This is a genomic window from Lyngbya sp. PCC 8106 (genome assembly GCF_000169095.1).
Classification (GTDB): Bacteria; Cyanobacteriota; Cyanobacteriia; order Cyanobacteriales; family Microcoleaceae; genus Capilliphycus.
This window is the reverse complement of the sequence record NZ_AAVU01000013.1, coordinates 115,343-163,401: the sequence shown is the minus strand read 5'-3', so window position 1 is coordinate 163,401 and position 48,059 is coordinate 115,343. Positions and strand designations below refer to the sequence as shown.

The following is a 48,059-nucleotide window of genomic DNA, read 5'->3' as shown; positions in this document are numbered from 1 at the left end:
AGCATTTAGAAAAAGGAAAAATACTCGATCCAGAATTACAACAATACCTTAGTACATATCAAAAAATTACTTTTGAAGAAGGAAGTTCGATAAAGTTTTTACACGATTTAATATCTATCAATAAAGGAATAGAAGAATCATTAGCCGATATTGTAGCAATTTTTAATAATTATGATGAAGAGACTCCTATTGATTTCAATTTTGAAACAATATCTAGGGTGTTAGCGAAATTTGAAAATACCAGAAGTCTGTTAATCCCTCAACGACTATACAATCAGATCGGAAACGATCTAATGAATATCTTTTGCTATAACAACTTGTACATTTACAACATCGAAGCTCTACAAAATTTGTGTCTTAGCAAAGCTTCTGGAGGTCATGTTCGTATTATGGAAAAAACAGTATCGGACAAAACCTCTGTAGCTGAATTGATTTATGTCATTTTAGCTATGCGATCGCAAGTAGAAAAAACTCAAAAGATTTTGGCTAACGTTTTAGATGCTGATGATTCTCAATCTCATGCTTTAGATATTTGGTCAAAGCAAATAAGTAAAGTTCAAAAAGCCGATGAAGAAAATGCGACACAGAGCGATAGGCAAAAACATCAATATTTGGATCGTCAGTATGTATACGAAAGCAACAAACCGATTATAAATATTAAAGAAATATCTCGCTATCAGAACTCTAAAAATAATCTCATAGATTCGACATTACGAGAAGTTTCTATCGGTAGTACCGCTATTCTTACTTCTCCCGAATATAAAATGAAATCAATGCTGGTGAACAATGCCAACGTAATTTTTTCAATTTCTGCCACTGGGGGAATTTATGGTGATCTGACTACCAGTTACGATATGTCTTATATGGAAGATAAGTTGCGTCGCGAGTCTGGTCAAAGTTCTTTTCAAGCTATGAGCGAATTAGAAGTTGATCTTTGCGAAGAAATCAGAAATTATCGACAACAGCATAGACATACTACCGTGGGATTTTTCGGTAAAGATTGGGAGTCATTTCCTAACGATCAAACAAAGGAGGTAGCAGAAAGATTTGAGAGCCAGATCTTGAAAGATTTTATCCGCAGTTCACAGGAAGAACAAAACGTTAGTTATTTGGGGGATTATAAAAAACAGGAGCTATGCAAATTTACTCGCTTTTTATTTTATCTCTTTGAAGATGATGATGTTCAAGAAACAATTGCTTTTACTCAAAGTCTACGCTGGATCAAAAAATTAATAGAATATTGTCTGGCGGTCAATAGCAGTAATTTTATCTTTGAAAAATCTTCCGAACATCCCAGTATATATTATGTAAAAGTACAACACAAGAAATACTCAAGTGAAATTCGCGTCAAGCTGATTTTATACAGAGCTTCCTTCAACAAGGATTACTATGATAAAGATAGTAATAGAACTTACTTAGATGAACTTGTCGAAAAAGAAGAAGAAAAGATCTTTTTTATCTCCGCCTATCAGTCAGCATCAAAAGGATTGAATCCCATAGTAAAAAGCCAGAAGGGAATAGAAAAGGACTTCGATTCTCTAGTTTTATTGATGGATAGTTACTATACATCAATAAAATCGCCCTCTCGAAAGTCGAAAGATGACGAAGCAGATAAAAATACTACTCTTTATCATTTTGCCTTAATGAAAAGTATTGTTAATCTTAGCGAATCGAATATAGAGATTAAAGACTTTAACGAATACCTAAGTAAACCAGAGGCTGCTCAATTTCGCGCTCAACAACACCAAATTTTATTAGGTAAGACAATCGTGCAAGCGATTGGCAGATCGGAAAGGCGATACTTTGACCCGCAGGTCATTAAAATATTTATCAACGAAGAAACCAGAAAAAACTTAGTTCTTTTTTACAATTATCTACAGAAACAAGAGCCAAATGAAATTCGCAAACTATCTATTAATAACTATGAGGTTTACTCGAGAGTTTTAGTAGAAGCGCAAAAGCGAGCTATAAAAAACTATGAAGACCACATATATGATGAAATTGATGCCGATTTAGCTTTTCAAAAATTTAGAAAAACAATGTTAGAGGAGATAGAACTATTTCATGAGTGTAAGAGTAATTTTGATATCGACAAAGTATGGGATAGATTACGTGATCCTATTGTATTCAAAAATCCATCTGAATATTTAGAAAATTTGCAGAAACTAGAGCTGTTACCCAATGAGTTTATCGATTCGTTGTTTTATATTAAATCAGAGGATTTTGAATTTACTCCATATTTAGCTTCAGTAGAGGAAGAAGGGAAAAAGTTTCAAATTATTAGCGATAGCATTCATGGCGAAAGAATATATCCATATCAACAGCGACTGTATCCCGAACATCTAAAAGCGAACTCTCAAGGTTACGATTTAGAAGGGAATAAAATTAGCATCAATGTCTCTACTAACTCAATCTATCAGCTATACAATAAATTGATTCCGCAACCAGATATTTTTGATAGTTACATACCTCGTTATTGCTTTTTTTACGATATTTTGTATCCATCGCTAACCGAAAGTTTTGTAGAGCTTTGGATCAAAGACATAATTTTTCAGGGAAAAGACTGGAAAACAATAAAAGCATACTACGGTTTCGAGCAATTATTAGATTTTAAAAAATATCCTCAACTTTACGAACGCTTCGATCTTTACTATATTTGCAACAAAGTTTTATTTTGTATTGACGTAAAAGCTTGGAGTAGAGCATCAGGAAATCGCCTATCGAAACCTGCTGTTAACAAATCCAAGGAGAAGCTAAAAACTATAGCTGGATATTATCCAGATCCAGAATTCAAAGCAGTCAAAGGACTATTATTGAATCTACACGCTAGCCAAGAAAAAATTCACCAGCATTATGATACACTGTGTTCAGGTAACTTGATTTACTTCAACTTCCAGAATTGTCCCGTTGAATCTGCTATTTTGAGAAATTTTTTATTCCAGAAGTAAAATGAAAGATCATTTAATTGAAGCAAAATCCGAGGTATCGCGCACCAACCAGCTTAAAATATTACCGAATCAAGATATTGCCGAACAACTATACCAGTATCTTTTTAAAACTGGCAAAGGAATAGAGTATTTTGAGCTTCAGTATCCACCTGCAACAGATGAAGAAGATCGTAATTCTGACAATAGCACTTCCGAAGCAGAATCTTCTAATGATAACTCACGAGCTGACTTTTATCGGGAAAGACACAAATATATTAAAAATGAAGTAAAGAAAAGACTTTCTCAACATGGAGAACAAATAAAATATTCAGATATACAATACTTTCTTTCTCATAGCAACGGTAAGAACTATATATTTTTCTTGTCCCCGAACAAACAAAATTCTAGTTGGAAACGATTGTTTGAAAACAACAGAGAAAGAATTTTCAATCTAGTCTTTAAATTTTATTTTCTTTCTTTAGTATTGCCTGGTGATACAATCGAAGGCTTTGAAGAACTTTTCTTTCTTCATTTTAAACGTTTAACTAAATCGAAAAGCGGTCTTGATGTTTGGGGACAAAGTTTGTTAGTTAAATACAATTACCACGATGTATTAACTCTAAAGCTGACTAGAAAAAGGCGATTATTTTTATCTAAAGACAAAAAAGATTATAAAACTTTAGATGGTGAAGATTTAGGAGAACTAATAGTCTACAACGACAAGAATTATTATTATAGTCGTGATCGCGATGCTCGTCGCTCAAATTCTATACACTTCATGGATTTTTATAAAGATAAAGAGGACGAAAAATACGGTAAATTCAAAAAAACTCAGCTTTATCATTATCAAAACCTAATGAACAAACTTGAGGATTTTTTAAAAGAATGCGATATTAAGTTTGAAATCCTTGACTTTCAGGCTGACCATTATTTAGAAAATCCCTTTATCAAAAACATAGAAGCCGTAGAATCCTTAGAAATTATTAATAATACAGGAATTGACTTAACCGAAAGCGAGCAAAAATTTTTACAAAATTTTCTAAGAAATAAAGGAATTCCTATTCTTACCTTTTATAATTCAGGCAAGACTGTTAGTACCTATGAAAAAATAGAAAATGAGGATGAAGACGATATTTGCTGGAGAATTACCGAAGTTATTCCTTGGTCTAGTATTGAACTAAATAAGGAAAAAAACTACTTGATTTTCAATAAACTTTTAGAAGAAGAAGTCGGCTCGATGGCTTATCAAAGAGATGATGGCTTATGGTGTCCTTCAACTCAACTAGATGGTCGATCAAAAATTGATTTCTATTCTCAGTTAAAAAGTAAATACAACTATTTAGATACGGGTGAGTTTTATAGTATTCAAGGTATAAACATACCTGCGTTTAAAATAGCACAACAAGCAAAGCAAAATCCTCAAAATGAACAAGAAACAAATTTTGCTGCTTTCAACTATCCTTCAGGCATAGACAAAGACACACTTCGGCAAGATTGTTTGGCTTTTTCTAATGGGCAATATTTAGAGGTAGAAGATTATTTAGCTTGCTATCTAAGCCAGCAGGAAGATAGTGAAGCATGGGAAAATTTTTGTAATGTACATAAACTCAAAATTGCTCCTGAATTTAAGAAAATTATAATTGAAATAGGAATCAAAAACTGGATAAAACAAAGTTTCATAAACCCCGATCTTGGCTTAACCATAATTCCTCAATCATTTTCAGAACAAGAATTTTGGGTGATCTATGTAAGAAGTCCAAAAAATAAAGAAGCTAAAGCAGTAGCAGTACAGTTTCTTTACAAGAATGATCGCATCTATCTCAAAGATACAATGCGGGATATTAATGAAATTAAAAGAAAATTCAACTTTTTAAGAAAACAAAGAAATAATTCCGAAAAATTGATAAATGACCAACAGTATTTTGTAGACGAATCTGAAAAACTATACATTAGTTGTTACACTAGCGATAATTTTACGCCTACGTTGATTGGAAGACATGGAATTATAAAAGAGATTGAAAATGAAACTTTGAAAATTAATAAAAAAATCAATAAAGAAGAGAGTGCTAATTTATTACCATTAATTATGTATTATAATTTAAAGACAAAACCTATAAACAAAATCAAGAATAGGATATGCTTTGATCTACATAACCAATCATTTATTCAGTACTTTGTTCCACCTAAAAACAATATTAATGCAACAATAAAGAAAGGATTTAGAGTTTATCATTTAATTGGGAAAAAGTATTCAGGAGAATTTATCTCTACATCAGAATTAATTGAGCATCCTATAGCTGCTTTGCACTTTAGCACACTAACTCAAAATGTTCTTAAGATTAGCGATAATAGTCAATCATCTTTACTACAAAAAATAGCAAAAGTATTGATTGAAAATTAACATAGGCTAACTACCTCTTAAAAATAAGATACTGTACTTGGCGATCTAGCTATCTCTCTGTGAAGATTAAAAAATACAGACATAAGATATAGATTTTAAGCTTACTTTCTTTAGTTTTCTCACTCAAAATATTGCGATCGCGTATTAACAAATTTTTCACTATGACCATTAATAAATACTTCTATCCTCACGCCAGCAAAAACGGTAGCAATAGCAAGGCTGAGTTGTCAACTTAGAAACAGAATGCTCAATCAGCTAAAATTATAGCGGTTGTATTACTGAATGAGTGATCAGTTTTCTCTGTAATCTCACCTCTATGTGAGGTTTCATCAATGTACTTTAAATTTTTATTGATGCAATTCACCGAGAGTTAATGGAACATCTTCACCCACTAGGAGTCTAGAATAACAATAATCTAGTTTGACTGGAGGTTATTCTCTTGCATTTGCTAAAAGTTACTCTTGCTAGTGGAGTCATTTATTTGATCAGTATCTTGGGGATGGAGGCAAATGCCCAAGCGGTTCTCATTCCATCTAACGAACTAATCGCCCAACAACAAAGCCCCGCCCCTACCTATCAACCCGGTTTCTGGCAACCTGTGGCTCGAGTTAATCCTCAAGAGTCTGTGAATGTTAATATTGTTAATCAGAGTGGAATTGTGATCGAATACAGCCTAACAACAGGCCCGATGGAAACTCGAACCGTAGCGAATGGTGGCGAGACTCAGTTAGTAAATTTGGCGAAAGATTCTTATATTATTATTAATCCTCAATCGACTTCTTCACCTCTTAAATTCCAGGTGACAACTGATAATAATCTTGTCAATGTTACAATTATACCCAGTTCCGACTTCTCCGGGGAAAGTACCGTTCATATTCATCCCACCGGGGCAATCTATAAATACTGATTTTAAATTTTAATTCCAAGCTTTGATTGCTGAAAGCAGGAATCAAAACAGAACTAAAACTGTTTTTAAACTTCAGGGTTTATGGCAATCAAGATTAACCTCATTTGACGCTATCCTCTGGGGAGATTACCAAAAAATAATTGTCAACCGAAAGTGAGACATTGACATCCTCTCGCCGATAAATTGAAGATTATAGTGAGAGAAACCTAAACCTCACGATTTAGGTTTCTGCTTCTTTCCCTTACGGGTTAGAGTCTACTGAATCATATTGGTCATAATTTTGTACATAGATTCAGCCCATTTATTCCAATTCAAACGCTCATCATATTCTTTTCGAGAAGAACGTACAAGCTGTTCATATGTCTCTTTATTGGAGAAGTTAGCAGCAATTTTTTTCGCATATTCGTCACCACCTGCTGATAAAGGTAGTATATAACCGTTTTTACCTTCTTTCAGAATTGTTGGAATCCCACCTGCATCTGTTGTTATTACAGGAATACCGTAGGCATTTGCTTCACAAATTACAATGGGTGAACAGTCAGCACGAGTGGGGAAAACGAGAAAGTGAGAGTTCAGTAGTAATTGACTAAACTGTTCTTGTTCTTCGGGAATATTTTTATTTAAAAAAGGAATGATTTTCAGTTTTTCATGTTGATATTCTGATGGGGGAACACAACCAATCATAAGAAGTTCGGCATCTACTCCCAGATCTAATAAAGAAAGGAGAGTTTGATAAGCAATATTTCCTCCCTTTCTTTCCCAATCTTTACCTATAAATAATAAATGACATTTTGAGACTAGACATTTTTTCAGCGTTTCACTCGCTTCTGGAACCTTGTCTACATTAGCTCCGAAAGGTACAATTTCAATTTTGTTCGGATCGACTTCATAATCATTGATCGCAGAATGAGCAGCCCATTCTGAAGAGTAAATAACTTTAGTTGCTTTTTTGAAAGCGACGACTTCTTGTTGAGAAGCTTGTAAGAATTCTTCTTCACTGGAATAGATTTTATACGTTTGTTTAATCAGTTTAGGGGTAGCATCTGATAGATAGATGATCGGTAAATCTGTCTCTAAAAAGCCTAATTCTTTGGAAGAAACTGGAGCAAAAATTAAATCACAGGGCGTTTTGCTGAGAGTTTTTTCAACAGACTGATAAAATTGCTCATAGAGTAAATTCGGATCGGGATCTTTTTTGTTCAACAAAGAACTCGCTTTCTTAACCAGTTTTAAAGGCTTTTTCCACATCGAAGGTTTACTGGGATTCCCTAAGTTAATCAGATTAATATTCTGATGACTCAAGGCTCTGTGCATATGATAAAGTGTTCCCGAAAATGTATTTTTATCTAAATAGTTTTTCGCAGAATAGTAACCAATGTTAACTTGACGCATCATAAATTTCCTCTCCGATAAAATTCAGATTTGAGTAACTTTGATCTTGAACAATAATATACCAACCAAATGATTGGTGATGATTACCAATCAAAACGAACATTTAAAAGCTCATACAGTTTTTGGTTTTCGGGAAGAAAATAAGTTTTTAGTTTTTCTAGTACATCCTCATCCCCTATATTTTTAACATAGTTAGCCGTTGCATATTTTTGTTTTTTCAACTGCTGAATTTGCTTTAGAGAAAAGGGTTCAATCTCTAAAAAATCACAAACCCGATCTAAAACTAAACTTAAATTATCACAAAACTGTTCAAAGTTGAGAACTAAAATATGCTGAGGATCAAAATATTTGTAGTAGTTGTTTAGATGATTAACATATTTCCCTTTTTCAATGTATTGATAAGGATATTTGGGCTGAGTAGAATGGATGTTTAACTCCTGTGCGATCGCCTCAGAAAAGGTTCTAGAATCAGTGATTTCTCTTAAATACGGATCGGTATTTGTAGAATAGTTCTGAAACATTTGCCATGCTGAATAAGCCCGATGTGCTGGGTTTCTGAGTATAGCAATCATCTTAATATTTCCTAAATCCTGTTGAATTCGTAAGGGAATATATTGATGATAGAGATAACTGGGTGCAGCTTCAAAGGTGAGTTTTTTTCCCTTGCGAATTTTAGAGGGAAAATGTTTGAGATACCAGCCAAGACCCTTGTTATAGTTGTCATGGATATCAAAGTAGTAGGTTTCTCTCCATGTCCATGTAATCAAGGCTTGAGGATGTTGAGCCAGGTAATGATACAGGGAAGTTACTCCCGATCTTTGAGCGCCTATAATCAGAAAATCAGGTTTTGACTTCCAGATCGGGTAAGTGGAATAAATCACCTCCTTAACAAGTTGTTTAACCATGATAATACCTTCTCAACTGCATAACACACTTTAAATGATTAGCCGTATAGAATTGATGATTTAGCTATTACCAGGTATAGCGATATCCTAATAGGTCGTAAAGTTCTTCATTGTACGGAACAAAATACTCTTTCAACTGCTGAATTACCTGAATATCAGACTCACTTTTCTCGACTTTATACTTGCCAGCGTTGTATTTTGTCTGCTTGAATTCTTGCAGTTTTTCAGGCGAGAAACGTTCTAGATCGAGAAAGTCACAGGTACTATTCAGTAAAGTTTCTATATTTTCTTTGAACTGATTGAAGTTGAAGATCAGCAAGTTCTCTTTGTCAAAATGCTTATAGTAGTTTTGGAGTTGTTGAGTATATTTTCCTCGATTAATATAATCAAACGGATATTTCGCTGAGAGACCATTTAGCTCGTCGTCTATTGCTTGCTTAAACGTTCTTTCATCAGCGATATTGCGGAGATGATCGTGAGAATTATCTGCAAAACTATGATACATTTGCCATGCAGAATAGGCTCGATCAACCGGGTTTCTGAGGATGGCAATCATTTTAATATTCCCTAAATCCTTCTTAATTAATTCGGGAATGTAATCAAAATAGAGATAGCTGGGCGAAGCATCAAAGGTTAGTCTGTCTCCCTTTTCTCGTTTTGAGGGAAAGTTTCCTAGATACCAACCTAACCCTTTACTGTAATTTTCTGGTAAGTCAAAATAGCGAATCTCTTTCCAAGATTCATTCCCAATTACTTTGGGATGCTGAATTAAATAGTTATAGAGTGAAGTTGTTCCCGCTTTTTGTGACCCAATGATTAAAAAATCTGGACGAGATTTAATCATTGGATAAGCTACATTTTTGATCAAGTTTTTAATCATTTTATTCGCCTCATTTTGAATAATAATGTAACAGTTTTTGACCTGAAAAAATCTCGACAGTTAAGCGGATTTTGACAGAGATTGGTTGGGTACTGATACCCAATTTTTTTCGGTTTCTTTAACCACTGTTTTAAAGTTTTTGCAATTCAAATCTAATCCTAACCAAGATCCGAGTATTGCTAAGTCTTGATCAAAGATAGCCTCGAGTTTCTTGATGTTTTCAGGTTCTAACTTAGGTTTTTGCTTCATTGTCCAGGCATCTTTCACCCTCTCCCGAAAACTTTTAGGAATAAACCACCGTCGCAGTTCTCGTAAACCGGGAGTTTCTGTTAATAAGTCGCGCCAAGCACTTTTACGCAATCGTTGGGTAGAAACATTCTTCGCATCGAGTTCAAAATCCCATTGGGGTTGACCCGAATAACCGATAAACTCACAGACTCTTTCTAATTCTTCTTGAGGGGATGTCAACATCCTTTCAAAGAAAACGGGAAGGACACGATCTGAGCCAAAGGTTTCAAAATATGGCTCTAATTGCATCGTATAACGGCTATAATCAATCAGTTCTTGATGTTGATCAACTGCTGAGTTAATATCAACTGAAATGACTCGCATTGTCCATTCATGGATATACTGCGAAGTCAACCGATCAATCGGATGTCGCATCACATAAATAAATTTTGCATTCGGACAATGTTGGTTTAAACGTTTAATGGTTTGAGGATAGGTGGGTAACTTAGTATAGTGGGTACTAGACTCGCCACAAAGGTCATTTTCCGAGGCATTTTTAAACAGAGAAAGATACCATTCGATTCCCTTGGCATATACTTCATCATTACTAAAAAAATAGGGTTCTTTTGGCTCACTCATAAAGATACCCGGTTGCAAAGCCAGTTGCTTATGCAAGGTGCTAGTGGCACATTTCATACCACCAATAATCATAAAATCTGGATATTTGCTCATTGTTGTTTTTCAGGTAATAAGGGAGGTTTCATCGGATTTTGCCAATTCATCCAAATATCTTGAGCTTGGTACTCGCAGGTATGAGGGAGTTTCTGTTTCACTAATTCGCGAACCAGGGAAATACTCCGACCAACTAACCAACAAAAGTTAGCCAGACCTAAACCCAAAACGCCGTAGAATTTGGCAAAATACCGCGATCTCGATGCGTACAAATAGGGTCGGGGTCGTTTCCGAGCGGCAACATCTGATTTGACAGAACCACTGCCACCTCGGAGATGAACAACTCTAGCTTCTGGCCAGTGAAGAATTTTCCAACCAGCATTTATCGCTTGACGACAATAGTCTACGTCGTCATAATACATAAAATATCCTTCATCCATTAAACCGACCTGATCTATAACTTCCCTGCGAACTAATACACAAGCAAAACTTGTCCACTGAGGCTCAAAGGGAACGTTAGAGACGGGAATCGGAACATCGTATTTTTTCAAAAGTTGAGTGATTGGTGCAGTTGCAGCCGATGCAATGAGTTCACTCCAAGGAGAATGGTAACGAAAACAACTGATTTGAGGTTTGGCATCAGGCCACTCCAGACGAGGACTAATTAACCCTGCTTCTGGATAGGCTTGCATTGCCTTTAATAGTAAATCAATCGTACCCTTCCTGACAATTGTATCACTATTTAAAAGCAGATAAGCATCAGCTTTAACTGACTTAATTCCAAAGTTATTTCCCGCAGAGAACCCCCCATTGGTTGGAGAAGGTAAAACTTTTGCCCAGTTGCTCCAGTGGTTTTCCGCGATAGCTGCCTCAATAATTTCTACAGAGTGATCACCAGAGGCATTATCGACGACGATCACTGTGTCTCGATCAATTTTAACTTCAGACTCTAGAGAAGCTAAACAATCAATAACCAGCTTCGGTGTTCGGTAATTGAGAATAATAATCGCCAGAGACATTAGCTTTATCAATTACAAAATTTACAAGCTTCAGCGTTTCAGAGAATGGCTTGAACTTTGAGGTATAGCTAGAGTTGTCTAGACTCATTGCTCACTATCTCAGTAAAATCAAGAACGACAATCATAGAAAAGTTGAGAAATTGAGAATCGTATTCCCTACTTCAGCCGGCTTTGATAAACCGCATTAATTTGAAGTAGGACTTTCTTTTGCCACTGCTTGTCGCCAAACTTGCGGGCAACGAAGTATTCGATAACTAAAGGCCATCCCAAGCGTTCCACGCGGCCTTGTAGTCTTCCCCACCAATTTTGTATTTTCAGTCTTTTCTCCAGGATTGGAGTGACTTCAATGGTCGGAAATCCACTCAGTTCATAGCCTCGTTCGACTAATAAATTGCCGATTTTTTTCTCAACTAACTGCACATCTCGTTCAGGCATTTTACGTTTCCATTGGGCAATGTATTTCGGGTCGGGAAACTCGTATTTACTATTCTTAGTATAACCGAACATTTCCTGATCATAAGGAACCCCGAGAAATTCACAAACCCTTGTCAAAGTTAAAACAGGTTCGGCAATAAGTTCTTCATAACTAAGTTCACATCGTCTACTTTCGGGAACAATTTTTTTGACATGATTCCATAACTGTTCAGCTTCACGCCAACGTTCTACACCAAACCAGACATTACCAGCCCAACCCATACCCAGACAGGACCGAGCGACATCTCTAGGATCTCGAATAATATGAATGAAACGAGCATCAGGCCAGATATGCAATACTCGATCAAAGTGACGGTGAACTGTAGCACCGATGATTTTCTTTGCCTCTGTATCCCGTTTCTGAACAAGAAAGCTATTAACAAGTTCAGGATAACTTAGGCTACGATCAATTTCAAAACCCGTGGCTCGAAAGACTCGATGAGTCTCTAACCACTCATAATATCGATTTAAATCTGGGAATTGTTTCTGATCAGATAATAAATCGGTAGCATATTCAAACTCATTGCACCAAGCTATTTTGGGATGATGTCCTAACATCAATCTTAAAACCGTTGTACCTGATCGTTCAGCTCCTACAAGAAAGGTCGGTTCAGAAATCCAACGAGAGTTGTCCTGCATTAGTCTATTACCTCTAGAATAGGAAGTCTTCCGAGAAAAAATAACTCCAAATATAGTGCGATCAAACACTATTTCTTTAACTCTAAATTCTTTCTACAGTTTACCATCGTTTTTTTAATTTTATGAAATTTTTACAAATTTAGCATCCCTCCCACCAACAAGAGTTTTGAGTAATAAAGTCCATCAAAGCACTGTATTTTGGAGACTCGGATTGATCTACATATTCTAATGCACCCCAACTGCCCCACTTCGTGGGTTTAGCAACATCAACAAAGTGCATAAACATTGTTCCGCCGACTTCTTGCCAATCTTTGAATAACTGGGTGTAAAGTTCATACATCTGAGGATGGCGATTAAGTTCGATAAAAAAGTCTGTTAACTGTTGATTATTGACTGCATCTTTGCGCCCAACAATATGCTGTCCACCTTCATAGGCCATTAACTTAAGTCCTTTTTCCTGGGCAACCTGAGCATGATAGGAAAACAGTTCTTTAACTTGAGGTAAACTATCCTCTCTTCCTGCCGCTAATAATTTTCCAGTTTTCAACTGTTGAAAAGCTTTTTGAACACCTCCATCACCATCTTTTAGCCAAGACTCCACCTTACTAACATTATCCGGATGACCCAAAGAAGCACCAAAGTATCCCGCGATTGCATACGCTCCGATATCATGTTGATAACAAGCTTTATTTCCTTCAGCAACCCAATACGGACATTCTAAAATCCCCTTTTCTGATCCTTTCCAGCCGACTTGAGTCGCGATCACACAAGTCACCCGATCTTTGTGATCAGCAAAAACATCTTTCCAAATGTCACACATCTGAGCAGTTCGCATTCCATACCATTGTCGAAAAGCATCTTTCTTATCTTTTCCCCAACGCTTTTGACCTTCTTCTAAAGCATAGTGAGTTTGTTTAAATTGCCAGTTCCAAACTTCATTAGAAAACTCTATATAAATCTTGAGATTTTGATCAAGATTCTTGTTGACGGATTGAGCAAAGTTTCTCATATATTCATCGGTCGCCATGTGAGGCATATTAAACCAAGGATCGGCTTGAACTTTATTGGCCAAAGCGACCATAACTTCTAGAGGAACACCTTTGAGAGTATAAGAAGCCATATCAGGCATTGGTCTATCAAGCCATTCTTTTTGTTGGGAATGATTCGTTCCCATCCAATCCATAAAACGCAAGGATCGAAACTTATTAATTTTTTCGAGAAAAGCTGTATTAAAAAGTTCTCCACTGCGATATAAGCTTTCTTCTTCAGCATGAATCACCCGAATATTTCGGATATAGTTACCCGTTTGGTTCGGATCAGTTGCTGTAATTGTGATCAGTACACCACCCGACTGTGATGAATCTACATCAATGATATCTCGACCTGGAGTTGAGTCAGATTCATCCTTTTTAGCAGACAAACTATATTCTATCGTTCCTTCTCCTTCATACAAAACAATATACTTACCTCCTGAAAAATGATTGGGTATTCCTCGTAAAAACAATGAGCTAACCCGAGTATATTTAGGAGAATCTTCCGGAGTCGGTAAGGATTTGACCCACCCCTGTTCATCTAAGTTTAAAAGATCTTGTTCTTTGGTATTCCATTCTCCTTGACAGCCAGGATCGGTTTTGGTACATTGAGTAATCCAGTCTTGAGAAGATTTAAAGTAATCTAAAAATGGTAGTTGTGATGACCAAGGTGCCATTCCGCTTAAATTGATTCCGAGAGGAGAGTTATCATTGAAGGTATTCGAGTTTGAGTTTTGACTCAAAGTAATCTGAGGTACAGAGGGTAATAACCAGGCGTTTACATGACTATATAATTTAGGAAATAGAGTCGAAAACAACATAATTCCCATACAAAAAAAAACCAAAGAATTTTTAAGTTTAAACTGTGATGCTTTCATACGATAAATATCCAATATCTTTGCTTTCGGTATATTTTTTAATCGATGATTTGAGGCATTATCTTAAATTGAAACTTTTAGATCGAGCTGCTGGAAGTTTGCGGATACGTTTCGCTGATTTCAAGGAACGGGTTGGTTCTGGCTTTCCCATACATAACCCCGCTATACCTCCACTGGCTAAAGTAAAAACCGGATTAAACTGATTATTTAAGCAGCAATCGAGGGCATACAAAACCATAATCACAACAAGTACAGCAGCCGGTCCAACCTTCGGTGTTAACCAAGTGCTAGCGGGGTAACGGAATACAAAAGCCAAAGCCGGTAGAAATATAGAGCCAAAAATAGCACTCAAACCGACGACTCCATTAACGCCATAGGCAATAATCCATAAACTATCTGTTACTGAAATATCTTCTAGATCTCCGAGTCTGCCATATTCAAAGACACGATTTCTTCCCCAGCCACCCCATCCAAAAACCATTCGTTCTAGACCTTTTTCGACGAGTAATTCTTCATTGTCAAATCTAAAGTCAAGAGACTGAGCGCGTTCTTCACCTGCAATATCTGTAGCCACAGAAATAATTTGATCGGCTTTATCTCCAGTAAAGTTTCCCGTTGATCCTAAAAACAGGTAAAATGATAGAGCAGATATTAATATCATTAAAGGAAGTGACATTTTAAAAAACTTCGCAGTCAGTAGAATAATGATGCCGTAGAAGGTATAGAGATAAGCGCCGGTCGATCTCACTAAAAGATGAGTGATAAACAGTCCAGCAACTATCAAGTTCATGGGAACATTCCAAAAGGTTTTGATGATTCCCGACTGCCACAACCAAATGGCAACGAGCAAAGCAGCCATCATCCACACCCCGACACTCAAACCATGTATCATAAAAACATTCGGTCGGTATCCTCCCAGACGAACGGATTGACCAAATTCGTGAATCCCATGATAACCGTAAACCATGCGGTGCAACTGAGGACTGATCACACTCTCAATTAGACACAGAGGGGCATAGATCAACCCACTCACAAAAATTCCCATCGCCAGTTGACGAGCACCTAATAGGTCATTGAGGTAGATTCGACCGAGAAAATAGGGGATTCCATACTGCATGACCCGATCTAAAACGGCTGATGTGCCATCGTAGATTCCTAAATTGTTAGTCATTGATGAAATGAAGGGACAGATACACCAAATGAGCATGGGGATATCTAGCCAGCCCAACTTAAATGAATTCAAGCGTTTAGCATCGAAGATAAAAGTAGCAAGCAATATACTGTAACAAGTTGCAGATGTTCTGGTGTAGTCAGGAAGACCCGGAAATTCAAATACAACTCTTTGAGGCAAAAATAACCAAGATACAATAAAGCTGATTACGACTGCTTGGCGAGCCGGAAAAAACTTAAACAAAGCCAGGACAATCGGCAACCAGATTTGAAGTACAAGTTGAGCTTGAGGAGTCATTTGCTACTGAGATAATTAGACTTCAGATAAGATTATTTTACTCGGAAGATAAACTTGATGATAATTTCGTGTAACTGTGCCTCCAATTTATCGGTGTAGTAGATGGCGTGTCTTACCTGAAAATTACTAGAAATGAAAATTCCTGGTTTTTTAAAAGTTTGTTGATTGATAATTGCAGCTTGATTATGGTGATCCCAACACACCATCAATAGGTAATCCAAAGCCCAGGTAATACCGACCTAAACAAACAAAAAATAGTAAACCTAATAATAGTATTGTGGCTTGGAGGTCTTGTCGAAAACAAGTGAGCTTCTCTTGCCATAATCCATAATTAACAGCAAAATAACTGGGTAGATCGTTAAAAGCAATTACAGTGATCGCACCGACCACTCCAAAGAGCTGATTTCCCGTCGGAAGTAATATGATCATATACAAAAATTTGAGAAAGTTACCGAATGCCACGGGTTTAGGATTTCCAATCGCATAAAGTGCGCGATCAATAGTTGCTGACAACAACAAAGGCCATAGTCCAACGGCGAGAATAGGTAACATCCATCCGGCTTCCTGATATCGCTCATCATAGAGTGTTTCAACAATTAAATCTCCAAAACAAGCAAGAACTGTCACCATAAATGCTAACCCAATTAACAGCAGCTTACGCTTTTGTAAAATTTTAGATCGCAAGCTGGGTCGATCTAAATCAGCATATTTAGAGATTACTGGAAACATCACCTGTTGACTAATGCGTTTAACAACTTGTCTAGGTAAATCGGCAAAAGTAAAAGCAACTGTATAAACCCCTAAGAACTGAAGCGTAAACAGCCTTCCTAAAATTAATCGGTCAGCTTGGGAAGCTAAAAAAGTCATCATTGTGGACACAAAAATCCAAGTCCCAAAAGACATGATTTCTTGAATCGAGTCCTTTTCCCAGGCAAACCAATTAGAAGTTTCGGGCTCTAAGCGATGACTCCATGCAGTTTTGACAACACTAGAAACAAGACTTCCCCCGATTAAAGCCCAAACTGTGGGTGTTATGAAAGCCCAGGCAATTGTAACCACCAGGGAAATAATTTGGGTTAAAAACTCAACTCTTGTGAGTTTCCCAATTTCTAGTTGGCGGCTGAGAGTGGCTAGAGAGGTGGAACTCAATCCATTAACCAGGACAGTTAAAGCTGAAACCGGGAGCAACCAAACGAGGCGAGAATCATTATAAAACTGAGACACCGGCCAAGCAAGAATCACACATCCTATCCAAATCCAGCAGGCTCTGATGACTTGCAATGTCCAAGCAGTGTTCAGAAAAACGGGGTCGTTCCAGCGTGGACTACGGATAATACTCGGACGAATCCCAATGTCTGAAAATAAGGCAACACCCATAATAAAGGTATTCACCAACGCCATCAGACCAAATAATTCTGGAACCAGGAGACGAGTCAGAATCAGGTTACTGCCTAAACGCAGGGCTTGACTGCCACCATAGCCCACCACTGTCCAGATTGTGCCTTTAACAGCCTGCTTTTTAACTGAGGACATAACAAGTTTGTTAGAGAGGGCTAAATCAAATTTACAAAGCTGATCTCAATTTGGAGCTAGGCTTTGACTGGACTTGTCTGTTTGACACTCCCACGCCGTAAACGGCGGGGATTCTTGGTTCAGCGAGTCCACTTAATACAGATAGGGCGACCTATCTATACCAGAGATGGACTCTCCTCAAGCGTTTTGCTCCATTTCAGAAGCCTGTTTGGGTATGCCCTACCCTACAGTTCAAAACCTAAAATCTTGGTTTCTCTGTACTTGTTGCGTTGCGCGCTAATAAGCGTACAAGCTTTCCTGTACGGAACCCCATAACTTCAGTGCGTCAAGGTGCGCTGCCTTTTCGGCGACTGGGTTTTTAGTGTGGTTGATTACCCTTTCCACAAAAGAAAGTTTAGCAGAAAGCCGTCCTCAAGGACGGGGCTTGTACCCCAATTTTTTCGGTCACATCTTTCTCGTTTAACGGCAGAAAACTGTAAAAATAACGACTGGAATTGACACTTAAATCATTTAATTCTCGGATTGGCATAGGGTCTATCTTGTTCGATCAGTTGTTTACTCTGGATGTATATCACTTAGTCTATTGGACAATCCTCATGGAAAATACTGAGATTTTCAGGTTTGTCTCACTCAGTCTAACCTACCCTCTCTCGGTACAACTACTGTTGAGGGCTAGCTTTATCAAATTTTTACATAAATCTTTACACCCTTTATAGAAAAAATGCTATTTTCCGGGTGCTTCCCTAATCAATCCTTCGAGGTTCAGCTAATCTTTGGCTCTCAAACCTCAATAGCTTTTAGCTTACTCTGTGCTTGCCTAATCGTCAATTGCTTCTTCGGGTAAGTTATCTTTATCCCTAACCCATCCCCCCCTTAAAATTCCGCTCAAAAATTCCCTTAAATACTAAGTAAGAGCGGTTATCCGCTCTCAAATTATTGATGATGATGACTGATTGATGGAAAATTTTAGTGACTTTTGCCAATTCCCAATTCTTGACCCGTTGCTTTGACTTGTTTCCAAGAACGTTTGATACTTTGATAAGATTCTTGAGTCGATAACTTTCCTCCTGTGTGTAAACCTGCGATGATTTGCACCTGTTGAGCAAATTGTTGGAGTTGACTATCAAAGGCTATATTTTCCGGTGTGGGTTCACCTCTGTATCTGTAGCGAGGATGTGAGCAATTATGCTTTTGTTCCATCAAAATACCTCCACAAGCTAATTTTAGCATCAAGTTTCTAGCTGAACAGTTTAATCAGTTAGCACTTAAAGCATTGCTAATGCCAAACAAAATATTTAAAGAAAGGATTGAAATCCCTTAATTTATATTGTATAAAAAGTTTTATTTTTTGTCAATAGCTTTTCCTCAAAACCTCTGTTCGTTTCGTGTATAAAATATATAAGATGTATAAAATAGAGATTTTAGATGAAATACTCAAATGTGTGCTAGAAATAATTGTTCGAGAGTAGTGAGTAGGTGATTGATAAACTGTCCCTACTTATATTCAGCTTTTCCTTGTGTAGTTGTAGTATTATTTCAGTGAATTTATATTCTATAAAGATCATTATTATAGAATTTTATTAAAATTGAGTCATCTATCCAAAGTAATAATTGTAGATATTGGGTATAATTTCTAAATTATCCATTTGAAAATCTTGCTGAGAAATAGTCTTTTTTTTATTGAAATATTCCGCCATAAAATCTCTAATTTCTTGAGTAGATTTATCAAGAATTTTACCTTCAGTGAACATCACATAGTCTCCGCCACCCAGCGCCCGATAGCTATTAATTGCGACGCGCAGAACTTGCTCTGGTGCAATCATTTTACCTTGAAGGAGGAGTCGAGTCACTCGTTGACCTACAGGCTGAGTAATATCAAGAGTATAATCTATTCCTTGATAAATATCCCAATTGTAATCACGCATATTTTCAGCAATAATTTCTCGGGGAGAATCGGGTAAATCGTCAGGGTTAAGCTGTTTAAAATAAGCCGCATTTTTTTCTAACGCTCGGCGTAAAATATCCCCAGTAATTTCTAGAATAAATAACCGATTATCACAAACATAAATACTATAAGCATCCCGCAGCGTAATTTCTCCAACTGGAATTTTACCCTGTTCCGTAAAGATAGAAGTTAAAGAAATATCAACCGGATACCCCATAGAACGAGCCGCTTCTATTTGTACTGTATTAATCAAATGGGCTAAAGCACTCCCCTGAAAACGAGCAGCCATCCCGCCAACAAACTCAGATTTTGCTTGACCAATGGGTTGATTGAGATAACTTAAAATTTGCTGATGATTGGGCTGTAAAAGCTCAATAAAACGAGGTAAAGGCTCAATATTTTCAATAGATAAGTTCTTAGAATCCTTGTCAATAACTTTCCAACCTTTCCCCTGATGAACTAATTTAATGGTATACTGACTAAGAGCCTTTGCCCAATAAGACGGTTCAGCAATTAACACAGTATTGATAACCGCTTTTGGTACACTAAGATGAGAATGTCCGGCGAGAATAATATCAATATCAGGGACTTGTTGAGCCAATTCAATCGTAATATTTTCATTCACCGTTGCGCCCGTGTTTTTCCAAGTGTCAACAGAGGTTAACCAAGATGCCGGATTTGAACGATAATCTTGAGGAGTTTTCGTCCACCCCGTATGTTGAGCAACAATCACAATATCAGCACCTTGTTGTCGCATTTTCGGTACATATTCCTGGGCTGTTGTCATGGGGTCAATAAACGAAAGTTCGCCAAAATTTTCAGGAGGAAGCCAGTTTTGAACTGCGGTGGTTGTCAACCCCAATATTCCAATTTTCACGCCGTCAACTTCTTTGAGAATATAAGGTTTAAAAGCCGGAACTCCATCAGCCCGAATAAGATTAGCACAGACAACAGGTGCATCTAATTGCTTAACCCACCGAGACAAAACCTCCATTCCAAAATCAAAGTCGTGATTTCCGAGAGATACCGCATCAAAACCGAGAAGATTAAACGCCGTTGCAATCGGGTGAGGAGATTGAGTATCAATTTTATTATAAAAATAAGCCAGTGGTGAACCTTGAATCGTATCCCCATCATCAATTAAAACTAAATTGGGATGTTTTTCTCGTTCCTGTTCAATCAAAGTAGCAACTTTAGCAAGTCCCAACTCAGCCGGTTGATTCGTATAGTAATCCCAAGGCATGAGATAACCGTGAATGTCACTGGTTTGTAAAATTGTAATCGTTTTCGTCTCAGAAGAAATGTTCAAAATAGCTCCCAATACAACCACAGCAACAAAAAAGCACAACCCGAGAAAAAACAGTAAGAACTGACGCATTACTGCTCCATGAGATTAACGTCTACATTGATTAAACAGGTTAATCATAAGACAACAATGATGGTAAATTCTAGCTTTCTTTTCGGGGTTTATGCTTGCGGTTTCAAAGAACCCTGACAAGGAACAGCCACCAGTCCTGAACCATGGGGTGTAACATCAGCAGGAACAGCCACCAGTTCAACGATGCCATTGGGACGAACAATCCAGCCCTGTGCTTCAATCAGAGGAGTCTGCTGAGTCGTTGAGGGGGTATTTCTGAGGGAATGTTGGGGATTATCAGTGGCGGATTTTGGGTTCAAATCAGGACGAATTACCGCATCAATCCAATCTACAACCACCGCATCACTACTGAGAGAATCACTTGGACTCGGAGGTAAACCGCCCCGTCCTGTAATAATAAATTCACTGTCAGCAAAACTCGCACAACCCGAAACGACTAAAGTGCTAGGGTCTACAATGGTTGTTGGTAAATCTGCTAAAGCCGAATTTGCATCGGTTTCCGGGCGATTAATCTCCACCGCGCCGCTAAATTCTGCCCCTAACTCGCTGGTTGCGGTAATATCACTTTTGGGGGTTGTCTGTTGACGAAACTCAGTCCCAAATACGCCTTGAGCATTGATGCTGACTCGTCCACCCATTCCCTGTTGAGCATTGGCGGTAATATCACTATTCTCAATAGCCACCAACGTCTGAGTCTCAATGGTAATATTTCCGCCGTTAGCCGTTCCCGAATTGGTTGTAATTCGACTTCCTCGACGCAATTCTAACGCCTGAGTTTGTAAAGTGACGTTTCCCTGACCACCCGAAGCCGTCGCCCCACTAATCGCCCCTTCATTGTCTAAAATAATTGCCTGGGTGGTAATATTTAAGTTTCCGGCTGAACCTTGACGAGTTCCCCGCACACCCACCTCTGCCCCATCCCGTATGGTTAAGCGATTGGTGGTAATGTTTAAATTGCCTGCATTCCCCTCCCCGCTGGTATTAGATTCAATCGCACTGGGAATAATCCCGTCACCAACCACGCCAAAGGAAACGGATTCTACTGTGGGGTCTGCGTTCGTTGTTACCCCAATCACCTGAATGGATTCAGCCGCGTTAATCGTTAAATTTCCGGCTGCTCCTTCGCCCCCTGTGGCCGCAGAAATTTGAGAGCCATCCCGCACCACCAAGCGACGGGTATTAACGTTTAAATCGCCAGCCGGTGCCGTTCCTTGCTGTCCTTGTACCGTTAACAGCGACGAAGACGTTAATAAACCCGTAATAAACCGCCCATCTGGAGATATCCCCGTTAATTCAATGTCTGTGGCATTCACAGTTAGATTTCCGCCTTTTCCAGCCCCCGATGCTGAACTCGAAACCTGGGCGCCGTCTGCAACTCGGAGTTGTCGGGCGTTAATGGTTAAATCTCCGGCATCGCCTAACCCCAAGGTAGCGGTAAAGATACCTGCGGGGACCATAGCACCTGCGGGGGTGCCACTGAATTCGACAAAATCTGCATTGATTGTGGCGTTTCCCCCTTGACCTGCTTCTGTGGAACTATTGGGGGTGGTACTCAGTGAAGTTCCTGTAATCACTCGCAGTTGGTTGGCGTTTATGTTTAAGTCACCTGCGTCCCCGGCGCCGACGGTTCCTGTAACCAGTAGAGAACCGTTACTCAGTTCGGCGGACTGAACATTGAGGGTAATATTTCCACCTTTTCCGGTACCTAAAGCCGTGGTTAGAATTCCGGCACCATCTCGAACTATCAGTTGATTGGCATTGATGGTCACGTCTCCCGCATCCCCTGCGCCTCCGCTAAGGCTGTATAAACCATCTGGGGGCTTTAACGGGTCAAATGAGATAGACTCGGCTTGTTCGGGGTCGCCTAAGGCGAGGAGTTGAGAAACGAGTTGAAAGGGGGTTGTTCCAGTTATTGTTACTTTGTCTGCGTTAATTGTAATTCCGCCTGCTGCACCTGTACCTACAAATGTAGAAGCTGATAAGAAGGCTTGGTTTTGAATATTAACTTCAAAAGCTTGAAGATTAATTCCGCTTCCGTCAAAATCTCCCAAGGTATTCGCGGAGAGTCCTGAACCGCCTGTTAGGGTAATATTTCCACTTTGTAGATTTATAGCGCCGCCACTTAAACCGCTCGTTGTTACTTGGCTATTTTCTGATAATAAAATGTTTCCTGAAGCGGCTGAGGTAATAGAGGTACCGCTTCCCAACTCCCAAATCCCATTGCGAACTGTTCCGAGTTCGACTTGACCTCCAAAAGCGGTGAGATTTCCGCCTTCTAAGTTAATATTTCCACCGACTAATGTAATATTTTGTCCGGGTTGAACTTGTAAACCTGTGGGGGCGGGATTGCTATCTAAACCAATTCCGATGGCTTGGGAACGATTGGTAATTGCACTCGGACTTGAGCCAAATTGTAAACCAATGGGAACATTGACACTCAATAAAGGCGGATTTTGGGGATTAATGGCGCTGAAAACTTGCCCATCGTTAAAGATTAAACTGTTGGCGGTACTGCTAACAAATGAACCCCCGATATTGAGTTGGGCATTCGGCCCGAAAAGAATCCCACTCGGATTGAGTAAAAATAAATTGGCGGTGCCGTTAGCTTGGATTAAACCATCGATTAAAGAGAGATTTCCGCCTGTAACTCGACTGATAATATTTTGAATATTAACGGCATTGTTGAAAAAAACACCGCTTCCCGTTTGGATAGAAAAGTCTTGAAAACTATGAAATAAATTTCCTCCAGCTTGAGTTCCGCCTTCGACTCTAAAGATGTTGCCTTCTGGAGTAACAATGGTATTATCAGGTAAGGTTTGGTCGGGGATAACTTGCGCTGTGGCGACAGAGGAAAACAAGCCCCAAACAAAAGGTGAAATTGTCAAAAATGTCATCAACCTCTTGCAGAATTCTCTGTCTGTCATTGTGAGTTTGACGGGTATCCATGAGTTGAAGCGAATGCAAAAATTCCCTAAATGCTTCGTTGCACTCCGGGTGCCAGGATTGACTTCTAAGGGGTTTCCAAGAGGTTTAATGAATAAGTTTGACATCACTTTTTAGCTATATTTCATCGGGATTAACTCCCATTTCTCGCAATCGTTCTGCTAATCGTTCAGCCCGTTGTCGTTCGGTTTCAGCACGTTGTCGTTCGGTTTCTGCGCGTTCATCCCCAGTTAACAACAAATTCCCTTCGCTATCCCACCACCGCATCCAGGGTAATTCCATATTCCCATAACGCCCTTGCCATATTCCTAATTCCACCCCAATTTGTGAAATTGGATAATGATTGCGTTCGTTTGGTTCTAATCGTTCATAACGATTTTCAACTAAATGATACATTTCAATCGAGGCTTTTTTGACTTCATAAATTCCATAAAAAGGAACTCGAATGCCTTGTTCATACACCCAAAATTTACCTGCTTTTCTGCCATTATCAGGATTTAAAGAAGGGGGTGGAGTTTGATCTCGTTCCTCAAAACCATTCCCAGAAACAAACTCTAAAACAATCAAAGGTGCTATATATTCTTGCCACAATACATAAGAACGTCGCACTTGTCCATTGAGCAACGGAGAAACATGAGGAACATAAAACCAGTCGGGTGCTTCAGCGCCTCTTTCGGGAGGTTCTGTTAATCGCCAATAAATGCCACAATCTTGACCAATAGCATATTGTCCGTCAGAATGAAGTTGATCTAGGGTAGATCGGATTGAATCGGTTAATAGAATACTCTGGGGATGTTCTTGGAAGTTTTTCACGAAAGTACCATCAGACTCCGGAAGTTGGGTGTGATCCGGAAGTGAAGTAATATCGAGTTCATTCGGATGAGTAATTGTCATTGGTACAATTTCTCTGAACGTTGCTTTTTAAAATACTATAACATTTTAGCGATCGCCTAATGTTCTGATTTGAGTTGACTGATAAAACTGTCAGTATCTTATCACCTTTTTGATTGACTCGTTCATATTTTTGAGTGTCGCAACGGCTGAGGGCGAAATCTGGTTGAGATAGCGGAAAATCCAATATTTAAAAATGGTGTCTAAGATGACGGGAAATGTAACAATAAACAGAAAGATAAAGTTATGGTTTGCTGCAATACCAAAGTGACTCGAAACTCCTTCTAATAAAACTTCCCAACCGTGTTGCGAGTGAAATCCGACGAAGATATCGGTGAATAAAATCAGGATAAATGCTTTCGCACTCTCACTTAAATCTCAGCATTTTATTGGCGAATACAATTATTTTTTAGGCTGCATTTTCTCTCCTAAAGTTAAATATATTGCAGCCTAAAATTTTTAGCCGTTACAGATTACTCTGCCATAACCGTAAGTTAAACGGGAACTATTGAAGCACCCAATTAACCAAAAGTCGCACAGCAAACCCCGTTGCACCTGTGCTGTTATACCCACTATCTTTGTCTGTCCAAACAGGTCCGGCAACGTCTAAATGCGCCCAAGCTGTTTTCTCAACAAACTGCTTTAAAAATAGGGTGGCTGTAATTGCCCCACCTTGTCTCGGCCCTGTATTTTTCATGTCTGCATGAACAGCTTTTAACCCTTCAAAATACTTCTCCTCAATCGGCATTCGCCAGAGTTTTTCACCTGTGGATTTTGATGCTGTTTCTAACTGACTTGCTAAGTCATCATTCGGACTCCATAATCCGGCAATATCATTCCCCAACGCCACAACACAAGCCCCGGTTAAAGTGGCTAAATCAACCATTGCATCCACACCCAATTTATCCGTAAAAACTAACGCATCAGCCAACGTTAAACGGCCTTCAGCATCAGTATTATTGACTTCAATTGTTTTACCATTCGATGCAGTTAGAAAGTCTCCAGGGTGCATTGCCCGACCGCTAATCATATTCTCTGTGACGGCACTAATAAAATGTACTTCCACATCAGGTTTTAACAAACCAATGGCTTTAGCCGCCCCAAAAGTTGCCCCGGCACCGCCCATGTCGGTTTTCATCATTTCAATACTACTCGCCCCAACTTTCAGGTTTAATCCACCCGAATCAAAGGTTAATCCTTTGCCAATAATCGCTAATTTGCGCTTCGGAGTTCCTGACGGTTTGTAAGTCAAATGAATGAATTTTGGCGGCATATCAGAGGCTTGGGCAACGCCTAAAAATGCACCCATTCCCAACTTTTCACAGTCTTCTTTTTCTAAGATTTCGATATCAAACCCATATTCTGTGGCTAAAGCTTCCGCCATTTCTGCCATCGTAATCGGGTTAATTTCATTGGCGGGGGCTGCAACTAATTCTCGGGCTAAAAAGACCCCTGAACAGATATTTTGAGCGCGAATAATTGCCTCTTCTGTTCCAGCTAAACCTAATAATTCTACCCGTTCAATTGCGGGGCCTTTGTCTTCGGTTTCTGACTTAAAACGGTTGTCTTGATACAATGCCAGTTCAACCCCTTCTACTAAAGCTTGAGTCGTTTGATCAGGCGTTTCATAGACAGGTAAACTTAAAGCGAGGGTTTTACATTTAATCGTTTTGGCTAGACGTCCTGCTGTTGCAGCGGCTAAACGTAGGGTATCTAACGATAAGTTCTCCGATGAACCCAAACCCACTAAAATCACTTTGCGGATGGGGCTGTTACTGCCAACCCGAGTGGAAGCACTGCTGTTAGGCTTCCCATCAAATTCAGTTTCTTCGATCAACTCTTTCAAAGTGCCTGCGAGTTTTTCGTCGAGTTGGGCTAACTCACCCGATAAATCTACTTCATGTTCAAATATACCCACTGCTAGGGCATCTCCCGTCCAATCAATGCGAGGGGTATCTATAACTCGAAATTCCATGCTTTCTACTCTAACTTCTAAAGTCTGTGTAACACTTAAAAGAGTTTGACGCAATTTATCGTCAAATAATCACAATTATTACAATAGATTTTAATACAGATTGCATCTCACCAGACTTTTTCTCCGATGTTCTGGCTTGTCTTCTGCAAAGTCCCCCGATTTGTGATACCATCAACACCTAATAAGCTAGGGGTGCCTGCGAAGTCCAGGCTGAGACGACACCCTTGGAACCTGAGTCCGGTTAGTACCGGCGTAGGGAAGCTATCACCAGAGGGAATTAAACATGAGAACAGAATGGGTTAACCTGCGGCGTGGTCAAGCCAATGTTTCACAAATGCACTACGCCCGTCAAGGTGTTTTAACAGAGGAAATGCACTATGTTGCCAAGCGGGAAAAACTCCCGGTTGAATTGATTCGCGATGAAGTTGCCCGAGGTCGGATGATTATTCCGGCTAATATTAATCATACCAATTTAGAGCCGATGTGTATCGGGATTGCTTCTAAATGTAAGGTGAATGCTAATTTGGGTGCGTCGCCGAATTCTTCTGATATTAATCAAGAAGTTGATAAACTCAATCTCGCGGTTAAATATGGCGCAGATACCGTCATGGATCTGTCTACAGGCGGTGGGGATTTAGATGTAATTCGCACAGCTATTATTAACGCTTCTCCCGTGCCAATTGGTACAGTGCCGATTTATCAAGCAATGGAAAGTGTTCACGGCAGCATTGAAAAATTAACGGCTGAAGATTTCCTGCATATTATCGAAAAACACGCCCAACAAGGTGTCGATTATATGACAATTCATGCGGGAATTTTAATTGAACATTTGCCGCTTGTTCGTAATCGAATTACCGGAATTGTCTCTCGCGGTGGCGGAATTATTGCTCGTTGGATGCTACATCACCACAAACAAAATCCCCTTTATACTCACTTTGATGAGATTATTGAAATCTTCAAGAAATACGATGTTTCCTTTAGTTTAGGGGATTCTTTACGTCCGGGTTGTCAACATGATGCCTCCGATGAAGCACAGTTAGCTGAATTGAAAACCCTCGGACAATTAACTCGTCGCGCTTGGGAACATGATGTTCAAGTTATGGTAGAAGGGCCGGGTCATGTACCGATGGATCAAATTGAGTTTAATGTTAAAAAACAAATGGAGGAATGTTCAGAAGCACCCTTCTATGTTTTGGGGCCGTTAGTAACAGATATTGCGCCCGGTTATGACCATATTACCTCTGCAATTGGGGCGGCAATGGCCGGTTGGTATGGTACCGCAATGTTGTGTTATGTGACACCAAAAGAACACCTCGGTTTACCCGATGCTGAAGACGTTCGCAATGGTTTAATTGCCTATAAAATTGCGGCTCACGCGGCTGATATTGCCCGTCATCGTCCGGGCGCCCGCGATCGCGATGATCAACTGTCTGAAGCCCGTTATAACTTCGATTGGAACCGTCAGTTTGATCTGGCTCTCGACCCGGATCGCGCCCGTGAATATCACGATGAAACCTTACCTGCGGATATCTACAAAACGGCTGAATTTTGTTCAATGTGTGGGCCTAAATTCTGCCCAATGCAAACGAAAGTTGATGCGGATGCGTTAACCGAGTTAGAGAAGTTTTTAGCCTCTCAGGAAAAAGAAGCTGTTACTCAAAGTTAATTGAGTTGACTTGATTCTTTTCTATTGTTGAATTCGTTAAAATAGGGGGTGAGTATTAAAAATACTCGCCTTTTTTTATGTTAAATAGAAACCGGGTTTTTGGGAAAGATTGAAAGCACAAATGAGTGTCACTCATCCGAGTTACTGCAAAAAAGCGACTGTTCATCACTCTATAACAAACGTTAAGTTAGAGATAGGTTAGTCAACTTGCTTTTAATCACACTCGGGTTAAACTATGTCTACTCAACTTCGCTTTGAACCTTTAGGCTTTAGCTGGGTTGCTTTCCATCCTCAACCCAAAGGCGTAATTAGATTTATTGGTGGCGCGTTTTTTGGTTCATTCCCAACCTTATCTTATCGCTATTTTCTGCAAACATTATTTGAATCCGGTTATACTATCGTTGCAATTCCCTTTCGATTTACCTTTCGTCATTGGTCCGTTGCACTGAGTTTATTAGAAGAACAAAACGAGTTACAAAATTTACTGGTTGAAAAAGCAAAAGCCGCAGGTTATGACGGAAAATTCTATTTAGAAAACTCTAACTATTTATGGGTCGGTCATAGTTTAGGCTGCAAATATATCGCTTTGCTAGAACTTTTGAGCGACAAAAAGGGGTTAACTTACTTTCAAGACTGTATCTCCCAAAAACAACTTGACACAATTCGCCGTCGCTTAGGTGATAAAAAGGCAATTTTCAATCAACCCTCGCTGTTACTCGCCCCTGATATTAGTGATACAGAAAGTGCGATTCCCATTCAATCTCTCGCTCATTTTATCGATCAAATGGGTTGGGGCGTGTTACCGAGTCGTACTCAAATTGAGTGTATGATTGATCGCAGTCAACTGTTTAATATTACGGGTTTAATTTCGTTTAAATCTGATGATATTGCCGGAAATGATAACAATAAACAAAAAGGGGTTTACTGGTTTATTCAGCAACTTAAAAACCAAAACTTAATTCATCAAGAAATACCCGGAAAACATCTAGAACCTCTTGGCGTTAAAATAGGTCAATATATCGTAGATTTGAATCCTTTCGATAAGTTGATCGAACCGATTTCTAAGCGCAAACTCGAACCCGTTGCCTTAACGTTTTTACAACAGTTATCAGATCGGATAAAATCAGCTTTGTTACCGTCAGTTTCTCAAACGCAAAAAAAGTCAATTTCTAAAGTTCCCGTTGGGGTTTCAACCTCTAAACACTAAAAGTAGGGTGCATCAGAAAATTGGCGGTAAAATTAATAGTAATTCCTTCGGTCTGATGCACCCTACGGATTTTATATAAAAATTGGGTGCATCAGAAAATTCACGGTAAAATTAGCAAAAATTATTTAAGTTTTATACACCAAAAAAATTTGTTAAAATTCCAAGCAAAAACCGATCTAAAATAAATAGATAGAACTGCTTGGAGTCGCCAGGGATGAGCCAATGTTTGAATCCTGACTGTTTGTTGAATAACCTGCCAAACACTCTATTTTGTCAGCGTTGTGGTGTAAAATTACTATTAGCCGAACGTTATCGAGCGCTAGAAATTATCGGTCAAGGCGGGTTTGGTCGCACCTTCAAAGCGATAGACGAGTTCAAACCCTCAAAACCCTTTTGTGTGATCAAACAGTTTTTTCCGCAAGCACAGGGAACGGAAACTGTAGAAAAAGCTAAACAACTTTTTGAACAAGAAGCCGTTCGTTTGGATGAGTTGGGAAAACATCCGCAAATTCCCGAACTTTACGCCTATTTTACTCAAGAGAACCGCCAATATTTAGTTCAAGAATATATTCAAGGAAAAAATCTGCAACAGGAGTTAGAGGAGTCGGGAACCTTTAACGAGACTCAAATTTTACAACTGCTCAAAAAATTACTTCCTGTCTTATATTTTGTTCACAAAAATCAAGTCATTCATCGGGATGTAAAGCCGGAAAATCTGATTCGTCGAGCTTCCGATAACCAACTGTTTTTAGTCGATTTTGGTGCGGCAAAATTTGCGACTCGTACCGCCTTAGCTGTCACCGGAACTACCATCGGTTCTGCTGGATATGCTGCGCCCGAACAAGCTTTAGGAAAAGCCAATTTTAGCAGTGATATTTATAGTTTGGGTGTGACTTGTATTCATCTATTAACCCAAGTTGAACCCTTTCAACTGTACGATGTCAGCGAGGGAGAATGGGTTTGGCGAGATTATTTAACCAATCCTATTAATCAAAAATTGGGGGAAGTTTTAGATAAGATGTTACAGCAGGCGATGAAAAAACGGTATCAGTCTGTTGGGGAAATTGTGAATGCAATTTCATCTCAAGCTGCACTTTCTAAAACCGTTCGCATACCTCCGCCTCCACCGCCCCCAACATCGTTAACAAAAGTAATTGCAGCGCCTCCGCCTCCGCCTCCAACACAGTTAATAAAAGTAGTTTCAGCCAGAGGAGTAGATTATACTTTCCTAGAATATTTGTTGAGTCAAAAACAGTGGGAATATGGGGACGAAGAAACTGCAAAACGGCTGCGGGAGGCTGCTGGAAAAAATCGAAATTTGCACCGTTCAGATTTTGACTACTTACCCTGTGAAGACCTTGGCATTATTAACAACCTTTGGATGAAATATAGCGATGGATGTTTTGGCTTGACTGTTCAGAAACAGATTTATTTGAATACGGGAAACAAGTTAGGACAATACCACATAAAAGCCTTTGAACATTTTGGGAAAAAAGTAGGATGGAGACAAAATAAACAGTGGTTATCTTATAATAATCTGAGCAATACTTCTTTTGTTCCCCGAGGACATTTCCCCCTGCGGGAATGTTTATGGGAGGGAAGATTTTACGCTGATCGGTTTGGTCGATTATTTTCTCGTGTAGGAAATTGTAACCTGTAAAATACAACAATTGATCATCATGGAAAATTCTATGACTCGCGAACAAATACAAGAGTTTATTCTAGACACTCTCAAAGAAGATCTAGATCGAGACTGTAATTTATCAGACCAATTATCTGATTTATATGACAGTCGTACCGAATTTGCTGACTATGTTTATTGTTATATAGAGACAGAATTTGAGTTTGGCATTGTAGACATTAAAGAGACAAATTACAAGATAGTTAATGGTAAAGTCATGTACAGATATTCAGGTGGCTTTCTGAGCGGTAGTGGTTTTATGGGAGATTTGTATTGTGATATAGAAGATTTTGATTTTGCAAGTGCTACTGTTGCTGATTTTGTTAACTATATAGAAAGTAAAATGAATACATAAATCAACTCGATCAATAAGGTTAAAAACCTTTTCAAATACAATTCCCCCCTTTTTAAGGGGGGCTAGGGGGGATCAAACCTTCAATCACTTCACAAACACCCTCAAACTCAAACAAAACCTGTTGATTTGTAAAGCGAATAACCCTCAACCCATAGCCTTTTAATATAGAAGTTCTTTCGCTGTCATAATCTTTTCCCTGCTTAGTAAAATGACTCTCGCCATCAATTTCAATCACCAGCTTGAGATGAGGACAATAAAAATCAACAATAAAATGAGCGATTGGTCGTTGTCGTAATACTCTAAATTTAAACGTTCTTAAGTATCCATACCACAGCTTTTTTTCGGCTGCGGTCATATTTTTTCGCAGTTCTTTTGCTCTTGCTACTAAGTTGCGATCGTAGGGTAAATGAAAGTCACTGATATTGAGTTTCGTCATTATAGATCCCCCCTGCCCCCCTTAAAAAGGGGGTGATTTATTGAAGTTACTGTTTATCTATTCTTGCGAAAATAGTTGTCATTGATTGGTAAGATAGAACAATTTCAGGTAATTGTCTCCCCCTTTTTTTTTCATTCCCCCCTTCAAAAGGGGGGCTAGGGGGGATCAATCCGCCAAAAGTCTTTTTTTATAATAAACTAATAAAAGACATCATTTAAGATCGGCTCATGTTACACAAACCGAATAAAATTTGGAATCCCTCCTTGTGGGCGAGTTGGAAACCCTTTGGAATAGGTGAACAATATCCGAATAACTATTGGGAAGGCGTCAGGGCGGTTTGGGAAAATCGCGATCGCTTATCCTATGCTTGGGATATTCTCAATCATGGGGTTTGTGATGGCTGTTCTTTGGGAACAACAGGAATGAAAGACTGGACGTTAGACGGCTTTCATTTGTGTAATGTGCGGATGCGACTTTTGCGACTCAATACTATATCTGCTTTCGATCCTCAACAATTAGCAGATGTCAGTTTATTACAACAAAAAAGAAGTTCTCAGTTGCGAGAAATGGGACGAGTTCCCTATCCAATGAGACGAGATAAAGGCGATAAAGGATTTCGACGCATCAGTTGGGATGAAGCATTAGACTGTATTTCTGAACGCATTAAAGCCTCAAATCCTGATCGTTTAGGGTTTTATGTGACCAGTCGGGGAACCGTGAATGAAACCTATTATGCGGTTCAAAAAGCGGTGCGTTCAATGGGAAGTAATAATGTTGATAATGCGGCGAGAATTTGTCACTCTCCGAGTACCGGAGCGTTAAAAACAACTATTGGGGCGGCGGCGACAACCTGTTCCTATAAAGATTGGATTGGCACCGATTTATTAGTATTTTTTGGTTCAAATGTTGCTAACAATCAACCTGTTACCGTTAAATATTTACACTGGGCAAAAAAAGCAGGAACTCGCATTGTTTGTGTGAATACCTATCGAGAACCGGGAATGGAACGCTACTGGGTACCTTCAATTCCTGAAAGTGCAATATTTGGGACAAAATTCGCCGAAGATTTCTTTTTAGTGAATCTCAATGGTGATCAGGCATTTCTTAACGGTGTAATTAAACATTTAATTGCGAACAACTGGATAGATTCAAACTTTATCAAAAATTATACCACAAATTTTGAACAACTAAAAGACGAATTAGACCGTCAAACTTGGGAAGATTTAGAACAAATTTCTGGGGCGACTCGCGAGGAAATGTATGCTTTCGCGGAGATGGTAGGAAAAGCAGAAAAAGCGGTGTTTGTTTGGAGTATGGGAATTACTCAACATGAATGCGGCGAAGATAACGTCAGAGCCATTATTAACCTCGCTCTAATGAAGGGTTTTGTAGGGCGTGAAGGGTGCGGTTTAATGCCTATTCGCGGACATTCTGGCGTGCAAGGTGGGGCGGAAATGGGATGCTATTCTACGGTATTTCCAGGAGGACGAAAAATCAACCAAGAAAATGCCGAATTAATGGAAAAATATTGGGGATTTAACGTTTCTCATAAAATGGGTTTAATTACCTCAGAAATGATTACAGCCGCAGCCGAAAATCAACTTGATGTGTTATTCTCAATTGGCGGTAACTTTCTGGAAGTCATGCCCGATCCCGATTATATAGAAACCGCTTTGAAAAACATTCCGTTGCGGGTTCACATGGATATTGTTTGTTCAAATCAAATGTTGTTAGAACCGACTGAAACAGTGATCATTTTACCTGCAACCACTCGTTATGAAGTGCCAGGAGGTGTGACAGAAACCAGTACCGAAAGACGGGTGATATTTAGTCCCGAAATTCCTGGCCCTAGAGTCGGAGAAGCCCGCCCAGAGTGGGAAGTATTGATGGAATTAGCAGGGCGAGTTCATCCCGAATTAGCGGATAAATTACACTTTGAAAGTACCGCAGAAATGCGTCAAGAAATCGCTCAAGTAATCCCACAATATGCCGGAATTCAACATCTAAAACAACAGGGCGATCAGTTTCAATATGGCGGTTCACATCTCTGTTTTGGCTGGAAGTTTCCGACACCCGATGGAAAAGCCCATTTCTCGGTTTTATCCCCAAGTTTTGATGAATTACCTGCGGGTTATTTCTTCGTCGCAACTCGCCGAGGAAAACAGTTTAATAGTATGGTACAAGAACGCAAAGATGCCATTACTGGAGCGCTGCGAGAAGGAGTGTTAATCAATCCAATTGATGCAGAGAAGTTAAACTTAAAAGATGGCGATCAAGTTCTGTTAAAAAATGATTGGGGCGAATATCAAGGACGAGTTTATACAGCCCCAATGCAACCGAGAAATATTCAAGTTCATTGGCCAGAGGGGAATATTTTATTAGATAAAAATAAGCGTTCGGCTGAAGGGGTTCCTGATTATAACGCTTTAGTTTGTTTAGAAAAAATTGGTTGAGAGTTATAACATTTATACTTGGGCTAGTTGTCGTTGCTCTAGCCCTAAAATTAATGCGCGTGCATCGCAATAACGAACCAAATTAAATTCACTTAAAAATTCACCCATGAGTGCTGCAAAAAGCAAAAAAAAGTCTAATATTTGGACAATAGAAGAAAGTCAAATCCGCTCCCGTTTAGATGACATTGCTACAGAAGAACCTTTGGAAATTCGCTTAGTTTCTCCTGCACAAACTCTTGCTGTCACCATGCGAACACCGGGAGCAGATTTTGATTTAGTAACGGGTTTTTTGTACAGTGAAGGTGTGATAACTAGCCGAGAAGATATTTCTAAAATGAGTTATTGTGTTGATCCTGATATTGATGGTGAACAACGACAAAATATTATTAATGTGGCTCTAAAATCGGGATTAACTTTTGATTTTAAACGACTCGAACGACATTTTTTTATGACCAGTGCTTGTGGAGTGTGTGGGAAAGCGAGTATTGAATCTTTAAAATTCCGTGAACTTCCGCAAATTTCCTCTGACTTTAATGTTAATACAGAGATTATTTATCGTTTAAATGATCAACTCAAATTAGCTCAAGGGTTATTTTCAGCGACTGGTGGCTTACACGCAGCGGCGTTATTTAACTCTCAGGGAAAACTCCTGAAACTTCGAGAAGATGTCGGTCGTCATAATGCTTTAGATAAACTCATTGGTTCTTCTCTCTTGACAGATGACTTACCTCTAGCACATCATATCGTAATGGTCAGTGGACGCTCTAGCTTTGAGATTTTGCAAAAGTGTATTGTTGCAGGGGTTCCTATTCTTTGTGCGGTATCTGCTCCGAGTAGCTTGGCGGTGGAGATAGCTCAAGCATTTAATATAACGTTGATTGGTTTTTTACGAGGTCGGCGATTTAATATTTACTCAGGAATTGAACGGATTAAACTGGCTTCTTAGTGATTTATTATTGATGACTTAAGATGAGAAATATTTTTAATTAATCAGTGATTTTAGAATAAAAAGTAGTAGTTTAAAAGTTAGTATTTTCTTTTAAAAATATCACAAAATAATTTAATCATCAGCAATAAACAATCAATAAAAATGAACAGAATAAAAGATAATTTGTATTTTATTGGGAAAATCACCTAGATGGGAGTTTGCTTTACCTCATCAAAAAATTTGTTGAAATATCTTGAGATCAAAATATTTTAACTCTCTCCGTTTGGCCGACAAGAGGTAAAATAGACACAACAGTATAATGTGTAATATTTGGAGTTGGGATTTATATGGACTACAAACAAGAATTAATCACAACAATACATGATTTTGGTTGCGATCTAGAACTCCTAGAAGCACGATTAACTCAACTGAGTGAAACTTCACCAACTGCTGTATTGATTCCGGCATTATATGATGAACTCGAAAGACCTGCTTTAACTTTAATTCGAGATCAATTAAAAGACTGTAAATTTGTCAATACTGTAGTTATTTGTCTCTGCGCTCAAACCCTCGAACAATACAACAAAGCCGTTGATTTTTTTAGTATATTACCCCAGCCAACTTTTGTAATTTGGGAAAACGGCCCTCGGGTGACTCAACTCTTAGAAAAATTGCGAGATAAAGGCTTAGATTTATTAAGCTTTAAAGGCAAAGGTCAAGCCGTTTGGTTAGGACTAGGTGTGGCATCTTTGCAAGCTGAAGCGATTGCTATGCACGATGCCGATATTATCACTTACAACAAGACCTATCCGATGAAGCTACTTTTTCCTCTGGTCGAAAAAGAGTTGGGGATCGCCTTTAACAAAGCCTATTATGCCCGCTTAGGAGGTGAACCGATTCGATTTCATGGGCGAGTTGTTCGTTTATTTATCATGCCTTTACTCACCGCTTTAACAGATATGTTAGGCTATCATAACTATCTACGTTATTTAGGGGCTTATCGCTATCCCCTCTCGGGAGAATGCGCTCTAACAAACGATTTAGCTCTTAATATTCGGATTCCGGGAAATTGGGGTCTAGAAATTGGATTGCTGGCTGAAGTTTATCGCAATGTAGCCGAAAAACGCATCGCTCAAATTGATTTAGGAATCTTCGATCATAAACATCAACCGATTGGTAATTCCACTCATGAAGGCTTGCGAAAAATGTGTCGAGATATTCTCCGTTCTATTCTCAGAACTTTAACAGAAATGGAACGAGTTGTATTAACCATCGATGAAATTCGCACCTTACGAGTTAAATTTCGACGCGAAGCACAAGACTACACTCGGCAATATTTTGTTGATGCTCGTTTTAATAACCTAGAGTATGATCGTCATCAAGAAGAAGTTACTATCGAGTTATTTGAACAAGTGATCACAGAAGCAGGGCAAGACTACCTCAATAACCCCGCAAATATTCAAATTCCTGACTGGACACGAGCGCTGGCTGTAATGCCTGCCCTACGAGAACAATTGCGAGAAGCAACTCGACGAGATATGGCTGAAGCGAAAGCCTCCATGAACGCTTTAGGAAATTCTGACACCTCTCGAATTGAATCTAATCACAATACTCCTAATCCTATTATCGTTATTCCCTAGTTCAAATCAGACTGAGAAAACAAGGGATAATAATCTGCTCATTTCACTTCTACTTTTGCGATTTAAAATGTTTAAATATTTTTTGAAGGAGGTGGTGAGATTAATTCATTTTTCTGACTGACTTACTGTAACTTTTATTGAGGATCTTTTTTTCTCCTAAACTTCAGTATTTTTTCGGATACTTTTTTTGTCCAAATCTGCAACAATATTAATTGTTAGAGAGAATTAATCAGCAAAATGAGACGAAAAGAACTGACACCCAGAGAGAAAGAAGTCTATGAACTGTTGCAGCAAGGGTTGACAACCAAAGAAATTGCTACAAAGCTCAAGATTACTCAGCAGCGAGTGCAAGTCGTTGCTAGAAATGCCAAGTATCGACTCATGGATCAAGCTAAAGACTTGGATAACTCAGTTGATTCTTGAAGATTTTGATTGTATTTTCCACATCCAACATTTATCTAATTTTAATTAAAATCATGGATGAAATTATTAGTAAATTAGCAGGAATTGGTTTCCCTGCGGTTGTTCTCCTAATCACAATGGCAACGACTGGATTAACCGGAGCCGCTGCAATTACCGCTGCACTTGCCATGCTAGGGCCAGGTGGAATGATTGGGGGAATTGTGCTACTGGGAATTATTGGACTGGCTTCTGATGCTCTCACGAAGTATGGTTTAGAAGCTCTCCTTGTTGGCGTTTATAAAGAGCGAATTTCTAATGGTGAAACCAAGATAAACTTATCTCAAGAGATTGATAAATTGCCAATTTCTAGAGAACTTAAACTAATGATCAAAGATGAGTTTTAAGGACATCAATCTTATAAAAACTGGGAACGATACTTTGAATGAAGTTACAATTCACAACTAGCATTTAGAGTTTATATCGCTTTAATTCTTGTGAATGTATTGGTGTATTGCCTGTATTGGACAAAGAATCAACCATTTTCAGGTGCTACTGTATAATTGTTTTGAGTGATGCTTGATTAGTTCAGGTGTTGTTTGCTCTATGTTTTAAGGTCTAGAATGTTTACTTCGTTTGATAATACAACTATTTTCATCTTATTGATCGCTCTAGGAATTGTGGGATGGGGCTTCTATCGCGCTCAACCCTATGGTAAACTGGGGATCTTGTCTTGGTTACAGTCTGTCATTTTAATGGCACCTTGGCTGCTCTTTTTCGCACTGGCAGGGGCTGGAATTTACCTCAATCTAGCCAGTATCCTCTTTTTATTCCTGGCTTCAACTGGACTCTACATCATCCTCGGTCGCAAACTGCGGGAAATGTCAGCCGAAAACGAGCAACAACCTTCTGACTCTCCAGCAGACTCTCCCCTACAGTACCACAATACAGCGAATCAAACTGAGGAAAAACCCTCCGTTGAATCTGTCGCAGCCCCGTCGCCCCCTGAAACAAAGCTAACAGACACCGAAGACAAACCGACACCAATTCCTCCAGACGATCTCAAAATAATTCAAAATATTTTTGGTATAGATACCTTTTTTGCCACTGAAACTCTACCTTATCAAGAAGGAATCATCTTCAAAGGAAACCTGCGAACTGATCCCGAACAAGCTTATACTCGCCTATCAGAGAACTTAGAGCAAAAAATGGGTGATCGCTTCCGACTTTTTTTAGTTGAAAACCCCGAAGGAAAACCTGTTGTGATCGTTCTTCCCCGTAAAAATGATCCCCAATCGACTACAATTCCTCAAAAAGTATTAGCGATTATTTTACTTTTAGTCAGTGTCTTTACCACCTTTGAAGCCGGAAGTTTGTTACTCGGGTTTGACTTTTTCACTGAACCGAACCGTTATGCAGAAATTCTACCCATCGCTATCGGTTTATGTTCCATTCTCGCTCTCCATGAAATTGCCCATCAACTAATAGCAAAACGTCATCACGTTAAATTTAGCTGGCCGTTTTTTATTCCGACTATTCAAGTGGGTACTTTTGGGGCATTTAACCGTTTTGAGTCCATTCTCCCAAACCGAAAAGTTTTATTTGATGTTGCTTTCGCTGGGCCTGCTGCCGGAGGATTACTATCACTGGCAATGCTGTTTATCGGGTTAGTTTTATCTCATCCAGGAAGTTTATTTCAGATTCCCACCGAATTTTTTAAAGGGTCAGTTTTAGTGGGAATTTTAGCCAAAACTGTTTTAGGTTCGGCGTTACATCAGTCGATTGTTGATGTTCATCCTTTGACGATTATTGGTTGGTTAGGTTTAGTGATTACCGCAATTAATCTGATGCCAGCAGGCCAACTCGACGGCGGACGAATTATGCAAGCAATTTATGGGCGTAAAGTTGCTGGGCGTTCCACTTTAGCCACATTTATTGTACTCGCAATTGCTTCGTTAGTAAACTCTCTGGCGTTGTATTGGGCGGTGGTGATTTTAATCTTACAACGCAACCTTGAACGCCCTAGTTTAAATGAATTAACTGAACCGGATGATACTCGGGCGGCTTTAGGATTATTAGCGTTATTTCTAATGATTGTCACCTTATTTCCGCTAACTCCAGCCCTAGCAAGTCGCTTAGGAATTGGCGGTTAATTGATTGAATTTTGAGACTTTAGGATGGGTTAGCGGGAGGATAACCCATCACTAAAAAACAATAGGTAACTGTTTACGGAGTGAACACCTGATCAGCATCCCAAAATAGCATCAAAGCCGTGGGATAAAGTGTCATCCCCATTCCCAAAACGCGATACATCGGTTGCTGTAAATAACCCAACCAAAAGAGAATTATTCCTATCCCAAACAACACCGATAAAATGGGAATAAGCTGAATTGTCTCCGCCCATCACTTGCTGGGTAATTTCATACATAGTGTTACCCTAAGCACGCATTCGTTAATTAGTTCCAAAGGCTGAAGTTGAGATTTCGTTAATGTTTTATTTATAAATAAAATTTTATTATCATTAAATTTATTGATAATATTCACAATTGGACAAAATATAAGTTATGATAAATATAATTCTTCTGGAATCAGAAAGCCATCCCCATGAATAGAGCTGCCCAGATTGCCAGCATTATTAATCAACGTCAGCCTCTCGCCTTGAGAATTGAAAAAGTTGAGAAAAATCTCAGATCACTTACTGCTCAATTGGAGCATCTTCAAAACCATCGAAATCAGCTTCTTTCCCAAGTTGATGATTCCGATGTGAGTGAACATTTAAAAGAAATTGATTGCTCATTAATCAACAGAAGTATTGAGTCCGAATTGTTGGCTTTGAACCAACTGAAATCCCGTTTTTCTCGTAATACTCTCAATATTGGTGTTGTTGGACGAGCAGGACAGGGAAAAAGCCGTTTATTACAAAGTTTATCCGGTCTAACAACCTCAGAAATTCCGACAGGCGATCGCCAACATTGTACAGGAGTTCGCAGTACAATTTATCATAACGCCAGCGTTGATACCTACGGAGAAGTTTGGTTTCACACCGAGCGAACTTTTTTACAAGAAATAATTACCCCTTATTATGATAAACTTTATCTAGGAGCAAAGCCTTTAAGTTTAGAAGAATTTGCCACACAACCCCTTCCTGATTTACCGATAAACCTCTCTAAACAAGCAGAATGTGGAGCGATGTATGAACATTTGCGTCGTTACCATACAAACCTCGAAAAATACCGTTATCTGTTTCACGAACCTTCACCCCGTCGAATTCCTAAGTCTCAAATTCGAGAATATATTGCTCAAGATGATCCGAGTGGAAATCGTATTCATGTAAATTATTTAGCCGTTCGAGAAGCCAAAATTGTTTGTACTTTTCCCAACTCTGATGTCGGACAAATCGCCTTAATTGATATGCCAGGATTAGGTGATACTGGACTCGGAGATGAAGAACGATTAATCAAAACCCTCGGACAAGATGTTGATATTGTTTTATTTGTGCGAATGCCTAGACCCCCGAGAGAATATTGGGCAGATGTTGATGTTAAACTCTATGATATTGCTAGTTCTGCACTGACTGAACTCCCGATTCAACTTTGGTCATTTCTCGTCCTCAATCGTACAGATAATAACTCTCTAATTGGAGATAACTCACTCTATTGTCAAGACTTAGCAGATAGTCGCAAAGAAAAGCATTTATATGTAGTTGATCATATCATTGTCAACTGTGCAGATATAGAGACAGTCAACCAACAAATTCTAGAGCGAATTCTCAACTATTTAGCGAGTGAAATTTCTACTTTAGATGCTCAGTATGCCACCTCAACTCAAGAGCGTTTAATTCAACTGCAAAAGACTATTTCTTCCGAACTCGAAAAAGCCCAAACAGCCCTAGAACGAGTCACCGGACGTGATAATTGGTTTCCCTTATTTGTGACCTTATTTGATCAACTCTGGGAAGACTTAACAACAGGTTTAGAAGCCTTGCTGCGAGAACTTAGAAAACAACGGGATTCACAAGATGCTGACTTCCAACAACAAGTCGAAAACACGATTAAAGCCTGTCGAGAAGATGCAAGTCTTCCCACCGAAGCCGAAATTAATCGCAAGCGTGATAGTGTAGGCGGCTATCCTAATGCTTATTATGAATATCTCAACGAAGTTCGATCCCATTTATCTCAACATTTTTTATCCTTAGATGAAGGCTTGAAACGAGGATTAGATCGGGTAAAATATCAAGTGGCTCAAGTGTTAGTAGAGCGAGGTCATTTAGGCAGTTTAACAGAGAGTAGAGGGTCAGAATTCCTTCAAAAAATTGCCGAAATTATTCCTGAAGAACTCGTCGAAAATCAACCGAGCGAATTGTTACGAGGGTTTAAAATTCTGGCTGACTTTGAACTCTCCTATCGAGGTTTAATTCAACACCGAATTCGCCAACATCTTGATGATTTAACTCCCGATGAAACCTCACTGCAACTGTCATCCTCTCCCTCCGCTCAAGAAGTCTTAAATTGTCTCAAATCTCTCCAAGCAGAAGCCGTTTATAAATGTGAACGAGCTTTAGATGATTTATTAGCAGAACCAAGCCAAGCGGGATTTGCTATTGTAGAAGAATTCATGGATCGGGTATTGCGAGCAAAAGCAGTTAAAAACGAATGGCGTATATTCTTAGAAGAAGTTCGCTATGATGTCTGGCCTAACGAATTTGAACAGTTAGGAGAACGGACACGAACTCGACGAGAATGGATGGATTCTGTTGAACGAGCAACGGCAGCCAACCCATTAAATTTAATGAACTTTTTGGATTAATTTAGGATACAAATGCAGAAACTTCCAATTACAATGCTCGGCCCCAGTGGAGTCGGTAAAACAACACTTCTCACCGCCATGTATGAGCAGTTTGAGAGTAATATTGGTTCGACAGATTTACAGCTAACTCCCGATGATGAAAGCTCGGCAATTTTGCAGGATAACTTAGTTGATCTCAAGAGTTTACTGGATGTTTTTGAACCGAGAGGAAGAATGGGAATTCAAGGAACAGAAGCCATTTCTGGCCCGGATTCTTTGCGTTCTTTTACCTTTGGTTTGGGTCGAAAAGGAGAAAAACCTTCCTTACAACTGCGGTTTAGAGATTATCCGGGCGGCTATTTGGGAAGCAAAGCCTCTAAAGAAGAAAGAGAGTTTGTGAGAAACCTGTTACAAGAATCTGTCGCGGTTTTAATTGCAATTGACGCTCCGGCGTTGATGGAAGATCCAAAAGGGATTTTGAATGAAAGAGTGAATCGACCTCAGCAAATAAAAGACTTATTTAATGCAGCTTATCAAGACCTTGACTCGCCCCGGTTGGTAATTTTTGCTCCTATTAAATGCGAGAAATATTTAAAGGATGAAAAACAGTCAAAAGAGTTAATAGAACGGGTGAAAAAGAGTTATGAAAATTTAATTCAATTTTTTGATTCTGAAAAAGTTAGCCCTTGGATAGCGAGTGTTATTACTCCCGTGCAAACGGTGGGGAGTGTGATCTTTTCTCGGGTAGAATATGATCAACAAAAAAATCCTCACTTTTACTTTCGGAAAACCCGACATGATGCTCAATATAGTCCGAAAGATAGCGAACAACCTCTGAGATATCTTTTGCGATTTTTGCTAAAATTGCATTTTGATTCCCGTTCAAAAAGTTGGGGAATTTTTAACTTTTTGCGGGATTGGTTTAGTCTGGATGCTTACCTAAGAACCGCAGTCAAACAATTTGCCAATAACTGTAAAACTAGCGAAGGTTTTGTGGTTTTAAAAGGCGAACAATGGTTGAAAATTTAAACTGATTTAAACACACTTTTAACGTTTAGAGGAAATAACAATGACAATTTACATTCTCAGTCGAGGTCAAAAAGAAGATCAAGATTATTCTTGGTTTAAAATTAGAAAAGAGAGTCTGATTCGTGAAACTCCACCCATTTTTAAAAGAGTACCTGTTGAAACTGTTATCGATCATCAAAAACCTTCCATGATTCTTGCGCGTCAAGATTCTGAATTTCTCTTACTTATAACCGGATTAAAAGCTAGAGAAGAACGAACAGATTTTATGGGTCGCTCCGTTAGAAATTCTATTGCTTGGGTTTATTCTGACTCAGAAGAATATGAAAAGATATTACGTTATCTCGCTATTCGTGCGTTAAAAAATGAACTCGAATTAGAACTCGATCAAGCGATTAACATCGGCGGAGAATTCGGTTTTCAAGTTGATAAAGACGCAATTGAACAGTTAGCCTTCCCCGAAAGTCTCGAATCTAAACCCGCAGAAAAAGCTTGTAAGCTCGGTAAAAACTACCCCAAATTACGCCAAGAATTAGCTAAAGAACTGCAAAACTATTCTATTCCTTTAAGAGACGGTTTTTTAATAATTATCACGACTTTAAAAGCCAAATCTGCTTTAAGTCTGTCAGGAGTATGGCGAGGTTTATCGGATCGAATAGAAAATGAAGAATGGGAAGTTATTTCAAAAACTAATCAATTACTAGCATCTCCACCTTCTAGAGCGATTCTGTCCTCCCAAAAAAAAACAACGACTCAAGCCGCATTAACAATAGCGATTATCTTAGCAATTATAATGATTTACCTAGCAATTTAAGTTTAGAAAACACTCTGGATATCTTTAAACAATTAGTAGGTTTACCAGAAAATCTCTCCTCTATAGAACCCTTAATTCGATTTATACTTTCAAAATCTCAGTTGGAAAGTCAAGCGGAAAAAGGGAAATTAAACGCCGAAGAACGAGAGTTTATCCAGAAAATCGACAGTTTGTTAAAAGAACTGCAAAATTCTGTAAATCGAATTAAAAACCTGAATGATTGGCAGGATTTTGAGAATTTGTGAGGATAATTATAATTTATTAAAATCAGAGTTAAATCATTAGAAAGTTTATCAAGAATCAGCAGGACTGAAGTTAGGAAAACAAATTTACAGAAAACATTAATATTTGGGACTGTAGATCGCCCAGTGAGCAAGACAAAATAGGAACAAGTTAATTCAGGGAATTTTGTTGCGATGTGTGATACCTTCGTTGCCTTACCCGATGCTACACTCAACGGTGATGTTATTTTTGGGAAAAATAGCGATCGCCCTCAAGGAGAAATTCAAGATGTGGTGACAATTCCATCCCAAAATAACGGTCTTGGGGAATTAGTTGAATGTACTTATCTTTCTATTCCTCAGGTTAACCACACCTACGCCGTAATCTTATCAAAACCGCGTTGGATTTGGGGCGCTGAAATGGGTGCAAATGAGTGTGGAGTTGTCATCGGAAATGAGGCTGTTTGGACAACTGAATTTTATTATAGTACAGGTTTGTTGGGGATGGATTTATTACGACTCGCCCTAGAACGCTCTGCCACTGCCCGTTCAGGCCTTGATTGTATAGTAGAATTATTAGAGCAATATGGACAAGGGGGAAACTGTGCCGAACATTTTGCCCTCAATTATCACAACTCATTTATTATTGCTGATCCCACCGAAGCTTGGGTCTTAGAAACCGCAGGTCAATATTGGATAGCTGAACACGTGACCACCGGAACTCGTTCTATTTCCAATGATTTGAGTATTCGGAATCAAGGTGATTTACGACATCCTCAACTCATCCCTCATGCAATAGAAATGGGAGGGTGTCAAAGTGAAGAAGATTTTGATTTTGCTCAGATTTTTTCTGAGGGCGGACTTCAAGTTTCTTCCCATGACTCGCGAGAAGGACGGGTTAAATTGTTATGTCAACTCAACGAAGGTCAATTTTCCCTCGATACCGCTCAAGCTATTTTACGCGATCATAAAGGTAATATTTGTATGCACGGCAAATTTGAAACCACAGGCAGCCAAATTTCTTCTCTATCTTCAGACCGATGGGAACATTGGTTCATTGAACAGCCTTATCCCTGTCAACAAGAATATCACCCGAAAACGTTTAGCAATACATTAATACAGCATTCCCTCGGCAACCGAATCTAGTGATCTGATCAGTTCTAAATATGTCAAAATCTAGGGTGACATTATTCAACCCTGAGTTATCCCTTCGATTATCCCAATGACATCAACCCTGACTTCTACTGCTGTTGTTGATTTTTTAGGTTCAGAAATAGTACCCAACGCTCAAACCGCCCAGGTTGCCCTATTACCCATTCCCTTTGAGGCAACCACCAGCTATCGAAAAGGCTGTGAAAACGGCCCTGCGGCGTTGCTAGAAGCCTCTCATCAGCTTGAATGCTACGACGACGAACTAGAGCGAGAAGTCTGTTTTGCGGTGGGAATTTACACCCATCCAGCGATCGCGGATACCCGCAGCCAAGCCGTCTCCTCCGAAGAAATGCTGCAAGTTACCCAACAAACCGTTTATGATTTGGCAAGTTCTGGTAAATTTGTGATCGCTTTGGGCGGTGAACATAGTATTACCGCAGGAGTTGTCGCCGGATATCAACAACTCTCTGATGAACCGTTTACCGTCGTTCAAATTGACGCTCATGGAGATTTACGCTATGAGTATGAAGGGACAATTCATAATCATGCCTGTGTGATGCGGCGAGTAGTAGAAATGGGACTACCAACGGTACAGGTGGGAATTCGCAGTTTGTGCATCGAAGAAGCGAACTTAATCAAAGAAAAACAATTACCCATTTTTTGGGCGCGAGACATCGCCACTCAACCCGACTGGATCGAAAAAGCGATCGCCGCCATTCCCACAAAACGAGTCTTTCTGACAATAGATTTAGATGGGATAGACCCCAGTTCCATGCCCGGAGTCGGCACCCCTGAACCAGGTGGGTTAAGTTGGTATGGTTTACTCGGATTTTTGCAGCGTTTATTTACCACTCATACGGTGATTGGTTGTGATGTGATGGAATTAGCACCTGTGGCTGATTGTGTGGTTTCCGAGTTTACCGCCGCCAAACTCACGTATAAATTAATTGGATATCATGCTCTAGCAACCGGATTACTCCACTAGAGATTTGTAATCAAATTCACGCTTTGTCTTCCCGACTTCCCCCGACTCAAGGCGCCTTCTGTACGACGAATTAGGGGATTTTTAGATTGTGAGTTAAAGTAGGGGTTAGAGCGTCGGCCTACTGAGTGCGAGTGTGTGCTGGTTTATTGTTGTGATAGAGATTTGGCAATACGTCTAAACATGAAGGGTACTGCAATTAATAGTTATGCTCCCGATTTTGAACTGCCCGGAGTAGATAGCGAGGTGCATCATTTAGCTCGATATTTGGAGAGGTCTAGGGCAGTTGCTGTGATTTTCATGTCAAACCAATGCTCCTTTGTACATCTGTATATTGACCGTCTCAAACAGCTTCAACAGGAGTATGCGGGTGTCGGTGTTACCCTTGTTGGGATTAACGCCAATGATGCAACTCGATCTCCAGAAGATAGTTTTGAGAAAATGAAGGAATTTGCACAAGGCAATAACCTTAACTTTCCCTATATTCGGGATGTCACTCAAGATGTCGCTAACTGCTTTGGGGCGCGTGTTATTCCAGAAGTCTTCTTACTGGATCAACAGGGCATAGTACGTTATCGTGGCCAAATTGATGACAACCCTAACTCAGCCGAGTCAGTCAGTAAGCCCTATCTCAAACAGGCGATCGCCCAACTGCTTCAGGGAGAAGTCATCGAACCAACGACGACCGAAGCCATGGGTGACTTAATTCAGTGGCGATGAGGAATCGAAACGAAACTGGGTTAACCAGTAGAGAGGGGAAATTGAGCGACAATCAGGATGCTGGAAGTGACTTGTCTGGCTCCCTCAAAAAAGCTGAAAGCAGATAGTCCGCTTTCTGGTATCTTATTGTGAAGGCAATGCTCGCCCAAATCATATCATCATCCTTTTTAGGGATGCTTTAACATTCAACAGCTTGTTACTATAGCTTACGATTACTTATGATCACCCCAATGTCTACACCAGTGCGATTCATCTGTCGGCACCAAGCCGCTAGAGCTGCTATGGCGATCGCGGCCAACTTGAATCGATTTAGCGGAAACTGTTGGGGGTTATAAATGGGAACAGCATATAAGCGGATTTTACTGAAACTAAGCGGCGAAGCATTGATGGGAAGCCTCGGCTACGGGATCGATCCAGCCGTCGTTCAGGGAATTGCTCAAGAAGTCGCAGAGGTCGTTGCCAAAGGAATTCAAGTGGCAATTGTTGTCGGTGGTGGTAATATTTTCCGAGGTGTAAAAGCGGCTTCGGCGGGAATGGATCGGGCAACTGCTGATTATGTCGGGATGATTGCTACGGTGATGAATGCTATTACCTTACAAGATGCTCTCGAACAAATCGGAGTCCCGACTCGCGTACAAACGGCGATCGCCATGCAGGAAGTCGCTGAACCTTATATCCGTCGGAAAGCCATTCGTCACCTGGAACTAAACCGTGTGGTGATTTTTGGGGCGGGTTCTGGGAATCCCTTCTTTACCACTGATACCACAGCGGCATTACGAGCGGCAGAAATAGATGCTGAGGTGATTTTCAAAGCAACAAAAGTCGATGGGATTTATGATTGCGATCCGCATCTCAACCCGGAGGCCCGCCGTTATAAAACCCTCACCTATGGCCATGTGCTGACCCAAGATCTGCGCGTGATGGATAGTACAGCGATCGCCTTGTGCAAAGAAAACAATATTCCCATTATTGTCTTTGATCTAACTGTACATGGAAATATCGCTCGCGCTGTTAGTGGAGACCCTGTTGGAACATTTGTAGGAGGTTTGTGTGAAGTTAGCTGAAGTCGAAAGTTTAATGCAAAAAGCGGTTGAGTCTACTCAACGGT

General features: G+C 39.4%; 39 protein-coding genes, 1 pseudogene and 1 riboswitch (1 of these 41 cut by a window edge). Of the genes and pseudogenes, 22 read left to right on the top strand and 18 right to left on the bottom strand.

Features of this window, described 5'->3' with window-relative positions:
- The 3 genes from L8106_RS32935 to L8106_RS11190 form a co-directional block, all read left to right on the top strand.
- Positions 1-2,948, top strand: a 2,948-nt coding sequence (locus L8106_RS32935; RefSeq protein ID WP_009784405.1) for a hypothetical protein, incomplete at its 5' end; no start/stop codon positions are given.
- A gap of 1 nt (position 2,949) precedes the next feature.
- Positions 2,950-5,328 (top strand): hypothetical protein, encoded by a 2,379-nt coding sequence (locus tag L8106_RS11195; protein ID WP_009784404.1) that lies wholly within the window; start codon positions 2,950-2,952, stop codon positions 5,326-5,328.
- A 499-nt stretch (positions 5,329-5,827) separates the two neighbouring features.
- A complete protein-coding gene (locus L8106_RS11190) occupies positions 5,828-6,235 on the top strand; it encodes a hypothetical protein (RefSeq protein ID WP_050779108.1) in 408 nt (135 codons plus the stop codon).
- 255 nt (positions 6,236-6,490) lie between these two features.
- Here L8106_RS11190 and L8106_RS11185 read toward each other — a convergent pair whose 3' ends face one another.
- The 16 genes and pseudogenes from L8106_RS11185 to L8106_RS11120 form a co-directional block, all read right to left on the bottom strand.
- Positions 6,491-7,630 (bottom strand): glycosyltransferase family 4 protein, encoded by a 1,140-nt coding sequence (locus L8106_RS11185; RefSeq protein WP_009784402.1) that lies wholly within the window; start codon positions 7,628-7,630, stop codon positions 6,491-6,493.
- 80 nt (positions 7,631-7,710) lie between these two features.
- Entirely contained in the window at positions 7,711-8,532 is an 822-nt protein-coding gene (locus tag L8106_RS11180; protein WP_009784401.1) for a sulfotransferase, read from the bottom strand.
- A 67-nt stretch (positions 8,533-8,599) separates the two neighbouring features.
- Positions 8,600-9,412 (bottom strand): sulfotransferase domain-containing protein, encoded by an 813-nt coding sequence (locus L8106_RS11175; protein ID WP_009784400.1) that lies wholly within the window; start codon positions 9,410-9,412, stop codon positions 8,600-8,602.
- A 60-nt stretch (positions 9,413-9,472) separates the two neighbouring features.
- Positions 9,473-10,372: a sulfotransferase gene (locus L8106_RS11170; RefSeq protein WP_009784399.1), complete on the bottom strand. Its 900-nt coding sequence runs from the start codon at positions 10,370-10,372 to the stop codon at positions 9,473-9,475.
- Positions 10,369-11,331 carry a glycosyltransferase family 2 protein gene (locus tag L8106_RS11165; protein WP_009784398.1) on the bottom strand — a complete coding sequence of 321 codons (963 nt, stop codon included), beginning with the start codon at positions 11,329-11,331 and terminating at the stop codon, positions 10,369-10,371. The genes L8106_RS11170 and L8106_RS11165 overlap by 4 nt, the downstream gene beginning before the upstream one ends.
- Positions 11,332-11,487: 156 nt before the next feature.
- Positions 11,488-12,444, bottom strand: coding sequence for a sulfotransferase (locus tag L8106_RS11160; protein WP_009784397.1), 957 nt, complete (start codon positions 12,442-12,444; stop codon positions 11,488-11,490).
- 139 nt (positions 12,445-12,583) lie between these two features.
- Entirely contained in the window at positions 12,584-14,353 is a 1,770-nt protein-coding gene (locus L8106_RS11155; protein WP_009784396.1) for a hypothetical protein, read from the bottom strand.
- 58 nt (positions 14,354-14,411) lie between these two features.
- Entirely contained in the window at positions 14,412-15,821 is a 1,410-nt protein-coding gene (locus L8106_RS11150) for a hypothetical protein (protein ID WP_009784395.1), read from the bottom strand.
- A gap of 183 nt (positions 15,822-16,004) precedes the next feature.
- Entirely contained in the window at positions 16,005-17,354 is a 1,350-nt protein-coding gene (locus L8106_RS11145) for an oligosaccharide flippase family protein (protein ID WP_009784394.1), read from the bottom strand.
- A 394-nt stretch (positions 17,355-17,748) separates the two neighbouring features.
- On the bottom strand, positions 17,749-17,883 hold the full coding sequence (locus tag L8106_RS34210; protein WP_255348883.1) for a hypothetical protein: 135 nt from the start codon (positions 17,881-17,883) through the stop codon (positions 17,749-17,751).
- A gap of 437 nt (positions 17,884-18,320) precedes the next feature.
- A complete protein-coding gene (locus L8106_RS11140) occupies positions 18,321-18,554 on the bottom strand; it encodes a hypothetical protein (RefSeq protein ID WP_009784393.1) in 234 nt (77 codons plus the stop codon).
- A gap of 395 nt (positions 18,555-18,949) precedes the next feature.
- Positions 18,950-20,677, bottom strand: a complete 1,728-nt coding sequence (locus L8106_RS11135; RefSeq protein ID WP_009784392.1) for a bifunctional UDP-sugar hydrolase/5'-nucleotidase — start codon at positions 20,675-20,677, stop codon at positions 18,950-18,952.
- Between the two features lie 89 nt (positions 20,678-20,766).
- Complete coding sequence (locus L8106_RS11130; protein WP_009784391.1) at positions 20,767-23,571, bottom strand: filamentous hemagglutinin N-terminal domain-containing protein; 2,805 nt, start codon at positions 23,569-23,571, stop codon at positions 20,767-20,769.
- Positions 23,572-23,737: 166 nt separating this feature from the next.
- Positions 23,738-24,514 (bottom strand): Uma2 family endonuclease, encoded by a 777-nt coding sequence (locus L8106_RS11125; protein ID WP_009784390.1) that lies wholly within the window; start codon positions 24,512-24,514, stop codon positions 23,738-23,740.
- 90 nt (positions 24,515-24,604) lie between these two features.
- Positions 24,605-24,886: pseudogene (locus L8106_RS30450) on the bottom strand (proton extrusion protein PcxA); the annotation flags it as partial.
- 130 nt (positions 24,887-25,016) lie between these two features.
- On the bottom strand, positions 25,017-26,486 hold the full coding sequence (locus L8106_RS11120) for a leucyl aminopeptidase (RefSeq protein ID WP_009784389.1): 1,470 nt from the start codon (positions 26,484-26,486) through the stop codon (positions 25,017-25,019).
- 178 nt (positions 26,487-26,664) lie between these two features.
- A riboswitch (TPP riboswitch) is annotated at positions 26,665-26,762 on the top strand.
- 7 nt (positions 26,763-26,769) lie between these two features.
- Here L8106_RS11120 and thiC point away from each other — a divergent pair.
- The 4 genes from thiC (at position 26,770) to L8106_RS11100 (ending at position 31,395) form a co-directional block, all read left to right on the top strand.
- Entirely contained in the window at positions 26,770-28,152 is a 1,383-nt protein-coding gene (gene thiC, locus L8106_RS11115) for a phosphomethylpyrimidine synthase (protein WP_009784388.1), read from the top strand.
- A 235-nt stretch (positions 28,153-28,387) separates the two neighbouring features.
- Positions 28,388-29,359, top strand: coding sequence for a DUF1350 family protein (locus tag L8106_RS11110; RefSeq protein WP_009784387.1), 972 nt, complete (start codon positions 28,388-28,390; stop codon positions 29,357-29,359).
- 214 nt (positions 29,360-29,573) lie between these two features.
- Positions 29,574-31,019, top strand: coding sequence for a serine/threonine-protein kinase (locus L8106_RS11105; protein WP_009784386.1), 1,446 nt, complete (start codon positions 29,574-29,576; stop codon positions 31,017-31,019).
- Positions 31,020-31,050: 31 nt separating this feature from the next.
- Complete coding sequence (locus tag L8106_RS11100) at positions 31,051-31,395, top strand: hypothetical protein (protein WP_009784385.1); 345 nt, start codon at positions 31,051-31,053, stop codon at positions 31,393-31,395.
- A gap of 52 nt (positions 31,396-31,447) precedes the next feature.
- Here L8106_RS11100 and L8106_RS11095 read toward each other — a convergent pair whose 3' ends face one another.
- The gene (locus tag L8106_RS11095; RefSeq protein WP_009784384.1) at positions 31,448-31,831 is read right to left on the bottom strand and encodes an endonuclease domain-containing protein; all 384 of its coding nucleotides are present in this window, start codon (positions 31,829-31,831) and stop codon (positions 31,448-31,450) included.
- 227 nt (positions 31,832-32,058) lie between these two features.
- Here L8106_RS11095 and L8106_RS11090 point away from each other — a divergent pair, with 227 nt between their 5' ends.
- The 6 genes from L8106_RS11090 (at position 32,059) to L8106_RS11065 (ending at position 39,404) form a co-directional block, all read left to right on the top strand.
- Positions 32,059-34,284 carry an FdhF/YdeP family oxidoreductase gene (locus L8106_RS11090; protein WP_009784383.1) on the top strand — a complete coding sequence of 742 codons (2,226 nt, stop codon included), beginning with the start codon at positions 32,059-32,061 and terminating at the stop codon, positions 34,282-34,284.
- A gap of 106 nt (positions 34,285-34,390) precedes the next feature.
- Positions 34,391-35,230, top strand: a complete 840-nt coding sequence (gene fdhD, locus L8106_RS11085) for a formate dehydrogenase accessory sulfurtransferase FdhD (RefSeq protein WP_009784382.1) — start codon at positions 34,391-34,393, stop codon at positions 35,228-35,230.
- Positions 35,231-35,559: 329 nt separating this feature from the next.
- On the top strand, positions 35,560-36,852 hold the full coding sequence (locus L8106_RS11080; protein ID WP_009784381.1) for a hypothetical protein: 1,293 nt from the start codon (positions 35,560-35,562) through the stop codon (positions 36,850-36,852).
- A 237-nt stretch (positions 36,853-37,089) separates the two neighbouring features.
- Positions 37,090-37,275: a LuxR C-terminal-related transcriptional regulator gene (locus L8106_RS11075; protein WP_009784380.1), complete on the top strand. Its 186-nt coding sequence runs from the start codon at positions 37,090-37,092 to the stop codon at positions 37,273-37,275.
- Positions 37,276-37,328: 53 nt separating this feature from the next.
- Complete coding sequence (locus L8106_RS11070; protein ID WP_039896050.1) at positions 37,329-37,658, top strand: hypothetical protein; 330 nt, start codon at positions 37,329-37,331, stop codon at positions 37,656-37,658.
- Positions 37,659-37,874: 216 nt separating this feature from the next.
- Positions 37,875-39,404, top strand: coding sequence for a site-2 protease family protein (locus L8106_RS11065; protein WP_009784378.1), 1,530 nt, complete (start codon positions 37,875-37,877; stop codon positions 39,402-39,404).
- Positions 39,405-39,496: 92 nt separating this feature from the next.
- Here the strand turns inward: L8106_RS11065 and L8106_RS11060 are convergent, their stop codons facing one another.
- Positions 39,497-39,679: a hypothetical protein gene (locus tag L8106_RS11060; RefSeq protein WP_009784376.1), complete on the bottom strand. Its 183-nt coding sequence runs from the start codon at positions 39,677-39,679 to the stop codon at positions 39,497-39,499.
- 176 nt (positions 39,680-39,855) lie between these two features.
- Between L8106_RS11060 and L8106_RS11055 the strand changes: the two genes are divergently transcribed.
- The 9 genes from L8106_RS11055 to frr form a co-directional block, all read left to right on the top strand.
- Positions 39,856-42,057, top strand: coding sequence for a hypothetical protein (locus tag L8106_RS11055; RefSeq protein WP_009784375.1), 2,202 nt, complete (start codon positions 39,856-39,858; stop codon positions 42,055-42,057).
- 12 nt (positions 42,058-42,069) lie between these two features.
- The gene (locus L8106_RS11050; RefSeq protein WP_009784374.1) at positions 42,070-43,065 is read left to right on the top strand and encodes a hypothetical protein; all 996 of its coding nucleotides are present in this window, start codon (positions 42,070-42,072) and stop codon (positions 43,063-43,065) included.
- A 40-nt stretch (positions 43,066-43,105) separates the two neighbouring features.
- Positions 43,106-43,876, top strand: coding sequence for a hypothetical protein (locus L8106_RS11045; RefSeq protein ID WP_009784373.1), 771 nt, complete (start codon positions 43,106-43,108; stop codon positions 43,874-43,876).
- 101 nt (positions 43,877-43,977) lie between these two features.
- On the top strand, positions 43,978-44,121 hold the full coding sequence (locus tag L8106_RS32095) for a hypothetical protein (protein WP_009784372.1): 144 nt from the start codon (positions 43,978-43,980) through the stop codon (positions 44,119-44,121).
- Between the two features lie 171 nt (positions 44,122-44,292).
- Positions 44,293-45,243, top strand: coding sequence for a C69 family dipeptidase (locus tag L8106_RS11040; RefSeq protein WP_009784371.1), 951 nt, complete (start codon positions 44,293-44,295; stop codon positions 45,241-45,243).
- A 76-nt stretch (positions 45,244-45,319) separates the two neighbouring features.
- On the top strand, positions 45,320-46,234 hold the full coding sequence (speB, locus tag L8106_RS11035) for an agmatinase (RefSeq protein WP_009784370.1): 915 nt from the start codon (positions 45,320-45,322) through the stop codon (positions 46,232-46,234).
- 180 nt (positions 46,235-46,414) lie between these two features.
- Positions 46,415-46,951 carry a thioredoxin family protein gene (locus tag L8106_RS11030; protein ID WP_009784369.1) on the top strand — a complete coding sequence of 179 codons (537 nt, stop codon included), beginning with the start codon at positions 46,415-46,417 and terminating at the stop codon, positions 46,949-46,951.
- A 335-nt stretch (positions 46,952-47,286) separates the two neighbouring features.
- A complete protein-coding gene (gene pyrH, locus L8106_RS11025) occupies positions 47,287-48,015 on the top strand; it encodes a UMP kinase (protein WP_009784368.1) in 729 nt (242 codons plus the stop codon).
- Positions 48,002-48,059: the 5' portion of a ribosome recycling factor gene (gene frr / locus L8106_RS11020; RefSeq protein WP_009784367.1), read on the top strand. 491 nt of this gene lie beyond the right edge of the window; the window shows 58 of its 549 coding nt (coding positions 1-58); the start codon lies at positions 48,002-48,004; its stop codon lies beyond the right edge, outside the window. The genes pyrH and frr overlap by 14 nt, the downstream gene beginning before the upstream one ends.

Coding starts and splice junctions, on each gene's coding strand:
- L8106_RS11160 (WP_009784397.1), bottom strand. CDS start 12,444: ATGCAGGACAACTCTCGTTGGATTTCTGAACCGACCTTTCTTGTAGGA.
- fdhD (WP_009784382.1), top strand. CDS start 34,391: ATGAGTGCTGCAAAAAGCAAAAAAAAGTCTAATATTTGGACAATAGAA.
- L8106_RS11095 (WP_009784384.1), bottom strand. CDS start 31,831: ATGACGAAACTCAATATCAGTGACTTTCATTTACCCTACGATCGCAAC.
- speB (WP_009784370.1), top strand. CDS start 45,320: ATGACATCAACCCTGACTTCTACTGCTGTTGTTGATTTTTTAGGTTCA.
- L8106_RS11120 (WP_009784389.1), bottom strand. CDS start 26,486: ATGGAATTTCGAGTTATAGATACCCCTCGCATTGATTGGACGGGAGAT.
- L8106_RS11185 (WP_009784402.1), bottom strand. CDS start 7,630: ATGATGCGTCAAGTTAACATTGGTTACTATTCTGCGAAAAACTATTTA.
- L8106_RS11065 (WP_009784378.1), top strand. CDS start 37,875: ATGTTTACTTCGTTTGATAATACAACTATTTTCATCTTATTGATCGCT.
- L8106_RS11055 (WP_009784375.1), top strand. CDS start 39,856: ATGAATAGAGCTGCCCAGATTGCCAGCATTATTAATCAACGTCAGCCT.
- L8106_RS11060 (WP_009784376.1), bottom strand. CDS start 39,679: ATGTATGAAATTACCCAGCAAGTGATGGGCGGAGACAATTCAGCTTAT.
- L8106_RS11050 (WP_009784374.1), top strand. CDS start 42,070: ATGCAGAAACTTCCAATTACAATGCTCGGCCCCAGTGGAGTCGGTAAA.
- L8106_RS11125 (WP_009784390.1), bottom strand. CDS start 24,514: ATGACAATTACTCATCCGAATGAACTCGATATTACTTCACTTCCGGAT.
- L8106_RS11070 (WP_039896050.1), top strand. CDS start 37,329: ATGGATGAAATTATTAGTAAATTAGCAGGAATTGGTTTCCCTGCGGTT.
- L8106_RS11045 (WP_009784373.1), top strand. CDS start 43,106: ATGACAATTTACATTCTCAGTCGAGGTCAAAAAGAAGATCAAGATTAT.
- L8106_RS11150 (WP_009784395.1), bottom strand. CDS start 15,821: ATGACTCCTCAAGCTCAACTTGTACTTCAAATCTGGTTGCCGATTGTC.
- L8106_RS11030 (WP_009784369.1), top strand. CDS start 46,415: ATGAAGGGTACTGCAATTAATAGTTATGCTCCCGATTTTGAACTGCCC.
- L8106_RS11165 (WP_009784398.1), bottom strand. CDS start 11,331: ATGTCTCTGGCGATTATTATTCTCAATTACCGAACACCGAAGCTGGTT.
- L8106_RS11090 (WP_009784383.1), top strand. CDS start 32,059: ATGTTACACAAACCGAATAAAATTTGGAATCCCTCCTTGTGGGCGAGT.
- thiC (WP_009784388.1), top strand. CDS start 26,770: ATGAGAACAGAATGGGTTAACCTGCGGCGTGGTCAAGCCAATGTTTCA.
- L8106_RS11195 (WP_009784404.1), top strand. CDS start 2,950: ATGAAAGATCATTTAATTGAAGCAAAATCCGAGGTATCGCGCACCAAC.
- L8106_RS11190 (WP_050779108.1), top strand. CDS start 5,828: ATGGAGGCAAATGCCCAAGCGGTTCTCATTCCATCTAACGAACTAATC.
- L8106_RS11100 (WP_009784385.1), top strand. CDS start 31,051: ATGACTCGCGAACAAATACAAGAGTTTATTCTAGACACTCTCAAAGAA.
- L8106_RS11135 (WP_009784392.1), bottom strand. CDS start 20,677: ATGCGTCAGTTCTTACTGTTTTTTCTCGGGTTGTGCTTTTTTGTTGCT.
- L8106_RS11075 (WP_009784380.1), top strand. CDS start 37,090: ATGAGACGAAAAGAACTGACACCCAGAGAGAAAGAAGTCTATGAACTG.
- L8106_RS11040 (WP_009784371.1), top strand. CDS start 44,293: ATGTGTGATACCTTCGTTGCCTTACCCGATGCTACACTCAACGGTGAT.
- L8106_RS11130 (WP_009784391.1), bottom strand. CDS start 23,571: ATGACATTTTTGACAATTTCACCTTTTGTTTGGGGCTTGTTTTCCTCT.
- L8106_RS11080 (WP_009784381.1), top strand. CDS start 35,560: ATGGACTACAAACAAGAATTAATCACAACAATACATGATTTTGGTTGC.
- pyrH (WP_009784368.1), top strand. CDS start 47,287: ATGGGAACAGCATATAAGCGGATTTTACTGAAACTAAGCGGCGAAGCA.
- L8106_RS11170 (WP_009784399.1), bottom strand. CDS start 10,372: ATGAGCAAATATCCAGATTTTATGATTATTGGTGGTATGAAATGTGCC.
- L8106_RS11140 (WP_009784393.1), bottom strand. CDS start 18,554: ATGGAACAAAAGCATAATTGCTCACATCCTCGCTACAGATACAGAGGT.
- L8106_RS34210 (WP_255348883.1), bottom strand. CDS start 17,883: ATGCCAATCCGAGAATTAAATGATTTAAGTGTCAATTCCAGTCGTTAT.
- L8106_RS11145 (WP_009784394.1), bottom strand. CDS start 17,354: ATGTCCTCAGTTAAAAAGCAGGCTGTTAAAGGCACAATCTGGACAGTG.
- L8106_RS11110 (WP_009784387.1), top strand. CDS start 28,388: ATGTCTACTCAACTTCGCTTTGAACCTTTAGGCTTTAGCTGGGTTGCT.
- L8106_RS11180 (WP_009784401.1), bottom strand. CDS start 8,532: ATGGTTAAACAACTTGTTAAGGAGGTGATTTATTCCACTTACCCGATC.
- L8106_RS11105 (WP_009784386.1), top strand. CDS start 29,574: ATGAGCCAATGTTTGAATCCTGACTGTTTGTTGAATAACCTGCCAAAC.
- L8106_RS11175 (WP_009784400.1), bottom strand. CDS start 9,412: ATGATTAAAAACTTGATCAAAAATGTAGCTTATCCAATGATTAAATCT.
- L8106_RS11155 (WP_009784396.1), bottom strand. CDS start 14,353: ATGAAAGCATCACAGTTTAAACTTAAAAATTCTTTGGTTTTTTTTTGT.